This window comes from Pseudozobellia sp. WGM2 (genome assembly GCF_017810075.1).
Classification (GTDB): Bacteria; Bacteroidota; Bacteroidia; order Flavobacteriales; family Flavobacteriaceae; genus JADNYK01.
In genome coordinates, this window is record NZ_JADNYK010000011.1 from 57,672 (window position 1) to 113,166 (window position 55,495).

Annotated in this window: 46 protein-coding genes and 5 tRNA genes; 35 read left to right on the plus strand and 16 right to left on the minus strand. The window is 38.8% G+C overall.

Features of this window, described 5'->3' with window-relative positions:
• Positions 1-214 precede the first annotated feature (214 nt).
• Complete coding sequence (gene coaD / locus IV512_RS18790) at positions 215-670, minus strand: pantetheine-phosphate adenylyltransferase (protein ID WP_209406170.1); 456 nt, start codon at positions 668-670, stop codon at positions 215-217.
• An 88-nt stretch (positions 671-758) separates the two neighbouring features.
• Positions 759-1,742, minus strand: coding sequence for a D-alanine--D-alanine ligase (locus IV512_RS18795; protein WP_209406172.1), 984 nt, complete (start codon positions 1,740-1,742; stop codon positions 759-761).
• 210 nt (positions 1,743-1,952) lie between these two features.
• Between IV512_RS18795 and IV512_RS18800 the strand changes: the two genes are divergently transcribed.
• From IV512_RS18800 to yaaA, 3 genes are all read left to right on the plus strand, one after another.
• Positions 1,953-2,540 carry a PASTA domain-containing protein gene (locus IV512_RS18800; RefSeq protein ID WP_209406174.1) on the plus strand — a complete coding sequence of 196 codons (588 nt, stop codon included), beginning with the start codon at positions 1,953-1,955 and terminating at the stop codon, positions 2,538-2,540.
• 3 nt (positions 2,541-2,543) lie between these two features.
• Positions 2,544-3,569: an RluA family pseudouridine synthase gene (locus IV512_RS18805; protein ID WP_209406176.1), complete on the plus strand. Its 1,026-nt coding sequence runs from the start codon at positions 2,544-2,546 to the stop codon at positions 3,567-3,569.
• Positions 3,570-3,676: 107 nt separating this feature from the next.
• Complete coding sequence (gene yaaA / locus IV512_RS18810; protein WP_209406178.1) at positions 3,677-4,438, plus strand: peroxide stress protein YaaA; 762 nt, start codon at positions 3,677-3,679, stop codon at positions 4,436-4,438.
• Here the strand turns inward: yaaA and IV512_RS18815 are convergent, their stop codons facing one another.
• Positions 4,439-4,567, minus strand: a complete 129-nt coding sequence (locus IV512_RS18815) for a 30S ribosomal protein THX (RefSeq protein ID WP_100871296.1) — start codon at positions 4,565-4,567, stop codon at positions 4,439-4,441.
• Between the two features lie 196 nt (positions 4,568-4,763).
• Between IV512_RS18815 and IV512_RS18820 the strand changes: the two genes are divergently transcribed.
• Together IV512_RS18820 and IV512_RS18825 are read left to right on the plus strand one after the other, a co-directional pair.
• On the plus strand, positions 4,764-5,429 hold the full coding sequence (locus tag IV512_RS18820) for a uracil-DNA glycosylase family protein (protein WP_209406180.1): 666 nt from the start codon (positions 4,764-4,766) through the stop codon (positions 5,427-5,429).
• Positions 5,430-5,788: 359 nt separating this feature from the next.
• Positions 5,789-8,338, plus strand: coding sequence for a phosphoenolpyruvate carboxylase (locus tag IV512_RS18825; protein WP_209406182.1), 2,550 nt, complete (start codon positions 5,789-5,791; stop codon positions 8,336-8,338).
• Between the two features lie 338 nt (positions 8,339-8,676).
• Here the strand turns inward: IV512_RS18825 and IV512_RS18830 are convergent, their stop codons facing one another.
• The 12 genes from IV512_RS18830 to IV512_RS18885 all read right to left on the minus strand — a co-directional run bounded on the left by IV512_RS18830 (position 8,677) and on the right by IV512_RS18885 (position 18,536).
• The gene (locus IV512_RS18830; protein ID WP_209406184.1) at positions 8,677-9,204 is read right to left on the minus strand and encodes a DinB family protein; all 528 of its coding nucleotides are present in this window, start codon (positions 9,202-9,204) and stop codon (positions 8,677-8,679) included.
• A gap of 13 nt (positions 9,205-9,217) precedes the next feature.
• Positions 9,218-9,979: a tryptophan synthase subunit alpha gene (gene trpA, locus IV512_RS18835; RefSeq protein WP_209406186.1), complete on the minus strand. Its 762-nt coding sequence runs from the start codon at positions 9,977-9,979 to the stop codon at positions 9,218-9,220.
• Positions 9,980-10,069: 90 nt separating this feature from the next.
• Entirely contained in the window at positions 10,070-10,792 is a 723-nt protein-coding gene (locus IV512_RS18840; protein WP_209406188.1) for a DUF3784 domain-containing protein, read from the minus strand.
• Positions 10,793-10,823: 31 nt separating this feature from the next.
• On the minus strand, positions 10,824-12,005 hold the full coding sequence (trpB, locus tag IV512_RS18845) for a tryptophan synthase subunit beta (protein WP_209406190.1): 1,182 nt from the start codon (positions 12,003-12,005) through the stop codon (positions 10,824-10,826).
• 11 nt (positions 12,006-12,016) lie between these two features.
• On the minus strand, positions 12,017-12,700 hold the full coding sequence (locus tag IV512_RS18850; protein ID WP_209406192.1) for a phosphoribosylanthranilate isomerase: 684 nt from the start codon (positions 12,698-12,700) through the stop codon (positions 12,017-12,019).
• A gap of 16 nt (positions 12,701-12,716) precedes the next feature.
• Positions 12,717-13,502 carry an indole-3-glycerol phosphate synthase TrpC gene (gene trpC, locus IV512_RS18855; protein ID WP_209406194.1) on the minus strand — a complete coding sequence of 262 codons (786 nt, stop codon included), beginning with the start codon at positions 13,500-13,502 and terminating at the stop codon, positions 12,717-12,719.
• A 25-nt stretch (positions 13,503-13,527) separates the two neighbouring features.
• Positions 13,528-14,520 (minus strand): anthranilate phosphoribosyltransferase, encoded by a 993-nt coding sequence (trpD, locus tag IV512_RS18860; protein ID WP_209406196.1) that lies wholly within the window; start codon positions 14,518-14,520, stop codon positions 13,528-13,530.
• 41 nt (positions 14,521-14,561) lie between these two features.
• A complete protein-coding gene (locus IV512_RS18865; RefSeq protein WP_209406198.1) occupies positions 14,562-15,125 on the minus strand; it encodes an aminodeoxychorismate/anthranilate synthase component II in 564 nt (187 codons plus the stop codon).
• 2 nt (positions 15,126-15,127) lie between these two features.
• A complete protein-coding gene (locus tag IV512_RS18870; RefSeq protein WP_209406200.1) occupies positions 15,128-16,525 on the minus strand; it encodes an anthranilate synthase component I family protein in 1,398 nt (465 codons plus the stop codon).
• Between the two features lie 298 nt (positions 16,526-16,823).
• Entirely contained in the window at positions 16,824-17,399 is a 576-nt protein-coding gene (locus IV512_RS18875; RefSeq protein ID WP_209406202.1) for a YceI family protein, read from the minus strand.
• Positions 17,400-17,435: 36 nt separating this feature from the next.
• On the minus strand, positions 17,436-18,068 hold the full coding sequence (locus IV512_RS18880; RefSeq protein ID WP_209406204.1) for an NAD(P)H-dependent oxidoreductase: 633 nt from the start codon (positions 18,066-18,068) through the stop codon (positions 17,436-17,438).
• A gap of 21 nt (positions 18,069-18,089) precedes the next feature.
• Positions 18,090-18,536 (minus strand): MarR family winged helix-turn-helix transcriptional regulator, encoded by a 447-nt coding sequence (locus IV512_RS18885; RefSeq protein ID WP_209406206.1) that lies wholly within the window; start codon positions 18,534-18,536, stop codon positions 18,090-18,092.
• A gap of 176 nt (positions 18,537-18,712) precedes the next feature.
• On the opposite strand from IV512_RS18885, the gene IV512_RS18890 reads away from it, so the two are divergent.
• The 25 genes from IV512_RS18890 to IV512_RS19005 all read left to right on the plus strand — a co-directional run bounded on the left by IV512_RS18890 (position 18,713) and on the right by IV512_RS19005 (position 41,354).
• Entirely contained in the window at positions 18,713-19,021 is a 309-nt protein-coding gene (locus tag IV512_RS18890; RefSeq protein ID WP_209406208.1) for a rhodanese-like domain-containing protein, read from the plus strand.
• Between the two features lie 91 nt (positions 19,022-19,112).
• On the plus strand, positions 19,113-20,387 hold the full coding sequence (locus IV512_RS18895) for a DUF2851 family protein (protein ID WP_209406210.1): 1,275 nt from the start codon (positions 19,113-19,115) through the stop codon (positions 20,385-20,387).
• Between the two features lie 43 nt (positions 20,388-20,430).
• Entirely contained in the window at positions 20,431-20,658 is a 228-nt protein-coding gene (locus IV512_RS19935) for a PspC domain-containing protein (protein ID WP_100871310.1), read from the plus strand.
• Positions 20,659-20,660: 2 nt separating this feature from the next.
• Positions 20,661-21,668 (plus strand): TrkA family potassium uptake protein, encoded by a 1,008-nt coding sequence (locus IV512_RS18900; RefSeq protein WP_209406212.1) that lies wholly within the window; start codon positions 20,661-20,663, stop codon positions 21,666-21,668.
• A gap of 113 nt (positions 21,669-21,781) precedes the next feature.
• Positions 21,782-23,851, plus strand: coding sequence for an amino acid carrier protein (locus IV512_RS18905; protein ID WP_209406213.1), 2,070 nt, complete (start codon positions 21,782-21,784; stop codon positions 23,849-23,851).
• Positions 23,852-23,871: 20 nt separating this feature from the next.
• The gene (locus IV512_RS18910; protein WP_209406215.1) at positions 23,872-24,750 is read left to right on the plus strand and encodes a ComEA family DNA-binding protein; all 879 of its coding nucleotides are present in this window, start codon (positions 23,872-23,874) and stop codon (positions 24,748-24,750) included.
• Positions 24,751-24,761: 11 nt separating this feature from the next.
• Entirely contained in the window at positions 24,762-25,934 is a 1,173-nt protein-coding gene (locus tag IV512_RS18915; RefSeq protein ID WP_209406217.1) for an acyl-CoA dehydrogenase family protein, read from the plus strand.
• Positions 25,935-26,066: 132 nt separating this feature from the next.
• Positions 26,067-26,261, plus strand: a complete 195-nt coding sequence (gene rpsU, locus IV512_RS18920) for a 30S ribosomal protein S21 (RefSeq protein ID WP_038234876.1) — start codon at positions 26,067-26,069, stop codon at positions 26,259-26,261.
• Between the two features lie 158 nt (positions 26,262-26,419).
• Positions 26,420-27,310, plus strand: coding sequence for a tyrosine-type recombinase/integrase (locus IV512_RS18925; RefSeq protein WP_209406219.1), 891 nt, complete (start codon positions 26,420-26,422; stop codon positions 27,308-27,310).
• Between the two features lie 46 nt (positions 27,311-27,356).
• Positions 27,357-27,659 carry a ribosome hibernation-promoting factor, HPF/YfiA family gene (gene hpf / locus IV512_RS18930; RefSeq protein WP_100871316.1) on the plus strand — a complete coding sequence of 101 codons (303 nt, stop codon included), beginning with the start codon at positions 27,357-27,359 and terminating at the stop codon, positions 27,657-27,659.
• 101 nt (positions 27,660-27,760) lie between these two features.
• Positions 27,761-27,834 (plus strand) — tRNA-Thr (locus tag IV512_RS18935).
• Positions 27,835-27,910: 76 nt separating this feature from the next.
• Positions 27,911-27,995, plus strand: a tRNA-Tyr gene (locus IV512_RS18940).
• Between the two features lie 82 nt (positions 27,996-28,077).
• A tRNA-Gly gene (locus IV512_RS18945) sits at positions 28,078-28,150 on the plus strand.
• Between the two features lie 85 nt (positions 28,151-28,235).
• A tRNA-Thr gene (locus IV512_RS18950) sits at positions 28,236-28,307 on the plus strand.
• Between the two features lie 54 nt (positions 28,308-28,361).
• Complete coding sequence (tuf, locus tag IV512_RS18955; protein WP_100871317.1) at positions 28,362-29,549, plus strand: elongation factor Tu; 1,188 nt, start codon at positions 28,362-28,364, stop codon at positions 29,547-29,549.
• Between the two features lie 74 nt (positions 29,550-29,623).
• Positions 29,624-29,699, plus strand: a tRNA-Trp gene (locus IV512_RS18960).
• An 11-nt stretch (positions 29,700-29,710) separates the two neighbouring features.
• On the plus strand, positions 29,711-29,899 hold the full coding sequence (gene secE, locus IV512_RS18965) for a preprotein translocase subunit SecE (protein WP_209406221.1): 189 nt from the start codon (positions 29,711-29,713) through the stop codon (positions 29,897-29,899).
• Positions 29,900-29,909: 10 nt separating this feature from the next.
• Entirely contained in the window at positions 29,910-30,461 is a 552-nt protein-coding gene (gene nusG / locus IV512_RS18970) for a transcription termination/antitermination protein NusG (protein ID WP_209406223.1), read from the plus strand.
• A 67-nt stretch (positions 30,462-30,528) separates the two neighbouring features.
• Positions 30,529-30,966: a 50S ribosomal protein L11 gene (rplK, locus tag IV512_RS18975; RefSeq protein ID WP_209406225.1), complete on the plus strand. Its 438-nt coding sequence runs from the start codon at positions 30,529-30,531 to the stop codon at positions 30,964-30,966.
• 20 nt (positions 30,967-30,986) lie between these two features.
• The gene (gene rplA, locus IV512_RS18980) at positions 30,987-31,676 is read left to right on the plus strand and encodes a 50S ribosomal protein L1 (protein ID WP_100871321.1); all 690 of its coding nucleotides are present in this window, start codon (positions 30,987-30,989) and stop codon (positions 31,674-31,676) included.
• A 28-nt stretch (positions 31,677-31,704) separates the two neighbouring features.
• Positions 31,705-32,220: a 50S ribosomal protein L10 gene (gene rplJ / locus IV512_RS18985; protein WP_209406227.1), complete on the plus strand. Its 516-nt coding sequence runs from the start codon at positions 31,705-31,707 to the stop codon at positions 32,218-32,220.
• 28 nt (positions 32,221-32,248) lie between these two features.
• Positions 32,249-32,650, plus strand: a complete 402-nt coding sequence (gene rplL / locus IV512_RS18990) for a 50S ribosomal protein L7/L12 (protein WP_371743326.1) — start codon at positions 32,249-32,251, stop codon at positions 32,648-32,650.
• A 156-nt stretch (positions 32,651-32,806) separates the two neighbouring features.
• Positions 32,807-36,616 carry a DNA-directed RNA polymerase subunit beta gene (gene rpoB, locus IV512_RS18995; protein ID WP_209406229.1) on the plus strand — a complete coding sequence of 1,270 codons (3,810 nt, stop codon included), beginning with the start codon at positions 32,807-32,809 and terminating at the stop codon, positions 36,614-36,616.
• Between the two features lie 38 nt (positions 36,617-36,654).
• A complete protein-coding gene (gene rpoC / locus IV512_RS19000; RefSeq protein WP_209406231.1) occupies positions 36,655-40,953 on the plus strand; it encodes a DNA-directed RNA polymerase subunit beta' in 4,299 nt (1,432 codons plus the stop codon).
• Positions 40,954-41,045: 92 nt separating this feature from the next.
• Positions 41,046-41,354 carry a DUF3467 domain-containing protein gene (locus IV512_RS19005; protein ID WP_209406233.1) on the plus strand — a complete coding sequence of 103 codons (309 nt, stop codon included), beginning with the start codon at positions 41,046-41,048 and terminating at the stop codon, positions 41,352-41,354.
• Between the two features lie 62 nt (positions 41,355-41,416).
• Here IV512_RS19005 and IV512_RS19010 read toward each other — a convergent pair whose 3' ends face one another.
• Complete coding sequence (locus tag IV512_RS19010) at positions 41,417-43,006, minus strand: peptide chain release factor 3 (RefSeq protein WP_209406235.1); 1,590 nt, start codon at positions 43,004-43,006, stop codon at positions 41,417-41,419.
• 392 nt (positions 43,007-43,398) lie between these two features.
• On the opposite strand from IV512_RS19010, the gene IV512_RS19015 reads away from it, so the two are divergent.
• The 5 genes from IV512_RS19015 to IV512_RS19035 form a co-directional block, all read left to right on the plus strand.
• Positions 43,399-46,470: a gliding motility-associated C-terminal domain-containing protein gene (locus IV512_RS19015; protein WP_209406237.1), complete on the plus strand. Its 3,072-nt coding sequence runs from the start codon at positions 43,399-43,401 to the stop codon at positions 46,468-46,470.
• Between the two features lie 15 nt (positions 46,471-46,485).
• On the plus strand, positions 46,486-47,445 hold the full coding sequence (locus IV512_RS19020; RefSeq protein WP_209406239.1) for a type IX secretion system membrane protein PorP/SprF: 960 nt from the start codon (positions 46,486-46,488) through the stop codon (positions 47,443-47,445).
• An 11-nt stretch (positions 47,446-47,456) separates the two neighbouring features.
• Positions 47,457-49,406, plus strand: a complete 1,950-nt coding sequence (locus IV512_RS19025; protein ID WP_209406241.1) for an OmpA family protein — start codon at positions 47,457-47,459, stop codon at positions 49,404-49,406.
• 296 nt (positions 49,407-49,702) lie between these two features.
• Complete coding sequence (locus IV512_RS19030; RefSeq protein WP_245224963.1) at positions 49,703-54,133, plus strand: Calx-beta domain-containing protein; 4,431 nt, start codon at positions 49,703-49,705, stop codon at positions 54,131-54,133.
• Between the two features lie 543 nt (positions 54,134-54,676).
• Positions 54,677-55,495: hypothetical protein (locus IV512_RS19035; RefSeq protein ID WP_209406244.1), on the plus strand; the 819-nt coding region annotated here is incomplete at its 3' end.

A 55,495-nucleotide genomic window follows, 5' to 3' on the forward strand; every position in this document is an offset into this window, starting at 1 on the left:
GCGATTCATCGATCTATCTAAAGGTTTGTTGTGAATACAAAGAAAGGTGTTGTTGGATTCTCAATTCAAGTGGTGAACGTACTTTTAGTATAATTTGAGAGTTATTTCTTACTAAAGTAGGGTAAATAATTAAATATTCCATATCAATTTTGAAATAAAATCTTTTTTCAAAAAAAGATTAATCGAAAATTTGGTGAGACAGCGATAATTTCAGTCAGGATATGCGTACCGTATCGGGAACAAGACCTGTATAATCACCATTATTTCTAATTACATCTCTAACAATTGATGAGCTAATGTAAGATTTTCCTGATGAAGTGAGTAGAAACACAGTTTCTATTTCAGAAAGTTTTCGATTGGTATGTGCAATCGCTTTTTCAAATTCAAAATCACCTGGATTTCTAAGTCCTCTTAATATAAAGTTTGCTTCTATCTTCTTACAAAAATCAACTGTAAGACCTTCGTAGGTACGCACCTGTATCTTAGGTTCTTGAGCAAAGGCTTTGCTTATAAACTCCATTCGTTGCTCTAGAGTGAACATGTAATTTTTCTCTGAATTAACCCCGATTGAAATAACGATCTCATCAAAAAGTGTAATGCCCCGCATGATTATATCATAATGCCCGAGGGTCAAAGGATCAAAGGAACCTGGAAAAATGGCGCGTTTCATATTAGTTTAGTTCTGGTTCTGAATAAGGGCATTAATTTCTAAAATACTAGTTTAAAACTAACCCTCTGCATATACATAACTTTTAAAGTTACTTATTTTTCACCAGAGCCTCTTCAATGGCACTTTCAAAAAGTTCTGACATTGAGATACCGGCAATTTTTGCTTGCTGTGGTAATATACTCTCATTAGTCAAACCTGGTGTGGTATTCATTTCTAGCATGTAGGGTTCATCACCGATAAATATAAACTCACTTCGTGAATACCCTTTCATCTTTATAACTTCATAAGCATATTTAGCCGTTTCAACGACATTTTTTTCTTGTTCGGGAGAGAGTCTTGCAGGGGTTATTTCTTGAGACTTACCTTGATACTTCGCTTCGTAATCAAAAAAATCATTTTCGCTTACAATCTCGGTTATAGGTAAAACTTTTGTTTTCCCCTTGTAGGTGATTACACCTACCGAAACTTCGATACCATCTAAAAAAGATTCAATAATTACTTCATCATCTTCCTTATAGGCCCTTTCGATAGCAGGCTTTAAATCGTTCTTTTCATAGACCTTCGAGATTCCGAAACTACTACCGGCCTTATTGGCTTTCACGAAACAGGGTAAACCTACTTTAGCGGTAATTTCTTCAGTATTAATTTGATCACCTTGATTTATATAATACGAAGTAGCCGATTTGATGCCATAGGGTTTTAAGGTACTCAGAAAATCACGTTTGTTAAAGGTAAGGGCCGATTGGTAATAATCACATGAAGTTTGGGGTATGCCCAACAGTTCAAAATACGCCTGCATGAGTCCATCTTCGCCAGGTGTGCCATGAATTGCATTGAACACACAGTCAAACACTACACTCTCATTATTTACTTCAATCGAAAAATCACCTCTATTTACGGGGTGTTCTTGGTTATCTCCATCTACATAAACCCACTTTTCCTTTAGAATATGTATGCGGTAGGTATTAAACCTTTCTTTGCTCAAAGAATTGTGCACTACATTGCCACTTTTCAATGATATTTCTACTTCGCTTGAATAGCCACCCATGATAATGGCAATATTTTTCTTCATGATTTGAATTCGATTTTGGTAGTCTGATTCAAAGAAAAGAAAAAGTACTAGACTTTTTTGCCTAGGAACATAAAAAACTGAATTTAAGAATCTTTTCTTATTGAACTGAACTCGGTTGAAATATTAAGTCTGACCAAAATTTTAAGTTTGGCATAAAACAAAACAATAAACCACATCATTACTTATCTTTGTTTCGTTTAAACTTGCGATATGAGTAATTTTTTCAATTTTTTAAGAAGTAAGGTTTTTCTAATCCAGTTAGGCTTGGCCATTCTAGTTTCAATTATACTTATATTTTTGACTCTTCGATGGTTAGATGGTACGACCAATCATGGCGAATTTGTTGAGGTGCCCGATTTTGGTAAAATGTCGGTTCCAGAGATGAGACAGTCCGTTGAAGATGCCGGCCTGAGGTATGAGGTTTTAGATTCTGCCAACTATAACCCTGATTATCCTAGATTTTCAATAATCGAACAGAATCCGCCGGCAGGCAACAAAGTAAAAGAAAACCGGAAGATTTATTTTACCGTTAATCCATCCGGTTATAAAAAAGTTACGGTTCCGAAAATCATTCAAGTTACCCAGCGAAATGCCGCTTCTATGCTTCGTGCAGTTGGCCTTGACGTGCAAAGGGTCACCTATATCGATGAATTGGGTAAGGATATGGTTTATCATATTAAGTACAAGGGTAAATATGTGAAACCTGGTGACAAATTACCTAAAACTTCGAAAATTGAATTGGTTTGTGGTAATGGCAAAATAACCGACCGCGCAAGGGTTCAAGCAGATTCCGAATAGTTTATGCAATCACAAGAGAATGCCGAATTGGGCGATGACGAGCTTTTTGAGCACCATAGTTTTGTGGCTTCGAAAGGGCAAGAACCATTGCGTGTAGATAAGTTTTTGATGAATTTTATCGAGTACGCTACACGTAACAAAATTCAGCAAGCGGCTAAAAATGGCCATATTTGGGTGAATGGTGACATCGTTAAGCAGAACTACAAGGTTAAGCCCGGTGACGAGGTAAAGGTTATGTTCGAACATCCGCCACATGAGTTTCTCTTGGTTCCGGAAGACATACCTTTAGATATCGTTTACGAAGATGAAGTTTTATTAGTGGTGAACAAACCTGCGGGCATGGTAGTGCATCCCGGTCACGGTAATTATTCAGGTACCCTCATCAATGCGCTTCTTCACCATATAAAAGACCTACCTGTAAATAGTAATGAACGACCAGGCTTGGTTCATAGAATAGATAAAGACACTTCAGGCCTTTTAGTTGTTGCGAAGACTGAAGCGGCAATGACCCATTTGGCCAAACAATTTTTCGATAAGACATCTGAGCGAGAGTATATTGCTCTTGTTTGGGGTAATGTGCAAGATGAGTCAGGAACGGTGGAAGGTAATATTGCCAGAAACCCTAAGAATAGGTTGCAGATGCAGGTTTTTCCCGAAGGGGATGAAGGCAAAGACGCCATAACCCATTACAAGGTTTTAGAGCGTTTGGGCTATGTAACCATGTTATCATGTAAATTAGAAACTGGGCGTACCCACCAGATTCGTGTGCACATGAAATATATTGGTCATACGCTGTTCAATGATGAACGATACGGAGGAAACAAAATTTTGAAAGGAACTACTTTTACCAAGTACAAACAATTCGTTGATAATGCATTCAAAATATTGCCACGTCAAGCGTTACACGCAAAAACATTAGGTTTTGTTCACCCCGTAACCGGGGAAATGATGCGCTTCGATACTGACATTCCCCAAGATATGGCCGATTGTATCGATAAGTGGAGGCACTACTCCAAACACAGTCAATAGGTTAATAAATTACGCTGATAGGTATATCGATAAGACTTTGACAATCGCGTAGGTTATCTATATAATCATGTGTAATTTTACCGTGATTCTGATAAAAACCCGATTTGATGAAAATAGTTGTTTCTCCAGCGAAATCCCTTGATTTTGAAAGTGAATACCCAAAAGTTGAAGTTACCCAGCCCGTCTTTTTAGACGAAGCTGAAAAACTGAATAAGGTTTTAGCTAAGAAAAAGCCGAAAGCTTTAAAAGACTTGATGGGCATTTCAGATAATCTGGCGCAGTTGAATTGGGAACGAAATCAAAACTTTGAAGTGCCATTTACAAAAGAAAATTCACGCCCAGCGGTATTTACATTTAGTGGCGATGTTTACCAAGGTCTTGATGCATTTACCATTGAGTCAGGCAAAATAGAAAAGCTTCAAAATACATTGAGAATATTATCAGGTCTATATGGTATTCTAAAACCATTGGACCTTATGCAAGCGTATCGCCTTGAAATGGGTACGAAATTAAAGGTGGGTAAAAAGAATAATTTGTATGATTTTTGGAAGAAAACAGTTACCAATTCGCTAAACGCTGAATTGAAAGAAGATGAACTTTTTATAAACTTGGCGAGTAACGAGTACTTTAATGCGGTGGATAAAAAAGCGCTTAAATCACCAATCATTGCGCCGATTTTTAAAGATTGGAAAAATGACAAACTAAAAATTATTAGTTTCTTCGCTAAAAAAGCAAGAGGTTCGATGGTGCGTTACATCATTGAAACCGATGCGAGCTCTTTAGATGATATTAAAGGCTTTGATTACGATGGATATCGATTTAGTGAGGAGTATACCCTAAATGAGAATGAACCCGTGTTCGTTCGCTAATCATTTCTTTTTACCGACATTTATTTTTTCTTCGATCGTTGGGCGCTTTTTAATTTTTCGGGGTCTTCTAGCTCCGTAAGAACGATTGGCAATTTTTCCACGTCTTGATTTCTTGTCTCCCTTACCCATATTGCAGTTTTTAGATTTTTGGAAAAGTATAGTACGGAGCTTAAAAAGTCAAGCGTTCAAGAATTAAACCTTAATCCATTCGATAGCGGTAAATGTGAATTTAATTTGTGTGTGGGGTACATTTAAAGATAATTAGGTTAGGTTACAGGTATATGTCAATTAGTATCTTTGACCGAATTAAAAGTTTTCGACACTATTGTTTTTGCATACGCATCCATACGAACCTTTCCTATTTCCTGAAGCTACCAAGTTAATTGTAGGTACGTTGCCACCACCTAGGTTCACGGTCGGTGAACTTAAACCGGATGATGTCGATTTTTGTTACGGTAGTCGCAACGGAATGTTATGGCCAATTTTAGACCGAATTTTCGATTTGGATTTAAAATATGAAACTACTGATTTTGCTACCTGGCAACGCAAAGAATTTTTAATAAAAAGAAAAATAGGGGTCTGCGATATAGTAGAAAGTGCCGAGCGCTTAAAAATCGATGCTTCCGATTTGGGGATGCAAAATGTCGAATTAAGAAACCTTATTGCATATTTAGAAGCGTTCGAAAATTTAAAGACCATCCTCTTTATGGGAGGCAATAGTAAAAACGGTCCTGAATATTTTTTTCGTCGCTTAATAAAACCCTATGCTATAAAACTTCGACCAGTTTCTAAAACGGTACCTCGTATTTATACCTTTACGCTGCCAAGATCGAAAAGAAAAATTACAACGGTTTCACTTACCGCACCTTCAGGGGCGGCAAATAGAGCAGTGGGTAGCCTTGATTCGTATAAGGGTAAGAAGGCGGAAAACCCCAACTATAATACCCTTGATTTTAGGGTCGAGCAATACCAGCCATTTTTTCTGGATTAGAATTTTACTTTTCCTCGTTAATTTCTTATGTTATCGAACCTGAAATTTGACTTTCAGAAGTGAAGTTCTTGTAAACTAAAAAGAGCCCTGTCTTTCGACAAAGCTCTTTTACGAGAACACTATATGAAAATGAAAAAATTTACTTCTGAATTATTACATGATAAAAGTATCTAGCTCTCATAGAATATTGAAATTATTGTTGTGAACACTGTTGTTTTTGTAGTGTAGGTAGGTATTTTTGTTATAAGATGAATTCTCAGGTTGGCAATCATGTCAGAATGCCGATATTTATAGGGCGCAATTGGGTTTGTTGCTATAAATAAAGGTTCTAACCAATAATATATTTATTACAAAAGCTTATGCAACAGCAAGATGAAAAACTGAACGAGTTTAAAAAATCGGTCAATAATAAATTCAACGTATATAACAGCTTATTCTTGAACCTTCCTTATAGGAATATCGAGAATGTAGGTATACTTATACCGTTATTACTAGATCAATGTCAAAGAGGGTTGGCTTCCGGTCAAAATCCACAGGAAATTTTAGAAGATTTTTTTCAGAATTATGTGAAAATTGAATCGGAAAAAGAGCGTATCGATTTTATGTTCCGTATTATTCAATACGTAGAAAGGCAAGTTGTACTTTATGATAGTGTCGAAGATGCCGCTTTTCCGAAGTTACAAGAATACAGAAGGTCGTTGAGCATAAAAGATTATTTCGAACTGGTCGATAAGAACAAAAGCTGGGACAAGGTTTCAAAAAAACTTTCAACTTTTAGTGCGCGTATCGTTTTAACTGCACACCCCACTCAGTTTTATACTCCAGCAGTATTAGACATTATTGAAGATCTTCGTACTTTAATTTTAGAAGACCGTATCGACGATATCGATGTGACTTTACAGCAGTTGGGCCTTACTTCACTGTTGAACGCTAAAAAGCCCACGCCTTTAGATGAAGCGAAAAATATCATTTATATCTTGCGTCATACCTATTATGATGCGGTAGGTGAGCTTTATGCTTACATCAAAGACAACATTAAAAAAGCCGATTTCGATAACCATAATATTATGAAACTTGGTTTTTGGCCTGGTGGAGATAGAGATGGTAACCCGTACGTTACAGCACCCATTACCAAAGATGTTGCCGATGAACTGCGCATAACATTAATGAAATGTTATTATAATGACCTTAAGCGTATTCAGAAGAAGTTGACCTTTAAAGGGGTTCAAGAGCCCATTAGAAAATTAAGGAGCAATCTTTATACGGCCATGTTCGATAGTTCTAAAACCGTAGGTTATGAAGATATATTACAACCACTATTAGACATTAGAGAACTTCTCGTCAGTAAATACCATAGTATATATTTAAAAGAACTCGATTTCTTTTTAGATAAGGTCAAAATATTTAAAACGCACTTTGCAACTTTAGATATTCGTCAAGATCATAGCAAGCACATATTGGTGGTAGAGTCTGCTTTGAAGCAGAATAAGCTGATCAAAGAATCTATCGACGAACTCTCTCAAGACGAGCTCGTAGACTTACTGATCAATAAAGATCTTAAATTAGACCCATCGGATTATTCGGAGGATATCGTTATAGATACCATCAACAATATCTCTCAACTTAAGGCAATTCAGGCTACCAACGGCGAAGAAGGCTGCAACCGCTATATTATAAGTAACTCAGAAGATATTTTCTCAGTTCTTTTTGTTTACGGACTGTTCAGATGGTGCGGTTGGAAGGATAAAGACATCACTTTTGATATCATTCCACTTTTCGAAACCATGAAAGGTATGGATGGTGCCGAAGAAACTATGGAAACCCTTTTTGATTTACCTGCCTATAGAGAGCATTTAGAAAAGAGAAACAATAATCAGACTATAATGTTGGGCTTCTCGGATGGTACAAAAGATGGGGGTTATTTAAAGGCCAACTGGGCTATTCTCAAAACCAAGGAAACCTTGTCGAAAGTTTGTGATAAAAATGGTATTAAAGCGATATTCTTCGATGGCCGTGGCGGACCACCGGCACGTGGTGGCGGAAAAACACATAGGTTCTATGCAGCGCAGACAAAGGGTGTGGCCAACAACGAGATTCAATTGACCATTCAGGGGCAGACTATAACCAGTACTTATGGTACCAAAGAGCATTTTATACACAACAGTGAGCAGTTATTGACTGCTGGTCTTAGCAACAACCTTTTTGGCAAAGAGAATGTAATCTCTGCGAAACAGCGAAAATTGATAGAAGAGCTTTCAGAATTGAGTTTTGAAAAATATGATGCACTCAAGAACCACGAAATGTTCATACCATATCTAGAGAATAGAAGTACCTTAAAATATTACCAAAAAGCGAATATCGGTAGTAGACCGGGTAAACGTGGTAATAAGAAACAATTAGAACTAAGCGATTTAAGAGCAATTTCTTTTGTAGGTTCATGGAGTCAGTTGAAACAGAATGTTCCGGGTTATTTCGGGCTCGGTACCGCTATTCAGACGTTGAAAGATGACGGTAGATTGTCTGAAATCAAAAAGCTGTATAAAGAGGTGCCTTTCTTTAAAGCTTTGATGTTGAACAGTATGATGTCTCTTTCAAAATGTTATTTTGAATTGACCAGTTATATGAAGGAGGATAAAAAGTATGGTGATTTTTGGAATATTCTTCATGAGGAATTTTTACTGTCTAAAAAGATGTTGTTGACGATTTCTGGAAGCAAGGTTCTTATGGAAAACGAAGCGGTATCCAGAGAGTCGATTCGCATACGTGAGAACATTGTGTTGCCGCTATTGGTAATCCAGCAGTTTGCCTTACAGAAAATAGGTCAAGATTCTTCCTATCTAGACGAATATGAGAAAATTGTAACTCGTTCCCTTTACGGAAATATTAATGCCAGCAGAAACTCGGCATAATTAATACCATCCGAAGAAAATCAAAAACCCCGAAAATCAATTTGATTTCGGGGTTTTTTAGATTTGGTTACTTTAGATTTATATCAAACTACTTTTTATTCTGTTGATTTTTAATAGTTCTTTCGTCAATATCGAATTTATTATGATCAACATTGGTATTAGCTGTAGGATTCGTAGGATTACTTTGCTCCGTCTTCCTTCTCAATTTTTTATCTTTTATAATTCCCATATCCTTTTGTTTTAATGTGAATACTTAATATAAAGAATAGCGCTTAAAAATTGCGTTAAAGGGGTGGTAAGTCTTTGTTAGAGAGTGTTAAAAAAGGTAGGGGCAGAGCTTATTCTTTTTCTGATTCTAAGATACTGGCTGTTACCAGCAATTGGCCAACATGTCTCTGCGCATGTTCGGCGGCATGAAACAATAAGCCGATAACGGTACTGGGTAATTCTTTACGCCCTACGGTTCGCTTCTCTTTTAATTCCGCATCAGAGAGTGTTTTAAAATATTCCAGTGCTCTATAGACTTTCTTATCTAACGCATTTATAAGTAAAGCGATGCTAAGTTTATGATTGGCCACTCCCTCTTTTTTTAAATAATCGAATTGTAAATCGGATAAGGGCAAAGCCTTAGAATATGTCATCATACGGTCTAATACACCTGTCATATGCTGAATATGAAAACCAATGGATGCCCTGCCCACAGGTTTTTTCCAGAGTAGGTTTTCGGGCAAATCTGTGGTGTATTTATGAACATCTTCAGAAGCTTGCAAAAGTGCATGTGCCGCTGGCTGCAAGAGAGCAGGTATTCCCTCAATAGGTCCTCGCAGCCAAACTTCATGTGTTTTCTTTTCTTTAGAATGTTGCATAAATAAGTATCGCTTAGCGTATTTTAGTAATAAAATCGCTTATATTTTCTGTTCCGTGATTCGTTAGATGCTTTATAAAGGCTGAACCGATGATGGCCCCCTTGGCTGATTTTGTAGCCTGATTAAAAGTCTCTGAATTACTGATGCCGAAGCCGACGATTTGCGGATTCGTCAGATTCATTTCGGCAATACGCTCGAAGTAGCTTTGCTGCTCTTTCCCAAATCCTGTTTTTGCTCCAGTGACACTTGCCGAACTCACCATATAAATAAAACCTGCTGAGACGGAGTCTATAAACCGTATGCGTTCATCTGAAGTTTGGGGTGTAATTAAAAAGACATTGATTAATCCGTACTTTTCAAAAATAGAGCGGTATTCATCGTTGTAAACATCTACAGGCAAATCAGGAATAATGAGTCCGTCAATACCAATGTCTTGACATTTTTTACAGAAATTCTCGACGCCATATTGTAAAATGGGGTTAAAATATCCCATAATTATCAGAGGAATAGATACCGTTTTGCGGATATCTTTCAGTTGCTCAAAAAGTATTTCGGTGGTCATTCCATTTTTTAGGGCTGCTGTGGAGCTTTCTTGAATGGTAGGTCCATCGGCTAACGGATCGCTGAACGGAAGTCCGATTTCTATAAGGTCGACACCACTAGACTCCAAACCTTGTATTATCTCTATTGTATCATCTAACGCTGGATAACCTGCCGTGAAATATATCGACAGAATTTTTTTGTTTTCTTGTAATTTTTGATGGATTCTATTCATTATATGTTTTGTTCCCTATTCTTCCCAATTAGTATTGCATCACTAAAGGAATCATTAATAATATTTTACTTGTATTGATATACCTTCAAGCTATTTAGAGCTTATGCTTCTTAGTTTATTATAAATTTCTTGAGGAGAAATGCTCCTAGGTGAGTAATATATTCTGCTACCACTATTTTTTGTTAATAATAAATACTGTTCAGACTCACCGTTAATAACCAGTTTAATTCGTTTGCCATCTTCGGTTTCATAATGTCCCTTATGAAAGTTACCTGCAGAAAAGCCGTTGGTGCGTTTTTTTATTTTTGGAAGATTATCTGTCAGCTCAATAGATTTAATTTGATCAAGTGCTATTTCTTCCCCATAAAATCCTTCGATTATGATTTTGTCATTTTTTAAATAAATCTCGTCTTCTTTATAACCCTGGTAGAAAACCAAACCAACAAAAACAAGAGACAGTGCCAAGACGATTACCGCAATCTTGGTTTTATTTTTGCTTCTTTCCACATCTTTGAAGTATTGTTTGCTGTTCCATGTAAAATACAAGTAGGCTAAAATTGGATAAATTCCCAAAAATAAACCTAGGGCGTTGGTATTAATATAATTTAATAGGATTCCTATGCCAATGTAGGAAAGACCTAAAAAGAGATGGAATTTTTTAAAGTACCTTAAATAGGGTCTGATCAGAACTTTTCTTTGCTGTTCCCTAGGCATGGTATTGTAGCCTGAAAGAAGGTATTGGGCGTTTTTTTCGTTGATGAGATAGCCAATACCTATAAAAAGAAGTCCGATACCTATTAAGGGATATAGCATAAATTTGAGATTTACAGAAAACCTATTTAACTCATAAATTGAAATGATCAATGTAAGTATTTAAATCTTTATCTCCACGACCTGAAAGGTTAATCACGACTATATCGTCTGCATTAAATTTTCTTTCTTCTAAAATAGCGAAGGCGTGTGATGACTCTATTGCTGGAATTATCCCTTCTAATTTAGAAATCATCAAACCGGCTTCCATAGCGGCATTATCGGTAATTGAAATAAATTCTCCTCGACCCGATTTGAATAGGTGGGCATGCATTGGTCCCACACCTGGATAGTCCAATCCAGCGGAAATGGAATATGGTTCGGTGATTTGTCCGTCTGCGGTCTGCATGAGCAATGTTTTGCTGCCATGAATAATGCCTACTTTGCCCAAGGCTGAAGTCGCAGCACTCTCCCCCGAATCAATACCTTTACCGGCAGCTTCTACAGCAATTATACCCACATTTTCGTTGTCTAGAAAATGATAGTAGGCGCCAGCGGCATTGCTGCCTCCACCCACACAAGCAACCACATAATCGGGGTTTTCACGACCTTCCTTTTCTTTCAATTGCCACTTGATTTCTTCGGAAATTATAGCTTGAAATCTTGCGACCATATCAGGGTAGGGGTGTGGACCGACTACAGATCCAATGATATAGTGGGTGTCTACCGGGTTGTTGATCCAATCGCGAATGGCTTCGTTCGTAGCATCTTTTAAGGTTCTACTCCCAGATTTGGCGGGCCGTACTTCGGCACCCAACATTTTCATACGGGCAACATTCGGGGCCTGACGTTCAATATCTATCTCACCCATATAAACGACACACTTGATACCCATTAAAGCACATACGGTGGCTGTGGCGACCCCATGTTGACCTGCACCTGTTTCTGCGATTATACGGTTCTTGCCCAATCTTTTTGCCATTAAAATTTGACCGATGGTATTATTGACTTTATGAGCACCGGTATGGCAAAGGTCTTCTCGCTTAAGGTAGATTTTAGTATTGTATTTTTTCGATAGGCGCTCTGCAAAATAGAGTGGGGTAGGGCGACCCACGTAATCTTTCAACAATTGCTCAAACTCCTCTTTAAAAGAAGCCTCTTGCATGATAATAATATAATTTTGGCGAAGTTCTTCACAGTTGGGGTAGAGCATTTCAGGAATATACGCCCCGCCGAATTCACCATAGTAGCCTTTACTGTTTGCGTTGTACGACATGTTCTTTCTCGTTAATCGTTTGTATTGAGCAGTTTTTTAAATTCTTTGATTTTTGCTGCTTCCTTTAGACCGGGTTTAATTTCAAATTTACTGTTCACATCAATGGCATGGCAGAATCTTGCTTCCGGTCTTTTTATAAATTCATGGATAGAATCAAGTTCATCTAAGCCTATACCTCCACTTAAAAAATAAGGTTTGGTCGAGGGGTAATCTTCGAGCACTTTCCAGTCGAAGGCAAAGCCATTACCGCCCGGTAATTTTCCTTTGGTGTCAAAGAGATAAAAATCACAATTGTCTTCGAAATCCAATAGGGTATCAAAATTGAAATTATCCTTTATGGAAAAGACCTTAATAATGGCAACATGCTTTGCTTTTTCTTTGAGCTGGGCACAGTATTCCGCAGTTTCATTACCGTGAAGTTGTATCAGTAGCAAATTAAAGTCTTGTATGCTCCGTAAAACCTTTTCAATGGTTTCGTCTACAAATACCCCAACCTTTTTAATGGTATGAGGTATGGGTGGCATATTTCCGTCGAAAGAACGTTTGCTGTTCTTCCAAAAAATAAACCCTAGATAATCAGGCTGTAGCGAGGCTATTTCAGCCGTATTATGGTTCATGCCACAAACCTTTAACTTTAACCTATCGTTCGCAACGGTCGAAGGTTTTTCTTTTGAGTTTGTGTAATGGTAATTCATATTTAACGACACTTTCTTAGTTTTTAAGTGTTTCTATGAAAGATTTTGCATGCTCGCCAGGATTATCCGTTTTCATGAAATTCTCACCGATTAAGAAGCCTTGGTAGCCGTATGGTTTTAATTCTTTTATGGCTTCCGATGAACTAATGCCACTTTCGGAAACCTTAACAAATTCATCAGGTATCATTTCGGCCAAAGATTTGCTGGTATTCAAGCTGACCTCGAAAGTCTTAAGGTTTCGATTATTTACCCCTAACATATCTAAACTCGGCATAATTGATTTGTGAAGTTCTTCTTCGTTGTGAACTTCTAAAAGTACGTCTAAATCGAGACTCTTGGCCAATTCTGAAAAAGACTTGATTTCTTTCTTCGATAAAATAGCCGCTATTAAAAGAATGACATCTGCGCCATAAGCCTTAGCTTCTAAAATCTGATATTCGTCAATGATGAACTCTTTTCTCAAAAGAGGCATTTCAACGGTGGCACGGGCCAATAATAAATCATCTAACGAACCGCCAAAATATTTGCCGTCTGTAAGAACCGACATACCGCAAACCCCTGCATCTTCATAGCCTTTGGCCACGTCTTGAACATTCAGCCCTTGGTTTATTTCCGATTTTGAAGGCGATCGCCTCTTATGTTCGGCAATAATACCGGTGGTGGTGTTACGAAGGGCATTCGTCAAAGAGACGTTCGGCCGCCCGAATAAAACAGAATTCTCAAGTTGGCTTACGGGAATCAATGATTTTTTTAAATCTACTTCTTTCCGTTTATCGATTACAATCTTGTCAAGTATATTCATTGCTTGCTACTGTACTAAATTTTGACTAGGCACTTAGATCTTGTAATTTCTTTAAAGCTTTGAGTCCGTTCCCATTTAAAAGAGATTCTTTTGCTTGGTCGAAACCTTCTTTGGGACTTAAATTTTTGACTGTGGCAATCGCAACCCCTGCATTGGCACAAACCACATTGTTTTGGGCCTCGGTGCCACGGCCCTGCAATACGTTCAAGAAAATTTGGGCTGATTCTTCTATGGAGTCACCACCAACAATTTCTGATTGTTTGACCATTTTAACTCCGAAATCTTCAGGGTCTAACATGTTCTCGGTGTGATTGGAAATCGTTTTTGTGCTTCCGGTAAGGGAGATTTCATCATAACCGTCCAAAGCATGAAGTACCGTAAATTTCTTATCGGTATTCTGATAGAGATAGCCATACATTCTAGCGAGTTCGAGATTGAAAACCCCGACCATTTGGTTTTTAGGAAATGCCGGGTTGACCATGGGCCCCAACATATTGAAAAAGGTCTTTACGCCCAGTTCTCTTCGTATAGGGGCCACATTTTTCATTGCCGGATGAAATAGGGGGGCATGTAGCACACAAATACCTGCCTCATCGATTGATTTTCTCAAAAAATCTGCTTCATTGCTAAATTTGATTCCCAAAAATTCCATCACATTACTGCTTCCGCATTTTGAAGAAACCCCGTAATTACCGTGTTTGGTCACTTTAACGTCAGCACCAGCGGTAACGAACGATGCCAATGTAGAAATGTTGAACGTGTCTTTACCATCGCCTCCAGTTCCGCAAAGATCTATGGGGTTGTATTCCGATAGGTCAACAGCCAAGCATAGTTCTAAAAGGGCATCGCGAAAACCTTCCAATTCTTCAATGGTAATGCTACGCATCATGTAAACGGTGAGAAAGGCTGCAATTTGACTGGTATTATATTCACCTTTGGCTATGTTGACCAATACCTGCTTGGCATCTTCCTTCGAAAGAAAATCATGATTGATCAGTTTGTTGAGTATATCTTTCATTGGTATTTAAACTAGGTTTTTAAAAATAGAATCAAATCGATTTACGAGGCCAACCAGTTCTTAAGCATTGTTTTACCCTCTGGTGTCAAAACCGATTCGGGATGAAATTGTACGGCACATACGTCATAAGTTTTATGTCTTAAAGACATAATTTGTCCGTTTTCATCAACCGAGGTGGCTTCAAGAACATCAGGTAAATTAGGGTTTACCACCCATGAATGATATCGGCCTACTTCAATCTCTTTGGGAATTCCGTTAAAAATCACATCCTCTTTAATTAACTTGATTTTTGTAGAAATGCCATGGTAGACCTGGTCTAGGTTAATAAGCGATGCGCCAAAAACTTCACCTATGGCCTGTTGGCCCAAACATACGCCGAATATACTTTTTGAAGCGGCATATCTTTCGATTATAGCCTTCAATAGCCCAGCCTCATCGGGTATACCCGGCCCAGGGGATAGTACAATCTTATCAAAAGCATCAACTTCTTCTAAAGTAAGTTGGTCGTTACGTTTTACGGTTACCTCACCATCTAAATCCTCTAAATAATGAACCAAGTTATAGGTAAAACTGTCGTAGTTGTCTATTACTAAAATCTTCTTCATCTTCATATCGTTTTAGCAATTTCCAATGCTTTGGTAAGAGCTCCCAATTTATTGTAGGTTTCTTGAAGTTCATCATCAGGGTCAGAAGCGGCTACTAGACCCGCCCCGGCTTGGTAATGTAATTGATGGTTCTTGCTTAAAAATGTTCGGATCATTATGGCATGGTTGAAATTCCCGTTAAAATCCATAAAACCAATGGCGCCACCATAATAACCCCTACTTGTTTTCTCGTATTTCTCAATGAGTTGCATGGCCATATGCTTTGGCGCACCGCTCAACGTACCTGCTGGGAATGTATCGGCCACGACTTTCATGGTAGTGATATTATCCTTTTTTTGCCCAGTGACTTTCGAGACCAAATGAATAACATGAGAAAAGAACTGTACTTCTCTATAATTGGTTACTTCAACCATATTACCGTTACGGCTAAGATCATTTCTGGCAAGATCAACCAGCATTACATGCTCGCTATTTTCTTTATCGTCTTCGGTCAGTTCTTTGGCCAAAATAGCATCTTTTTCGTCGTTTCCGGTACGCTTGAAAGTGCCGGCAATCGGGTGTATTTCAGCCAAGCCATCTTTGACGATAAGTTGTGCCTCGGGCGAGCTACCAAAAATTTTGAAATCTCCGTAATCAAAATAAAAGAGATAGGGCGAAGGGTTTATCGAACGTAACGCTCTATAGACATTAAACTCATCTCCTTTAAAATCTTGAGAAAATCTTCTAGACAATACCAACTGAAAAACATCGCCCCTGTGGCAGTGTTTTTTTGCCAAGCGAACATGTTCTCGATACTCTTCATCTTCAAGGTTAGAGACGGGCTCACCTTCCATAGAAAAATTATAGGAAGCAAAATTACGCACGTTAAGAATCTGTTCTATCTTAGAAATATTCTCATCGCTTTCATAACAATGGGCAAAAAGATAGGCCTCGTTCTTAAAATGATTGATGGCAATTATATTTTGATACACCGCATAGTAAATATCGGGTATGGCGATCGAGTCTTCTTTTTTACTTAAAGCTACATCTTCGAAGTAACGAACGGCATCATAGGCCATATAGCCAAAAAGACCATTATTAATGAATTTGAAGTCATTGTCTTCGGTATCGAATTGTTGACCAAAATCGTGAATGGCCTGTACAACATCGGTCTTTTGCGTTACCGGTTCTTCGAAAGAAGTGCCATCAGGGTATTGCCTGACAATAATTTCGTTTTCAAGTTTTATTGAAGCTATGGGATTGCAACAGATGTACGAGAAGCTATTATCATTCGTATGATAGTCGCTACTCTCCAATAAAATACTGTTCGGAAAACGATCACGAATCTTTAGATAGACACTCACCGGGGTAATGGTATCGGCAAGTATTTTTTTGTAATGTGTCTTTAATTTATACTTCATTTTAAATAGTGTTCAAAAGGAAAAGGCTTGTCGTGATTGACAAGCCTTTATATAGTTTTACTACAATAGTGGACCGCTCACGAAGTTTGTCGAGAGTTATTCCACCACCAAGTATTTATGCTGTTATTGTACATTGGTTCAAATATAGAAATCATTTTCAAAAACCACAAATCAAAATTGCGCAAAAAAAATCGGCTTACCATAATGCCCGCTACGAAATAAAAACCCCCGCTTACTCTTAGCCAATAAGCGGGGGCAAAACTTGTGAGGTCAAGTTTATTATGAATTTTATTTTCTCTTAGAATTCTAAATCGACAACTAGGTCAAATTCATCATAGATGGTCTTATCACCTAGGTTCTCAAAGAAACTGCCTGATCCGTATTTAATGTCATACTTAGTTCTATCGACTTTTACAGTTGCCGTCGCCTTACTTCCATAAACGGAAACATCAAAAACAACTGGCTTGGTAATACCTTTAATGGTCAAATCACCAGTTACTTCATAAGAGTTTTTCCCGGTTGATTTTACTTCTTTAAAGATCAATTTAGAAGTTTCGTGTTTTTCCACACCAAAGAAGTCATCCGCTTTAAGGTGACCTTCTAATTTACCTTTTCCATCACCTTCCATATCAGTAGAGATTAGGCTAGTCATATCTGCAACAAACTCTCCTCCTGTTAACTTATCTCCATCGAAAGTTAGAGATCCCGACTGTAAATCTACTGTTCCGGTATGTGATCCTGTAACTTTATATGCCTTCCAGGTAATGGTACTGGCATCTGTTTTCACTTCTTTTTTCTCTTCGGCAACAGGTTCTGTTGCGGTAGCTGATCCAAAAACCAAGGCTAATGCCAAACTAAAAATTCCTTTTTTCATAATTTCAATAAATTTAGTAATAATGTTTGTAAATGATTATAAATGAGCGATTAAATTCTCTTTTGATTTTCTTACTTTTTTGAAATATTGGGTCTGATCGTCTTCAGATCGGTAACCGACAGTTACAATAACCGCTGTATTTAAGTTCTGCTTATCTAAGTCTAAAATAGTGTTGAATTGTGATGAATCAAAGCCTTCCATAGGGCAGGCATCAATTTTAAGATCAGCCGCTGCCGAAAGCAGGTTGCCTAATGCAATGTAAGCTTGGCGAGCTGACCAACTAGCTTTTGCCTCATCGCTCAAAGGAACCAAGTTTGATTTCATCATTTCTGAATATCCTTTAAGCCCTTCTAAAGGAATCTCTCTTGTCTCACTAACATTTTTCAGGTAATCGTCAACCAATTCTTCACCAAAGGTGGTTTGATTGGCCAAGATGATAAGATGGGAAGCCTCGGTTATTTGAGACTGCCCCCAAGCGGCGGGTTGTAACTTGGCCCTTATTTCTTTGTCATCTATTACCAGAATTTTGTACGGCTGTAAACCATATGAAGATGCGCTCAGTGCCGTGGCTTCTAACAAAGTTTCCAAATCTTCATTGGATATAGGTTTGTCTTTATCGAATTTTTTTGTGGCATACCGCCAATTTAGATTTTTAATGTAATTGCTCATATTTATAGGGGATGTTAATAATTAAAATTTATCAAGTAGTTCATTAAAATTTTTCAGGTCACTTTCGGTCAAATTCTCTAATATTTCCTTTTCCGCATTACTCATGGCCGCATCCATCTGCAAAAGAACTTTCTCACCTTTTTCGGTGATTCTAATTTCAACCTTTCTTCTATTGCTGGGGCAAACGGTTCGGTCAACATATTCTTTCAGAATCAGTTTATCTACCAATCGGGTGGTGTTACTCATTTTCGTGACCATTCTCTCGTTTAGGGTAGACAAATTTGCCGGCTTACCCTTTTGTCCTCTTAAAATTCTTAATACGTTGAATTGCTGTGTAGAGACTTCAAAGGGCCTTAAGGTCGAATTGATGATATCGCCGACCTTGTTATGTACTAGACTCAGGTGAATGAGTGTTCTACTTTCCAAAGGCATTTTCTTATCCGTTTTTAAAATCTTCTCAACATTCATGTCTCTACAATTATTGTATATACAAATGTAAGAATATTTTATATTTTGACAATCTATTAGCTCATAAACTTTTGTTAACTAATTTTGACCTTTGATGTAAGTGAAAAGCCGTATTTTTGGCGCAAATATTTTAAAAACTATCCCAATTTTTGGGAAACACTAAATATTAGATTCGCATGGATTTATCACAACAAGTGTGGGAAGAACAGTTAGAGAATGATAATAATGCCTTTATTCTTGATGTTAGAACACCAGAAGAAGTAGAAGATGGTTATATACCCAACGCTAAAAACATAGATATACATTTAGGTCAGGGCTTCTTGGACGAAATCGAAAAATTAGATAAGTCTAAGTCATATTATGTCTATTGTCGCTCAGGAGCGCGAAGTGCCCAAGCATGTTCGATTATGAACAGTGTAGGTTTTGAAAAGGCATACAATCTTGAGGGTGGTTTTATGAATTGGGAAGGTGAAGTGACGGAGTAGTCGTTTTAATTCATCGATTAAATTTTATATTTTGGTTCAAGTACGACATCATGTGCTTGAACCTTTTGTTTTTAAAACCAATTGTAATTAAATGCGAGAAGACCTGCTCCACTTTATTTGGAAGTATAAGAAACTTGCAGTAGAAAATTTATTTACTGCAGAGGGGGAGCGGGTTGAACTATTGAATGTTGGCACTCACAACCATTTAGCAGGGCCTGATTTTTTCAATGCTAGAATAAAAATCGATGGTCAATTATGGGCAGGTAACGTTGAAATTCATCTAAAGTCATCTGACTGGTTCGCCCACGGGCATGAGAAAGACCCAAATTATAATAATGTTATTCTTCATGTGGTATGGGAGCATGATATCGATATTTTTTGTAGTAATAATGTAAGATTACCTTGTTTAGAACTTAATAAGTACATCCCAAAAAATATTCTGTCCGGGTATGAGAGCTTATTTGATAAGCGAAATGTTTCATTTATAAATTGCGAGAAAACTATAGCCCAGACTAATGTCTTTTCACTCAAAAATTGGCTTGAGCGATTGTACTTTGAACGATTGGAGAAAAAATCGGAATACGTGCATGATTTATTACAAGAATCTAATAATGACTGGGAGCAAGTGTTGTTCAAACTTTTGTTGCGAAATTTTGGTTCAAAAATCAATGGGCAAGCATTTATGACTTTGGGCAATGCACTGCCATTCAAAACTGTGAGAAAAATGAGTTCGAAAGCGTTTCGATTAGAAAGTGTTTTTCTTGGCATGTCACATCTACTTACCTCCAATGATATTGTAGATGATTACTACATTCAATTGAAAAATGAGTACATACATCAGCGATTAAAATATAGCCTTGATAGCCAAGGTGTGCTAAAGCCCGATTTTTTTAAGTTAAGACCGGCTAATTTCCCTACCGTTCGTCTTTCCCAGCTCGCGAATTTATATGCTATGCACGATTCTCTCTTTGAAAAAATTATTGCAGCTTCTACTATTGATAAACTATATGATATTTTTGAAGTTAATGCCAGTACCTATTGGAGTAATCACTTTACTTTTGGTAAAGTTTCAAAAAATAGTATGAAAAGGTTGACGAAAAAATTCGTTGATCTCTTAATAATAAACACAATACTTCCACTTAAATTTTGCCACGCTAGAGCCATCGGAAAAGATGTTAATGATTCAATAATTGAAATCATCAAAAAGCTATCACCTGAGCTTAATTCGATAATATCAAACTTCAAGAGGCAAGGTGTATCTGTCAGTAATAGTATGGATAGTCAGTCTTTACTACAATTATATAATCTCTACTGCTCTAAAAATAGGTGCTTGCAATGTAGAATTGGGGCTAGCTTATTAGAATGAAATGTTTAAATTTGATTCTATAGTTGTCCTAACTGCTGAATAAATGGACTTTTTTTATCAATTACTTTATTATTTTCAGAAACGGGGTTTCGAGGTGTGTCGCCGAATTGCCGAGCGACTAGGTATTCGAGCACGTGTCGTTAGAACATCATTCATTTACTTGACTTTTGTTACCCTTGGCTTCGGGTTTGCTTTATACCTCTTCTTGGCATTCTGGTTAAGAATCAAAGATTTGGTCTACACAAAACGAACCTCTGTTTTTGACCTTTAAATATGCTAAAGCTGTTTCGTTCAAAAATATACTTGGCCATAATACTTATGGTCATGGTACTTCTTTTTGGTGCTTTGGGGTATAGGTTCATTGCCGATTATTCATGGGTAGAAGCTTTCTATATGACCATTATCACGGTCACGACCGTTGGTTTTGGTGAGATAAGGCCCTTAAGTACCGAGGGTAAGATTTTTACAGTGTTTCTTATTATTCTCAGCGTTTTTATCTTTGCTTATGCCCTTACCGTAATTACCGAGTACATTCTTAGTAGAAATTCCCTTCAACTTTTAAAAAAGAAGAAAGTGAGAAATCAAATTGAAAATCTGAAGGATCATGTGGTTGTCTGCGGCTTTGGTCGTAACGGCATGCAGGCCGCCGAACGTTTAGAAGCTTATAAAAAACCCTTCGTGGTAATCGAAAGAGATAAAGAGATTATCGAAAAATATGAAGATGAGGTACTCTTTGTAGAGGGTGATGCAAATGAAGATGAAGTGCTTTTGCTTGCTGGCGTAGAGCGTGCTCAGTACTTAATAGCCGCTTTACCCGATGACGCTGTAAATCTTTTTGTGGTACTTTCTGCAAGGCAGCTAAATTCGAAACTTTTTATCATAAGTAGGGCTTCATTGATTACTTCTCAGAAAAAGCTGCAATTGGCAGGAGCCAACAAAGTAATTATGCCCGATAAAATTGGTGGAGACCATATGGCCTCGTTGGTGGTAATGCCCGATTTGATCACCTTTATGGATAAATTGGGTACTGAAGGCAAGAACACGACAAACCTCGAAGAAGTGGCTATCGAAAATTTCAGTAACCAGATGGATTACAATTCATTAAGGGATTTGGATTTAAGACGAAAAACGGGTTGTACGATTATCGGCTATATTGAACCAAATGGTAATTATATCATCAATCCAGAGGCAGATTTGAAGTTAGAGCCCAAAAGTAAAGTTATCGTTTTAGGGCGCCCTGAGCAAATACGAAAATTAAATGAAATGTTCCATATTAGCTAGTGGACTCTTGCGTTAATTCAACGTTATTATTTGATTGTGTAGCTAATTTTTAGGATATTGCCGCACTTGGAAAAGAAAGTTTATATAAAGTACCAAACACCAGACATTACATTATGAAGAAATTAACTCTATTATTTTTAATGCTGCTAGGTTTAGTGGCGAATTCCCAAGAGCTTACCGTTAAGGCGGCGGTCATGAATCCCTCGAAGAAAATCAATGATGGGGTTGTCGATCTTCAGGTACTCGGAGGAACTCCACCCTACAGTTATAAATGGAGTAATCAAGAAACGCCCCTCAATTCGAAAAAAACTATGGGATTGGTGGAAGGTGTACCCTACTCAGTTGTGGTATCCGATTCAAAAGGAAATTCGGTAACCAAAGTATATAAGGTAGAGACCAATGCTATCACAGAAGTATTCAACGGAACAATGACCCCAGCTGTAAAGGCCTTGGGGTCAGTTTTATTTTGGGACCCTTTTGCGGCGATCGGCATATACGATCCAGTCGCTTACGCCGATAAGAAATTGGTGAGTACACCCGGTTGGTCGGCAGAAGTAGAAGACAGGTTCGTGCTAAAAAAATGGTTGAAAGCGGAAGGTGCAAAAGTTACAAAAGGCGACCAGATCGCTATCATTTCTAGTGATAAACATGGTGAGAGAAATGTAATTGCAGAAGCAACAGGGTCCTTGAACTACTTGGTCGAGGAAGGCAAGGTAATTTATAACTCTGAAAATGCCGAGCACGTAATCGAGCAAGGGGCCCATTTTTTGGCTGAAATTATTTACGACGAACCAATTGTTATGACACACCCTAATGGTGATCCCTTGACAAAAGATATTCCCTTTATCGTAATATGGTTGGTTTTAGGGGCGTTGTTCTTTACGATTAGAATGGGCTTTATCAATGTTCGTGGGTTCAAGCATTCCATTGATTTGGCGAAGGGTAAATATGACGATCCAGATGCGCCAGGTCAAGTAACTCACTTTCAAGCTTTGGCAACGGCCGTTTCGGGTACTGTAGGTCTTGGTAATATTGCCGGGGTTGCAGTGGCGGTCTCCTTAGGAGGTGCCGGAGCTACTTTTTGGATGATTGTTTGCGGACTGTTAGGTATGTCGTCAAAGTTCGTAGAATGTACCTTAGGGGTTAAATACCGAGATATTCTTCCTGATGGCAGGGTTTTCGGTGGACCTATGAATTACTTAAGATACGGTCTAGAGAAAAGAAACATGAAAGGTTTCGGTAAAGTATTGGCCGGTCTATTTGCGGTTTTGGCCATTGGCGCCTCTTTTGGGGGCGGAAATATGTTTCAGGCCAATCAATCATTTGAGCAATTATCGGGTCAGTTTCCTGTTTTGGTGGGTAACGGGTTTTGGTTCGGTATTTTGACTGCCATTCTTGTTGGTGTAGTTATTATCGGTGGTATAAACAGTATTGCCAAGGTTACCGGTAGGGTCGTTCCTATTATGGCATCAGTATATATTATCGCTGCTCTGGCCGTCATCATAATGAACATTCAGAATATTGGTCCTGCCTTTTCAGCTATTGTTGATGGTGCCTTTAGTCCGTCTGCTTTAAAAGGGGGGATTATTGGGGTTCTAGTGGTTGGTTTTCAACGGGCAGCATTTTCAAATGAAGCTGGGGTAGGTTCTGCTGCCATTGCTCACAGTACCGCCAAGACGAACAATCCGCCTTCTGAGGGGTTTGTGGCATTGCTCGAGCCGTTTATAGACACCGTGGTAGTTTGTACGCTGACCGCCTTGGTCTTGATTTTTACGGGTATGCACGAAGTTGAAGGTTTGGCCGGAGCGCAATTGACATCAGATGCTTTCGGTAGTCAGATATCATGGTTCCCATATGTATTGGCACTGGCAGTCTTTCTTTTTGCCTTTTCGACTATGATTTCTTGGTCATACTACGGAATGCGCGCTTGGACCTATCTTTTTGGAAAGAGTAAGAAATCTGAAATGGTTTACAAGATATTGTTTTTGATATTTGTAGTGGTTGGCGCCTCGGTAAGCTTAGGTGCGGTACTCGATTTTTCAGATATGATGATCTTGGCTATGTCCTTCCCTAATATAATTGGGCTTTATATTATGTCCGGTGAGGTAAAAACAGATTTACGTGAGTATTGGACAAAATTAAAATCGAATCAACTTTTTAAAAAGCAACAGGTAGCGAAGTAGGTTTTTATCAAAGTCATAGGATGAAGAATATAAAATCCCACTTCAAGTTCAACAAGCAAGAACGAAGTGGGATTTTCTTTTTACTATTAATTATTGTGATTTTACAATTAGCTTTTGTTTTGGTTCGTGTTTTTCCGTTTCGAGAAGAGAGTGAATCCTTTAAAATAAATGAACAGTTACAAGAAAGTATTGATAGCCTCAAACGAGAGGCTGTCAATATCGAAAAATCTCAAATATTTCCTTTCAATCCTAACTATATAACTGATTATAAGGGCTATACTTTAGGCATGTCAACTGACGAAATTGACCGTCTACACGCCTATAGAGGTACGGGGAAATTCATTAATAGTGTCGATGAATTTCAGGAGATAACAGAAGTTTCCGATTCGCTGTTAAATGCTATTTCGCCGTACTTCAAATTTCCTGAATGGGTAACTTCTCCAAGAAAGAAATATATAAAACAACCGTCGACAAGGCCATCCGCAGAAATAGTTTCAAAATTAGTAAAGGATATAAATACGGCTACTATAGAAGATTTCAAACAAATTAATGGTATAGGTGACAAACTATCTGGCCGAATCGTTAAGTTCAGAGATAGGTTAGGTGGTTTTCTAATAGATGAGCAATTGTACGATGTATATGCTTTGGAACCTGAGGTGGCCAAAATGGCTCTGACCCGGTTTAGAGTATTAAACCCACCTAAGATTGTAAAAATTAATGTCAATAGTGCGACAGCAAATGAGATTGCTCAATTGGTATATATAAGATGGCAAGTAGCCGAACGAATTGTTGCCTATAGGGAAAACAAAGGTAGAATCAGTTCATTGGATGAGTTGCAAAATATTGAAGATTTTCCATCAGATAAGAAAGATAGAATAGCCTTATATTTGTCCCTATAAAAAAACGAGCTATGCATGGTATGTACTTCACTGAAGAACACCAACTATTTAGAGAAAGCCTTAAAGATTTTTTGCAAAAAGAAGTAGTTCCACATATTGAAAAGTGGGAGCAAACCGGTGAAATAGAGCGGTTTATTTGGGGTAAATTTGGCGAAATGGGTTACTTCGGCCTGGCTACACCTGAAGAATATGGCGGTCTCGGTCTTGATCTTTTTTACACCGTTATCTTCATCGAAGAACTTCAGAAAATTAATTCCGGCGGTTTTGCCGCTGCGATGTGGGCTCATGCCTATTTGGCCATGACGCATTTGAACAAAAATGCCGACCACGCGCAAAAGACAAAATATTTGACGCCGAGTGTGGGCGGAGAAAAGATCGGCTGTCTAGGCATATCTGAGCCTTTTGGAGGTAGTGATGTTGCTGGAATGCGTACCACTGCAAAAAGGGATGGTGATTTTTATATAATCAACGGATCAAAAACGTTCATCACTAACGGCGTATACGGTGATTTTATCGTATTGGCGGCAAAAACCGATTCAGATGCAGGTAATAAAGGGATAAGTATATTTATTGTTGATTTGCAGAGTGAAGGGGTCTCATCGAATAAGCTCAACAAATTAGGTTGGCGAGCTTCCGACACTGCTGAACTGGCTTTTGATAATGTGAAAGTTTCCGCTGCCAATAGAATAGGTGAAGAGGGTAGTGGTTTTGGCTTTATTATGGAAGCTTTTGCCCTTGAACGCTTAATAATGGGCATAAATGCACATGCCAGGGCTGAATATGCATTAGAGTATGCCCTGCAATATATGTCGGAAAGGGAGGCCTTCGGAAAATCGATCAATCAATTTCAGGCCCTACGACATAAGTTTGTAGAGCTACAGGCCGACATGGAAATGTGTAAGTACTATAATTATGGTGTTTGCTATAAAATGGATAAGGGCGAATATGTCGTGAAAGAAGCGACCATGTCTAAATTGAAATCGACCAAAATGGCCGACGAGGTTATTTATAGTTGTCTTCAATTTTTAGGAGGTTATGGATATATAGAAGATTACCCCATGGCACGTCTATTGCGAGACAGTAGGTTGGGGCCAATCGGTGGCGGAACCTCTGAAATATTAAAAGAAATTCTTGCGAAGATAATAATAGACAAAAAGGAGTATAGGGCTCCTAAAAGTACCTGATCTTTTCATTTGTAGAATTGATTTTTACTATACCTTCAATTTTTCAACATTAAAGCTAGATTACTAGTGTGGGTTTGTAAAATTGTTTATATATTTGCAGTCTTAAATTTTAAAGAAAGGAGGTTGTAGCCAATGTTAATTATACCAGTAAAAGAAGGAGAAAACATCGATAGGGCTTTAAAGCGTTTCAAGCGTAAGTTTGATAAGACGGGTACTATGCGAAGATTGAGAAAGCGTCAGCAATTCACAAAACCCTCCGTTGAGCGAAGAGCTCAGATTCAAAAAGCAGAATATATTCAAGGTCTAAGAGATAAAGAAGAAATCTAAACTCTTTTACCTACGTATTAAATATTACAATCCTATCATAATAGCATTATGATAGGATTTTTTTATGCCAAGTTTCAAAATTTGGGGTTCTTTGTCAGAACCTTTTCAATTAAGGTTTGGTGCTTTATCATGATGGCTGTTTTTACTAACTTCGTGATATGGAGCTTCAATCTTTTGTGTCATACCTTTCGCTTGAAAAAAATTATTCTATTCATACCGTTACTGCGTATATCAATGACATAGAGAGTTTTGCCAAGTTTTGTCATGATGAATACTCTCTTGAAGATATTGATGAAGTATCTTATCCGTTGATACGGGGTTGGGTTGTGTACTTGGTAGATTCGACTGTCTCTAATAGGTCAGTGAACAGAAAAACGGCATCGTTAAAGGCGTATTACAAGTTTCTGCAGGGTATAGGTAAGATATCGGCAAATCCGTTAGCTAAGCATAGAGCTTTGAAAACTGCGAAAAAAGTACAGGTGCCATTTTCTGAAAGTGAAATGGAAAAAGTTTTATCGGAAATAGAATTTCCTGAAAATTATGAAGGAGTCAGGGATAGGTTGATTATTGAGCTATTGTATGCTACGGGTATGCGTAGGGCCGAACTGATTAATTTAAAGTTGGCCGATATTAATATTACCGCCGGTCATCTCAAGGTCCTGGGCAAAAGAAACAAAGAGCGTATAGTGCCTATGTTGACTTCTGCACAAGAGCTATTTGTCGATTATTTAGACCTTCGAAACGGGCTTCCCGTTATCAAAGATGAAGGTTATGTTTTCCTGTTAAAATCGGGTTATAAATTATATGAAACCCTTGTTTATCGTTTAATAAATAAGTATTTTAGTGAAGTGTCGCTTAAAGTTAAGAGAAGCCCCCATATCTTAAGACACACCTTTGCTACGCATTTGCTTAACAAAGGTGCTGATTTAAATTCAGTAAAGGAGTTGCTTGGTCACTCAAGCTTGGCATCTACTCAAGTATACACGCATAACAGTATTGCCGAGCTGAAAAAAGTGCATTTCAAGGCCCATCCTAGAGGTAAGGAGTAAGGGCTTGTTTACATTTTACATTGTTTAATTTTTAAAACTTCAACCTATGAAAGTAAACGTGCAATCGGTTAATTTCAATGCCGACAGAAAACTTATTGATTTTTTGCAAACTAAAATGGATAAGTTAGAAACCTTTTATGATAAGGTAATTAGTTCCGATGTTTATTTGAAAGTAGAAAATACCAGTTCCAAAGAAAACAAGATAGTTGAGATAAAGCTCAATGTGCCAGGGGATAAGTTCATGGTGAAAAAGCAATGTAAGTCATTTGAAGAGGCGATAGATTCTTCGTGTAGTTCTTTAGAGAGAAAGCTAATTAAGCGCAAAGAAAAACTTCGCGTACAGGCCTGATGAAAATTTTTGATATTTTGTTTTGAATAAATAAAAATATCTCTACATTTGCAGTCCGTTAGAAATAGCGGACTTTTTTATGCTTAAAAAAGGCTAGAAAGGCCGATGTAGCTCAGCTGGCTAGAGCAGCTGATTTGTAATCAGCAGGTCGTGGGTTCGAGTCCCTCCATCGGCTCAAAATATCAAGAAAAACTACGGTTTTTAAGATGTTGGCCTTAAGTGTTGAAAAGGTGAAATATTGAACAAGGCTAGGGGAGATACTCAAGCGGCCAACGAGGGCAGACTGTAAATCTGCTGACTATGTCTTCGCAGGTTCGAATCCTGCTCTCCCCACCAGTTCGAGAATTTAGTTCTCGAGTACGGGTTTTCGTTCCAAAAATTTGGAATGTTGATTTGAAATGTTGAAGTTTAAGAAAATGCGGGAGTAGCTCAGTTGGTAGAGCGTCAGCCTTCCAAGCTGAATGTCGCCGGTTCGAACCCGGTCTCCCGCTCAAAATTGGCAGTCGCGCCATATCTGCGAAGGCAGGCATCTCTTCCTTTTTACTTTTGTAGGGATGAAGATATTAAACACTTTACGCCGACGTAGCTCAGGGGTAGAGCGTTTCCTTGGTAAGGAAGAGGTCACGGGTTCAATTCCCGTCGTTGGCTCAAGAAGGCATTATTTGTACACTAATATATAACTAAGATTAAAATTCATTAAAAATGGCAAAGGAAACTTTTGATCGTTCCAAACCGCACTTAAATATAGGTACTATTGGACACGTGGATCACGGTAAAACAACATTGACAGCTGCTATTACTACTGTATTGGCGAACGCTGGTCTTTCTGAACTTAGAAGTTTTGACTCAATTGATAACGCTCCTGAAGAGAAAGAAAGGGGTATTACAATCAACACTTCCCACGTAGAGTATCAAACAGCTAACCGTCACTACGCGCACGTTGACTGTCCTGGTCACGCCGATTACGTGAAGAACATGGTAACTGGTGCTGCTCAGATGGATGGTGCTATCTTGGTTGTTGCTGCGACTGATGGTCCTATGCCACAGACTCGTGAGCACATCTTGCTTGGTCGTCAGGTTGGTATTCCAAGAATCGTTGTTTTCTTGAACAAAGTTGACATGGTTGATGATGAAGAGCTTTTAGAATTAGTTGAAATGGAGGTAAGAGAATTACTTTCTTTCTACGAATATGACGGTGATAACGGACCTGTAATCTCTGGTTCTGCTTTAGGTGCACTTAACGGTGAGCAAAAATGGGTAGATACCGTAATGGAGCTTATGGAGGCTGTTGATAACTGGATCGAACTTCCTAAGAGGGATGTTGATAAAGATTTCTTGATGCCTGTTGAAGATGTATTTACGATTACTGGTCGTGGTACTGTTGCAACTGGTCGTATCGAAACTGGTATCGCTAACACTGGTGATGCTGTTGATATCATTGGTATGGGTGCTGAGAAATTAGCTTCTACGATTACTGGTGTTGAGATGTTCCGTAAGATTTTGGATAGAGGTGAAGCTGGTGATAACGTAGGTATTCTTTTGAGAGGTATCGAAAAATCTCAGATTAGCCGTGGTATGGTTATTTGTAAGCCTGGTTCTGTTAAGCCGCATGCTAAATTTGAGGCAGAAGTTTATATCTTGAAAAAAGAAGAAGGTGGGCGTCACACTCCATTCCATAACAATTATCGTCCACAGTTCTATGTAAGAACTACCGATGTTACTGGAAACATTGCTCTTCCTTCTGGAGTAGAAATGGTTATGCCTGGTGATAACTTGACGATTACAGTTGAGTTGATTCAGCCAATCGCCTTGAGTATGGGTCTACGTTTTGCGATTCGTGAAGGTGGTAGAACTGTAGGTGCTGGTCAGGTTACCAAAATCCTAGATTAAAATTTAGTATTAGATAGTATAAATTGTATTAAGGGTGTCCTTCTTAGGTTGGACACCTTTAAATGCAATTATAAACGGGTGTAGCTCAGTTGGTAGAGCACTGGTCTCCAAAACCAGGTGTCGGGAGTTCGAGCCTCTCCTCCCGTGCCAAATATAATAGTATGTTGACGTATATTAAAGAATCAATGGAAGAGCTTCGTAACAATGTTACGCTGCCTTCAAGGGCTGAGTCTTCTAACCTGATGGTTATCGTTGCGGTATTTTCCATCTTATTCGCTTTGGCGACTTGGGGTATCGATACGGTATTCAGCAAATTGGTGCAGTTATATTTCAACAACATCTTAAACTAAAGCAATCGCTATGTCGGAAGTATTGGAAAAGAAATGGTATGTCGTGCGTGCTGTCAGTGGTCAAGAGAATAAAATCAAGGGCTATATTGAGAGTGAGGTCGAAAGACATGGCTTTTCTGATTATTTAGAAGATGTTTTGGTGCCGACTGAAAAGGTGATTCAAATACGAAACGGGAAAAAAATCAATAAAGAACGTGTTTATTTTCCCGGTTATATAATGATCAAAGCGAACCTTGGTGGTGAAATGATTCACATTATTAGGTCGATTACCAATGTAATCGGTTTTCTAGGTGAAACCAAAGGTGGTGATCCCGTACCTCTTCGCAAGTCTGAAGTGAACAGAATGCTTGGTAAGGCCGATGAATTGGCTGTAAATACCGATAGTGTTGCGATACCTTTTACCCATGGCGAGACAGTTAAGGTTATTGATGGGCCTTTTAACGGGTTTAATGGTACGGTTGAAAAAATCAATGAAGAAAAGCGTAAGCTTGAGGTAATGGTTAAGATTTTCGGTAGAAAAACACCATTAGAGCTCAGTTATATGCAGGTTGAGAAAATATAATTTTTGAGTGTTACATATTTAAGTTGTGTTGCTTCCAATTGATACAACTTTAATTTAATTCTAAACAATGGCAAAAGAAGTAGGTAAAGTAGTTAAACTACAAGTTAGGGGAGGTGCAGCGAATCCATCGCCACCGGTTGGACCCGCCTTAGGTGCTGCCGGCGTTAACATTATGGAGTTCTGTAAGCAGTTTAATGCTCGTACGCAGGACAAACAGGGCAAAGTATTGCCTGTTGTTATCACCGTATACAAAGACAAATCATTTGACTTTGTTGTTAAAACACCACCGGCGGCCGTTCAATTGATGGAAGCAGCTAAGATTAAAAAAGGATCTGGCGAACCTAACCGTGTAAAATCTGGTAATGTTACTTGGGATCAAGTAAGGGCAATAGCCGAAGATAAAATGGCTGATCTTAATGCATTTACCATAGAGTCAGCAATGAGTATGGTTGCTGGTACAGCAAGGTCTATGGGCATGAAAGTAGCTGGTAAAAGACCTTTTTAAAATCTTATAAAGCAATTTAAATGGCAAAGTTAACAAAGAAACAAAAAGAGGCCAGTGCCAAGATAGATAGAGACAAAATGTACTCTATTGAAGAAGGTGCCGCTTTGGTAAAGGATATTACTAATGTAAAATTCGATGCATCTGTAGATTTGGCGATTCGTTTGGGTGTAGATCCCAGAAAAGCCAATCAAATGGTTCGTGGCGTAGTTACGCTACCTCATGGTACTGGTAAAGATGTGAAGGTTTTGGCTTTAGTTACTCCAGATAAAGAAGCAGAGGCTACAGAAGCCGGTGCTGATTTTGTAGGATTAGACGAGTATTTGGATAAAATCAAAGGTGGTTGGACCGATGTTGACGTAATCATCACCATGCCAAGTGTAATGGGTAAATTAGGCCCATTAGGGCGTGTATTGGGCCCAAGAGGTTTGATGCCTAATCCAAAGACAGGAACGGTTACTATGGATGTTGCAAAAGCAGTATCTGATGTTAAAGCCGGTAAAATCGATTTCAAAGTTGATAAGACAGGTATAGTTCACGCAGCTATCGGGAAAGTATCTTTCTCGGCAGACAAGATTGCTGATAATGCCAAAGAACTTATCGATACTTTGATCAAGATGAAGCCTGCAGCTGCTAAGGGTGTTTACATGAAGAGTGTCTTTATGTCTAGTACAATGAGCCCTAGCCTTCAGCTAGATCCAAAAACAGTTTAATCGAACTGGGTAGTTCAAAATTTACAGTATGACAAGAGAAGAAAAAGCAATCGTAATACAGGATTTGACTTCGCAGTTAGCCGATAGCCCTACCATTTATTTGGCGGATATATCGGGATTGAACGCTTCACAAACTTCTGATTTAAGAAGAGCGGCCTTTAAGGCCAATGTGAAATTGGCGGTAGTCAAAAACACTTTGCTTGCAAAAGCAATGGAAGCTTCCGATAAAGAATTCGGTGACCTTCCGGGAGTGCTCAAGGGTAATACATCTTTGATGTTTTCCGAAGTAGGTAACGCGCCGGCAAAGTTGATCAAGACTTTCAGAAAAAAAGCTGAAAAGCCTTTGTTGAAAGGAGCTTTCGTTGAAGAAGCAATCTATATTGGTGATGAGAATTTAGATGCATTGGTGAGTATCAAGTCCAGAGAAGAAATGATTGGAGAAATCATTGGATTGTTACAATCACCTGCTAAGAACGTTATTTCCGGTCTTAAGTCCGGTGGTGGCAAAATAGCTGGCATCTTAAAGACATTATCAGAAAAATAAGTACGCACTAAACTAAGTATATTTCAAAATTTTATTAAACGATAGAAAAATGGCAGATTTAAAAGAATTCGCAGAACAGTTGGTAAACTTGACCGTAAAAGAGGTAAACGAGTTGGCCGATATATTGAAAGATGAGTATGGTATCGAGCCTGCAGCAGCAGCAGTGGCCGTAGCTGGCGGTGCCGGTGGTGCTGAAGCTGGTGAAGCAGCTGAAGAGCAAACAGAATTTGACGTAATCTTAACAGCGGCCGGTGGTTCTAAACTAGCTGTAGTTAAATTGGTTAAAGAATTGACAGGTCTTGGCCTGAAAGATGCAAAAGACATCGTTGATAGTGCGCCTAAAGCAGTTAAAGAAGGTGTGGCTAAAGACGAGGCTGAAGGTATCAAAAAATCTTTGGAAGAAGCAGGAGCAGAAGTTGAGCTTAAATAATAGCAGCAACCATAGCACTATGTTTAGGTCTTTTTTCGTCCCCGGACGGAATTGGACCTAAACTTGTTTTTATATTCAATACGTATGTGAGGCGACATACGACCCATTATAGCCTACGCAATTTTAGAGTATTCACGTTCAAAACACTGTCCATAGATGTTCACACAACAGACTGAGAGAATAAATTTTGCATCCGCTAAGAACACGCCGGAATATCCGGATTTCTTGGACATTCAGATCAAGTCTTTTCAAGATTTTTTTCAACTTGAGACCAAATCTGACGAAAGGGGTGACGAAGGTTTGTACAATACCTTCCAAGAAAACTTCCCGATTACGGACACTCGTAACCAGTTCGTACTTGAATTTTTAGATTATTTCATAGATCCACCTAGATATTCCATCCAAGAATGTATAGAACGTGGGTTGACCTATAGTGTTCCTTTAAAGGCACGATTAAAATTATACTGTACCGATCCTGAGCATGAAGATTTCGAGACTATCGTGCAAGATGTTTATTTAGGTACGATTCCTTACATGACTCCCAGTGGAACATTTGTTATAAATGGTGCTGAAAGAGTTGTTGTATCACAATTACACCGTTCTCCAGGGGTTTTCTTCGGACAATCTTTTCACGCTAACGGAACAAAATTATACTCTGCAAGGGTTATACCGTTCAAAGGTTCTTGGATAGAATTTGCGACGGATATCAATGGCGTAATGTACGCTTATATTGACAGAAAGAAAAAATTACCGGTAACGACATTATTTAGAGCTATTGGTTTTGAAAGAGATAAGGATATTCTTGAGATATTCGATCTTTCAGAAGAAGTAAAAGTTTCTAAAGCCGGATTGAAAAAAGTGTTGGGTCGAAAATTGGCCGCCAGGGTATTGAATACTTGGCATGAAGATTTCGTTGATGAGGATACCGGCGAGGTAGTATCAATCGAAAGAAACGAAATTATTTTGGATCGCGATACAGTTCTTGAAAAAGAGCATATCGATGAGATTCTTGATGCCGACGTGAAAACCATTCTTTTGCACAAAGAAAATAATGCGCAATCGGATTATGCGATTATTCACAACACATTGCAAAAAGATCCTACTAACTCTGAAAAAGAGGCTGTAGAACATATTTACCGTCAATTGAGAAATGCCGAGCCGCCCGATGAAGAAACGGCTAGAGGTATAATTGATAAATTATTCTTTTCAGACCAACGTTACAATCTTGGTGAAGTAGGTCGATATAGAATGAACAAGAAGTTACAGTTGGATATTGGAATGGACAAGCAGGTCTTGACCAAAGAAGATATCATAACTATAATCAAATATTTGATCGAACTTATTAACTCTAAAGCGGAGATTGATGATATCGATCACTTGTCTAACCGTCGTGTTAGAACGGTAGGTGAGCAGTTGTCATCTCAGTTCGGCGTTGGTTTGGCACGTATGGCACGTACTATTCGTGAGCGTATGAATGTTCGCGATAATGAAGTGTTTACACCGATTGATTTGATTAATGCGAAAACACTTTCGTCGGTTATCAATTCATTTTTTGGTACGAACCAGTTGTCTCAGTTTATGGATCAAACGAATCCGTTGGCAGAGATTACGCATAAGAGAAGATTATCGGCATTAGGGCCAGGTGGTCTTTCAAGAGAAAGAGCAGGTTTTGAGGTTCGTGATGTTCACTATACGCACTACGGTAGACTTTGTCCGATTGAAACTCCTGAAGGTCCGAACATTGGTTTGATTTCTTCACTTGCAGTGTTTTCCAAAGTAAATCCGATGGGCTTTTTAGAGACTCCATACCGTAAGGTCGAAAACAGTATAGTAGATACTTCGGAATACAGATACTTAAGCGCCGAAGAGGAAGAGGGAATGAAAATTGCTCAGGCAAACATTCCTCTTAAAGAAAATGGTCAAATAGACAGTGAAAAGGTGATTGCTCGTGAAGAAGGTGATTTTCCTGTAGTAGACCCATCCGAAGTAAACTATACAGATGTTGCGCCTAATCAAATTGCATCGATTTCTGCGTCATTGATTCCTTTCTTGGAGCATGATGATGCGAACCGTGCATTGATGGGGTCGAACATGATGCGTCAAGCGGTTCCATTATTGAGACCACAGTCTCCGATAGTGGGTACAGGTCTTGAACGTCAGGTTGCTTCTGACTCTAGGGTATTGATCAATGCAGAAGGTGATGGAACTATTGTTTATGTTGATGCCAAAAAAATCACCGTAAAATATGACAGAACCGATGCCGAGCGCTTGATCAGTTTTGAAGATGATTCTAAGAGTTACAACTTGGTGAAGTTTAGAAAAACGAACCAAGGTACCAGTATCAATCTAAAACCTATTGTTCGTAAGGGCGATAAGGTTAAAAAAGGTGAAGTTCTTTGTGAAGGTTATGCTACTGAAAAAGGTGAACTGGCATTAGGCCGTAACCTTACGGTGGCGTTCATGCCTTGGAAAGGGTATAACTTTGAGGATGCAATCGTGATTTCTGAAAAAGTGGTTAGAGAAGATATCTTTACTTCGATTCACGTTGATGAATATTCTTTAGAAGTTCGTGATACGAAATTGGGTGCTGAAGAATTAACTCATGATATACCTAACGTTTCAGAAGAGGCTACAAAAGATTTAGATGAAAACGGTATGATCCGTATCGGGGCCGAGGTTAAACCTGGTGACATCTTGATCGGTAAGATTACTCCAAAAGGAGAATCAGATCCAACACCGGAAGAAAAATTGCTTAGAGCAATTTTCGGAGATAAGGCGGGTGATGTTAAAGATGCTTCCTTGAAGGCCTCCCCATCATTACGAGGTGTTGTTATCGACAAGAAATTGTTCTCTAGATCGGTAAAAGATAAGCGTAAGCGATCTGAAGATAAAGAAGAGTTGAACAAGCTTGAGCTTGAATACGAGGTGAAATTCCAAGAATTGAAAGATGTTCTTATCGAAAAGCTTTTCACTTTGGTGAACGGTAAAACTTCACAGGGCGTCTTGAATGATTTGGGAGAAGAAGTTTTACCTAAAGGAAAGAAATACACCTTGAAAATGTTGAACTCTGTTGACGATTTCGCTCACTTGGTAGGCGGTAGTTGGACAACGGATAAAGACACCAATTCTTCTGTAGCAGATTTGTTGCATAACTACAAGATTAAGTTGAACGACCTTCAAGGTAACTTGAGAAGAGATAAGTTCACTATATCTGTAGGTGATGAGTTACCTGCTGGTATTATGAAGTTGGCCAAGGTTTATATTGCCAAGAAACGTAAGTTGAAAGTTGGTGATAAAATGGCAGGTCGTCACGGTAACAAAGGTATCGTTTCGCGTATCGTTCGTCAAGAAGATATGCCGTTCTTAGATGACGGTACTCCTGTTGATATCGTATTGAACCCATTAGGTGTACCCTCTCGTATGAATATTGGGCAGATATATGAAACTGTTCTTGGTTGGGCCGGATTGAAGTTGGGCAGAAAATTTGCTACTCCGATTTTTGATGGTGCCTCACTAGATGAAATTAATGGGTATACTGATGAAGCCGGTATTCCAAGATTTGGACATACTTATTTATACGATGGTGGAACTGGCCAGCGTTTCGATCAACCTGCCACTGTGGGTGTAATCTACATGCTGAAATTGGGCCACATGGTTGATGATAAGATGCATGCGCGTTCTATCGGACCTTACTCATTGATTACACAGCAGCCATTAGGCGGTAAAGCACAGTTCGGTGGTCAGCGTTTTGGTGAAATGGAGGTTTGGGCCCTAGAGGCTTACGGTGCATCGGCTACTCTACGTGAGATATTGACCGTTAAGTCGGATGATGTAATCGGAAGAGCCAAGACCTACGAATCCATCGTTAAAGGTGAAACCATGCCAGAACCCGGTTTACCGGAATCTTTCAATGTATTGATGCACGAACTTAAAGGTTTGGGCTTGGATATACGTTTGGAAGAATAGTTAAGAACATACATTATAATATAGTAGCATAATACATTATGGCTAGAATAAAAGATAATAATCCAGTAAAAAGGTTTGACAAGATTTCCATTGGATTGGCTTCGCCAGAATCAATTTTGGCAGAGTCTCGCGGTGAGGTCTTAAAGCCTGAAACCATTAACTACCGAACTCATAAGCCGGAACGGGATGGGCTTTTTTGTGAGCGTATTTTCGGGCCTGTTAAGGATTATGAGTGTGCTTGTGGTAAGTACAAGCGTATTCGCTACCGCGGTATCGTATGTGACCGTTGTGGTGTTGAGGTAACTGAGAAAAAAGTACGTCGAGATAGAGTAGGGCATATCAACTTGGTGGTGCCTGTAGCTCATATCTGGTATTTTCGTTCGTTGCCGAACAAAATCGGATACCTTTTAGGACTTCCCTCCAAGAAATTGGATATGATCATCTATTATGAGAGATATGTGGTCATTCAGCCCGGTATTGCCAAAGGTCCTGAAGGGGAAGAAATCAATAAAATGGATTTCTTGACCGAAGAGGAGTATTTAACGATATTGGAATCTATTCCGATCGAGAATCAGTATTTAGAAGATTCAGACCCTAACAAGTTCATAGCTAAAATGGGTGCTGAATGTCTAATCGATCTTTTGGCTCGAATCGACTTGAAAGAGTTATCATACCAGTTACGTCACAAGGCGAACACCGAGACTTCGAAGCAAAGAAAGACTGAGGCTTTAAAGAGACTTCAAGTTGTCGAAGCCTTAAGAGAGTCGCAAGATAATAGGGAGAACAATCCGGAATGGATGATTATGAAAGTAATTCCGGTGATTCCACCAGAATTACGCCCGCTAGTTCCTTTAGATGGTGGTCGTTTCGCGACTTCAGATTTAAATGATCTTTACAGAAGGGTAATCATTCGTAACAACCGTTTAAAGCGATTGGTAGAGATTAAAGCTCCTGAGGTGATTCTTAGAAATGAGAAGCGAATGCTTCAAGAAGCTGTTGATTCTCTTTTCGACAACACTAGAAAGGCTTCTGCCGTTAAAACAGAATCGAATAGACCATTAAAATCTCTTTCAGATTCATTGAAAGGTAAGCAAGGTCGTTTCCGTCAAAACCTACTAGGTAAGCGTGTTGATTATTCTGCACGTTCGGTAATCGTCGTTGGGCCTGAATTGAATTTATACGAGTGTGGTCTTCCAAAAGATATGGCTGCTGAACTTTACAAGCCTTTCGTTATCAGAAAACTGATAGAGAGGGGTATCGTAAAGACAGTAAAGTCAGCCAAGAAAATTATAGATAAGAAAGAGCCCGTGGTTTGGGATATTCTTGAAAACGTGTTAAAAGGACATCCGGTTCTGTTGAACCGTGCCCCTACCTTGCACCGTTTGGGTATTCAAGCATTCCAGCCAAAACTTATCGAAGGTAAAGCGATTCGTTTGCACCCATTGGCGTGTACGGCGTTTAACGCGGATTTCGATGGTGACCAGATGGCGGTTCACTTGCCATTAGGACCTGAGGCTATTTTAGAAGCACAGTTATTAATGCTTGCTTCACAAAACATATTGAACCCTGCAAATGGTTCGCCAATTACGGTACCATCGCAGGATATGGTTCTAGGTCTGTATTATATGACCAAAGAGCGTAAATCGACGCCTGAGGTTCCAGTTCAAGGTGAAGGGTTAACTTTCTATTCTTCTGAAGAAGTTGAAATAGCTTTCAATGAAGGAAAAGTTGATTTGAACGCAGGTATTAAAGTACGTGCTAAAGACTTTAACGAAGAGGGCGATTTGGTAAGCCAAATCATTCCAACTACTGTTGGTCGAGTATTGTTCAATAAAAATGTTCCGGAACAAGCGGGTTACATTAACCAAGTATTGAACAAAAAGGCGTTAAGAAATATTATTGGTGATATTTTAGCGGTTACCGATGTTCCGACATCTGCTAACTTCTTAGATAGAATTAAGACTATGGGATATGAATTTGCTTTTAAAGGTGGATTGTCTTTTAGTTTAGGGGATATTATCATTCCTCAAGAGAAGCATGATATGATAGCCGATGCCAATGGCCAGGTCGATGGTATTATGGCGAACTATAACATGGGTCTTATTACCAACAACGAGCGTTATAACCAAGTTATTGATGTGTGGACGTCTACAAACGCCATGCTAACCGAATTGGCTATGAAGCGTATTCGAGAAGATCAGCAAGGTTTTAACTCGGTATATATGATGCTTGATTCTGGTGCGAGGGGTTCTAAAGAGCAAATTCGTCAGTTGACAGGTATGCGTGGTCTGATGGCCAAGCCGAAGAAATCTACTGCCGGAGGTGGAGAAATTATTGAAAACCCGATTCTTTCTAACTTTAAGGAGGGTCTTTCGATTCTTGAATACTTTATCTCTACGCACGGTGCCCGTAAAGGTCTTGCAGATACCGCTTTGAAAACTGCCGATGCCGGTTATTTGACCCGTCGATTGGTAGACGTCTCTCAAGATGTTATTATTAACATTGAAGATTGTGGTACGTTAAGAGGTATTGAGGTTGAAGCATTAAAGAAAAATGAAGAGGTTGTAGAATCTTTAGGAGAGCGTATCTTAGGTAGAGTTTCTTTACATGATGTTTATGATCCACTTACTGAAGAGTTGCTCTTAACTGCAGGCCAGCAGATTATGGAGGCTGATATGAAGAAAATCAAGAACTCTCCTATCGAAAAAATCGAAGTGCGTTCTGCCTTGACTTGTGAGGCTCCTAAGGGTATTTGCTCTAAATGTTACGGTAGAAACCTTTCTACGAACAAAATGGTTCAACGTGGTGAGGCTGTTGGTGTTGTAGCGGCGCAGTCTATTGGAGAACCGGGTACACAGTTGACCTTGCGTACTTTCCACGTGGGTGGTATTGCAGGTAACATTTCTGAAGATAATAAGCTAATCGCCAAATTTAGTGGTAAAGCTGAAATCGAAGACTTGCGTACGGTTAAAGGTCAAGATGCTGAAGGTAAAGCAGCGAATATCGTTATTTCGAGAACATCTGAAATTAAGATAATCGATACGAAAACCGGTATTACGCTAAGTACGAATAACATTCCTTACGGTTCTCAACTAATGATAGAGAATGGTGCAAAGGTTTCTAAAGATGATGTTGTATGTACTTGGGATCCTTATAATGGAGTTATTGTATCTGAATTCCCTGGTAAAATTGCTTATGAAAACATTGAGCAAGGTGTAACTTATCAGGTAGAAATTGATGAGCAGACCGGTTTCCAAGAAAAAGTAATTTCAGAATCTAGAAACAAAAAGTTGATTCCAACTCTTTTGATTCAAAATGATAAAGGTGAGACCTTACGTTCTTATAACCTACCGGTTGGTTCACATATCATGGTTGACAACGGTGATAAGATAAAAGAAGGTAAGATTTTGGTTAAGATTCCTCGTAAATCTGCAAAAGCAGGTGATATTACGGGTGGTCTACCAAGGGTAACCGAGCTTTTCGAAGCACGTAACCCATCTAACCCAGCTGTAGTTTCTGAGATTGACGGTGTTGTTTCTTTCGGAAAAATCAAAAGGGGTAACCGTGAAATCATCATTGAGTCTAAATTGGGCGAAATCAAAAAGTACTTGGTCAAACTATCGAACCAGATATTGGTTCAAGAGAATGACTATGTACGTGCGGGAATGCCATTATCAGACGGTTCTATAACTCCGGAAGATATTTTGGCTATCAAAGGTCCATCAGCGGTACAGCAGTATTTGGTGAACGAAGTTCAAGAAGTTTACCGTTTACAAGGTGTGAAGATTAATGACAAGCACTTTGAAGTTGTGGTAAGACAGATGATGCGTAAAGTACGAATTCAGGATCCAGGTGATACTATTTTCTTAGAGAACCAACTGGTTCATAAAGATGATTTTATTAGAGAGAATGATGAAATCTATGGTAAGAAAGTAGTTGTTGATAAAGGAGAGTCAGAAAATCTTAAAGAAGGACAAATCATTACAGCTCGTGAGCTACGTGACGAAAATTCTATTTTGAGAAGATCTGATAAGACTTTGGTCGAAGCTAAAGATGCTGTCGCGGCTACTGCGACACCGATACTTCAAGGTATTACACGTGCGTCGTTACAGACCAAGTCGTTTATCTCAGCTGCATCTTTCCAAGAGACAACTAAAGTATTGAACGAAGCTGCTGTAAGTGGTAAGATAGATACCTTAGAAGGATTGAAAGAAAATGTAATTGTAGGACATAAGATTCCTGCCGGTACCGGTATGCGTGACTATGAAAATATCATCGTAGGTTCTAAAGAAGAATACGATGAAATCATGGCCCGTAAGGAAGCTCTGAAATTCTAGTAATTAATCAACAAGAACCGAGAAGCTGGTTGAATTGGGGCATTTTGTCTTGTTCATCAGCTACTTGGTTCTTTTTTTGTCATATATCTCTTATGAGCGATAAAGAAAAACAAAAACAAATCAATATAGAATTAGATGAGAAGACAGCCGAAGGAATCTATTCCAATCTGGCCATCATCAATCATTCTGTATCCGAGTTTGTGGTAGATTTTATCAGTATCATGCCAGGCGCTCCAAAAGCTAAAGTGAAGAGTCGCATTGTTCTTACGCCTCAGCATGCCAAGAAGTTTTTAAAAGCTTTGAACGATAATGTTCAACGATTTGAGAAAGCCCATGGTAAAATTAAAGATTATGAGCAAACACCTATTCCTATTAATTTCGGACCAACGGGAGAAGCTTAAACAAAAGCCCGCTATTATTTCAATAGCGGGCTTTTTTATTTTTTGAGTGTGCCCTGTTCAGATTAATCGAACTCCGAAACGAAATGAAATTTTATGGTAGGGTACTTTTGTTGGGTCATTTGTAATGAAAATTGGGAATCGGCTAAAAACACCAATTGACCTTTTTTATCCTTGGCAAGAAATTTTTGTTTCACTCTTTGAAATTCTTTGAACTCATCATTTTTAGGGTCTTCCGGTTCTACCCAACAAGCTTTGTGCACAGGAAAGTTTTCATAACTACATTTTGCTCCATATTCGTGTTCCAATCGGTATTGAATAACTTCAAACTGTAGGGCGCCTACCGTTCCGATAACTTTTCTTCCGTTCATTTCCAAGGTAAATAATTGAGCTACACCTTCGTCCATCAGCTGGTCAATACCTTTATAAAGCTGCTTAGACTTCATAGGATCGGCATTATTAATATATCTAAAATGTTCGGGTGAAAAACTTGGTATGCCCTTATAATGTAGCTCTTCCCCTTGGGTCAAGGTGTCTCCGATCTTAAAGTTACCGGTATCATGAAGACCAACGATATCCCCGGGATAGGATATATCTACGATTTCCTTCTTTTCAGCAAAAAAGGCATTGGGGCTTGAAAATTTCAGGTTTTTGTTTTGCCGAACGTGAAGGTAAGGTTTGTTGCGCTCAAAGGTACCCGAAACGATTTTTATAAATGCCAGCCTGTCACGGTGTTTTGGGTCCATATTAGCATGTATTTTAAAAACGAAGCCTGTCATTTCCTTCTCGTTAGCCTCAACTACACGCTCTTCCGCTTTCTTAGCGCGTGGTGATGGTGCAATCTCAATAAAACAGTCTAGTAGTTCGCGAACACCAAAATTGTTTAATGCCGAGCCGAAAAAAACGGGTTGCTGTATACCGTTTAGGTAACTCTCTTTATCGAAGTCTGGGTACACTCCGCGAACTAATTCAATATTATCACGTAACTCTTCCGCTGCACTGTTTCCGATAATTTTTTCTAGTTCGGGGCTATCAACGTCATCAAAAGCAATTGTTTCTTCAATATTCTTTTTACTATCGCCACTGAAAAGGTTAATATTCTTTTCATATATATTATAGATGCCCTTAAAGTCGTAACCCATGCCAATTGGAAAACTTAGTGGGGTAACCGAGAGTCCTAATTTTTGTTCTAAATCATCTAAAAGATCAAAGGCATCTTTACCCTCTCTATCTAGTTTATTGATAAAAACGATCATAGGTATATTGCGCATGCGACAGACTTCTACCAATTTTTCTGTCTGCTCTTCGACTCCTTTTGCAACATCAACAACAACTATTACACTATCGACCGCAGTAAGAGTTCTAAAAGTGTCTTCGGCAAAATCTTTATGGCCAGGTGTGTCTAGAATATTGATTTTCTTGTCTTTATAAATAAAAGCCAAAACAGATGTAGCCACCGAAATACCACGCTGTCTTTCGATTTCCATGAAATCGCTTGTTGCCGATTTCTTAATTTTATTGTTCTTTACAGCACCGGCTTCTTGAATGGCTCCACCGAACAAAAGCAATTTTTCGGTAAGGGTTGTTTTACCTGCATCAGGGTGGGAGATTATGCCGAAAGTTCTTCTTCTTTGAATTTGGTCTTTAAAACTCATGTGGAAAATTTGCGCAAAAATACGTCTAAAAATACAATTGAAGCGTAATTAACTTAATGCTTTAATGAGTCGATTAAGTATGGTTTTGAGCTTTATTTATATTTCATTTTTTATTTGCTTGTCACATTTAACAATACGTTCTAAAAAAAGCTGTTGAAGTTTTGTTTGTCGATAAAAATGCAAGTTCGTAGAGTGAGTGAATTACCTTACAATACCCTTTAACGAGTAATTGTGTGTTTAAAAGATTATCTACCTTATATCGTCTGAAAACAATTTGATGATCTAAATTTTAACTATATCTTGCATCAAGATTTATTAGAGGTTCCCACTTCTTATCCTACTCACAAATTCCTACATGCCATGGTGCTTAGTTGAATTGAAACTAATCATTTATGGAAAAAATTACTTCTTTCGCGCTTACAAGAAAAGTAAAGCAGACTTATATTCTTGTCTTTGCGTTTTTAATTTCTGGACTGACTCAATCGTTTGGAACGGATGATCATGGTTCGTCAAAACATATGAAGCCCGAGTTGGTTTCTACTAGTATGATCAACACCTATGACGGATGCCCGGTTCGGGAAATGCGCGAACTTCGAACATCTGATTTTGGTTTTGCAGATGGGGTAACAGATGGCAGTTTGAACGCTTCTGATGTTGATATTAGTTCAAAATGGGGTTTGCCTGCCGGAAGTGTTCTTGTTACCGTTGAAGGGGCGAGTTCTAAAAGTTCTCTTCAGTTGTTCGAGGTGAACAAAGATTTACCGGCTACTTTTCGTTTTTCAGGTTCAGTTCCAGTTTTGGTGGTGGCAGAACATTCCGCTAGGGTAGATGGCAATCATCGTGATGGTATTGAAGCTCTTGATGGTGTCGAATACGTACAAACGGCTAGTCTACCCGCGGGTATTATTGCTGGACAAAATGGAAATGACTATTACGTAGAAAATACCACACCAAGCCCTATCTATGGTCCGAATAGGTTTTCTTGGGAATCGCAGGCACCGGTGAGCGATATTATGTTCTATACCACCTCGAGTTTTCCGATAAATGGAATTAGAGTATGGTTAGTACCGATTGTATGTGTCGATACTGATGGCGATGGTGTTAACGACAATGTCGATTTGGATGATGATAATGATGGTATTTTAGATAGTGTTGAAGACCCCAATCTCGATGGTGACAATGATCCACTGACCGACCCATATGATTCAGATGGAGATGGATACCCGAATCATTTGGATATTGACTCTGATAATGATGGAATACCCGATAATGTAGAAGCTCAGACTACGAGCGGTTATATTGCACCTAACGACGATACTGCTAGTGAGTACGCAGCAAATAATGGTGTTAATTCCGCTTACCCCACAGGGTTGACTCCAGTTAATACTGACGGTTTAGATAATGAAGATTATTTGGATGATGATAGTGATAATGATGGTGTGCCCGATAATAACGAAGGCAACGATTTTAATTTTGACGGTGTTCCTAATCAAGTTGCTACTGGTCTTGATTCTGATCAAGATGGTCTGGATGATGGCTTTGAAGGAAATGATGTAAACGATGGTTTTGATGTTAATGACGAAATTAACGATCCAGCCAATGATCTACCGGACACTGACGGTACTGAAGATGTAAATTATAGAGATTTTGATGACGATGGTGATGGAATAGACACACCTGATGAAGACGCGGACAATGATAGTGATCCAACAAATGACGATGAAGATGAAGATGGTACACCTGATTATTTGGATCCCAAAGAAGATCCCGAAAAAGATACCGATGGTGATGGGGTGCCCGATGTTACCGATTTAGATGATGACAATGATGGGATTTTAGATACAGACGAAGACCCAAATCTTGATGGGGATAATGATCCACTAACGAATCCGCTTGATACTGATGGCGATGGATATCCGAATCACTTGGATATCGATTCTGATAATGATGGAATTCCGGATAATATTGAAGCTCAGACAACCGACGGTTATATTGCACCTAACGAAGATGATGAGGCGACCTACATTGAAAATGATGGTCTAAACTCGGCATATCCTGATGGAATAACTCCTGTCAACACAGACGGTGAAGATACCGAAGACTATATAGACCTAGATAGTGATAATGACTTAGTACCCGATAACAACGAGGGTAACGATTTTGATTATGACGGTCTTCCAGACCAAACTTATACGGGGCTAGACGCTGACGGCGATGGTCTTGATGATGGGTATGAAGGCGCTGATGTAAACGACGGTTTTGATGTGAATGATGAAATCAATGACCCTGCTAACGATTTGCCGGATACCGATGGCACAGAAGATGTGAATTACCGAGATTTTGATGATGATGGTGATGGTATAGATACCCCTGATGAAGATGGCGATCAAGATGGTGACCCTACTAATGACGATAGCGATGAAGATGGTACCCCCGATTATTTAGACCCAGATAGCAGCCCTACACCTGAAACCGATACCGATGGCGATGGTGTTCCAGACTCTGTTGATCTTGATGATGATAATGATGGTATTTTAGATACCGTAGAAGATCCAAATTGGGATGGTGATAATGATCCTAATACTAACCCATGGGATACAGATGGCGATGGGTACCCAAATCACTTGGATATCGATTCAGATAATGACGGAATACCTGATAATGTAGAAGCTCAGACAACTGACGGTTATATTGCACCAAATGAAGATGATGCTGAGACCTATGCTGCTAATGATGGTTTGAACTCAGCTTACCCTAATGGACTTACTCCTGTGAATACCGATGGAGCTGATGATGAAGACTATAGAGATTTAGATAGTGATAATGATTTAGTGCCTGATAACAACGAGGGTAATGATTTCGATTATGATGGTATACCAGACCAAATTTACACTGGTATAGACTCTGATGGTGACGGTCTCGACGATGGCTATGAAGGTGCTGATGTAAACGATGGTTTTGATGTCAATGACGAAATTGATGATCCTGCCAATGATTTGCCTGATACCGATGGTACAGAAGATGTAAACTACCGTGACTTTGACGACGATGGTGATGGTGTAGATACACCTAACGAAGATTTGAACAATGATGGTAATCCTACCAATGATGACGGTGACGCAGATGGTACACCATCTTATTTAGATCCTTCTGAAACAACCGAAATTGTAGTAATGCAGATGGTAACACCTAATGGTGATGGTAAGAATGAATTTTTATGGATCGAGAATGTAGATAAGGCTTTAGATAACTCTTTGCGAATTTTCAATAGATGGGGTGTTGAAGTTTATCATGGTGAAGATTACAATAACCAAAACAATGTATTCGACGGACGCTCGAAGGGTAGGACTACCGTAAGTGTCGGGGATTATTTACCGGCAGGAGTATATTTTTATATCTTTGACTATAATACGGTAGATAGCAGAAGCATTACAGATAGAGGGTACATCTACATTAGTAAATAATCATCAGAAAACCTTATGGCAATAAACAAGAGCCTTTTTGCATCGTTATTCTTATTTATAGTTTTTTGGAATGATGCTTGGGCACAACAAGACGCCCAGTATACTCAATACATGTACAATACCATGAGTGTAAACCCTGCTTATGCAGGTTCTCGGGGTCAGTTAAGTGTAGCTGCTTTATACCGCTCACAGTGGGTAGGTTTAGACGGAGCTCCTGAAACCTGGACGGTTAATTTGCATTCGCCCATTAGAAACAGTAAAGTGGGTTATGGCATTTCAATCGTTAACGACAAGATAGGTGAAGGTACTATTCAAGAAACTTATATTGATGCCTTGGTCTCTTACACAATTGATGTTTCCTTAAAGGGTAAAATGTCTTTTGGTCTGAAATTAGGTGGTAATTTACTTAATTTAGATTTTGAACAGTTAAGGCAGAGACCAGGTTTTGAAGAATCTACCAATACTGACAATATCGAAAATAAGTTTTCGCCAAATGTAGGTTTAGGGTTGTATTATCACACCGATAAGTTTTATGCTGGCCTATCGGCTCCTAATCTTTTAGAGACCGAACACTTTGATGGGTCTACGAGCGATGCCAATGATATCGATTTTCTTTCCCAGGATCGTATCAATTTTTATTTGATTACTGGTTATGTATTTGATCTGAACGACAACCTTAAATTCAAACCGGCATTACTCAGCAAGGTAGTTGGCGGTGCACCCTTACAAGTAGATATCTCGACCACCTTTCTATTCGCCGAGAAATTCTCTTTAGGCGCAGCCTATCGATGGGATGCCGCTATAAGTGGTCTGGCAGGTTTTCAAATAACCGACCAGATTATGTTAGGGTTGGCGTATGACTCTGAAACTACCTCTTTGGGAGACACCCAATTTAATAGTGGGTCTTTCGAGGTTTTCCTTCGATGGGAATTGGTTAAGTCTTTTGAAAAATTAGTTTCTCCCCGATTCTTCTAAACCGTTGTGCTATGATGAAAAAATTACACATACTGGTTACTTTATTCATTTTATCTGGCTTGAGTTGCTATGCCCAAGACAAACCGGATAGATTGGTAACCAAAGCCAATGAAAAATATGATGAATATTCTTTTAGACCGGCTATAGATATTTTTAAAAAAGTATTGGATAGAGGCTACACTTCGGCCGATTTACTGAAAAAATTAGGTAACTCGTATTACTTTAACGCTAACTATGAAGATGCAGCGAATACTTATAAGAGACTGGTTAATGAGTATTCAGAAGATGTAACGCCCCAGTATTATTTTAGGTACGCACAATCTCTAAAGACTCTTGAGGAGTATGAAGCTTCAAATGAGGTAATGGCAAAGTTTACCGAGAGTACCTCCGATGACGTTAGAGCCTCTACCTATAAAGAAGAAAGAAATTACCTAGAAGAAATTAAACGCAATTCCGGAAGGTACAATGTAACCCCATTTCAGTACAATTCTCCTTATTCCGATTTTGCTCCTACCTTTTATAAAGAGGGACTTCTTTTTTCTTCGGATAGGGATACGGGAAATTTTGCTCGTTATCGTCATACTTGGAATTCGAAAGACTTTCTAGACCTTTATAAGGTAAACTCCGACAGTGTGTCGACCAATCTCGTAGTCAAGCTCGGAGATCATGTGAATACAAGATTACATGAATCGACCACGGCGATTAATAAAGCAGGTACGGTTCTGTATTTTACAAGAAATAATTATAAGGAGGGGAAATATGTGAAAGACGGTGAGGGCATAATCCGATTGAAGATTTTTAGGGCTACCATTAATGAAGAGGGCATGTGGGCTAACATTGAAGAATTGCCTTTCAATGGTGATGACTATTCCGTTGCCCACCCAGCTTTAAGTGCAGATGAGAATATATTATATTTCGCATCTGATATGCCCGGTACATTGGGTGAATCAGATATATTTCGAGTTTCTATCGAAGAAGATGGCAGTTTCGGAACACCTGAAAATTTAGGTGATGTAATCAATACCGAAGCGAGGGAAACCTTTCCGTTTGTATCGAGTGAAGATGTATTGTATTTCTCTTCAGATGGGCATCCGGGTTTAGGTGGGCTTGATGTATTTGCTACTAAAATTGCTAACGACAAGTTTGATGGCACGGTCATGAATGTCGGCGAACCTATAAATGGTCGGTTAGACGACTTTACCTTTATTTTTGACGAAGAGACTAGAAAAGGTTACTTCGCATCGAACCGGTCAGAAGGTCAAGGGGCAGATGATATTTATTCTTTCATTGAATCAAAAGCTTTGGTACTCGATTGTCAACAAAAGGTGAGTGGTAACGTTAGAGACAAGTTATCGAATGAGGTATTGGTCGGGGCTACAGTAAAGGTAATCGATGAAAACAATGATGAGATTTTAACTGCCATCACAGATGCTCAGGGCAAGTATGAACTAGTACTTGACTGTAGTCAGGGTAATTTTGTAAGGGCAATGACTGAGGGGTATATTCCGGCAGAGGAATATTTGGGCAAATCAGACGGCACGCCTAAGACCATCGACTTTTTGTTGGAGCGTAACACGGTTAGTGCAGGGTTTGGAGATGATTTAGCAAAATTGTTACAATTAAGTACCATATACTTTGATTTTGATAAATATAATATTAGAAAAGATTCTGAAATTGAAGTTGAGAAGGTGATTGCCGCTATGGAAAAATTTCCAAGTTTGAAAATTAAGGTGAACTCTCATACCGATAGTAGAGGTAAAGATGCCTACAATCTCTGGCTATCACAAAAAAGAGCAGAATCAACAGTTCAATATATGATATCTAAGGGCATCTCAAAAGAGCGCTTACAAAGCGAAGGCTATGGTGAGACAAAATTGCTTAATAATTGCGATAATGGCACAAAATGTGCAGAGGAACAGCATCAATTAAATAGGCGCTCCGAATTTATTATTATGGAGTAATCGTAATTGTATTATTAAAAGAGGGCAACGAATTTAATTCGTTGCCCTCTTTTTGGTTTTACCAAAACTGTTCAGCCGTATAGCCTCGATGAAATGCACATATTTCTTTTCTCCTAGACTTTTTAAAAGTCGTAGACCTTGCCAAAGTGGCCACTTATATATACAATTGGTATGGTTGACAACAAATATTTCAGCTTACTAGCTCTTACAAATACCTTTGTTAGGTTAATAGGATAGATGTATCCCAATTGTTACATGCAAGTAAAATGGTAGGTTTTAAGATCAAATTCTTATTTATGTTTTCGGTGATGCTGACTTCTTTTCAGCTCTTCGCACAAGAAACCTATTTAGATACTTTTAGCAATACCTCTTACGCTAACAATAATGGATCACAGAACTTTAGTTCAAATTGGGTAGAACAAAATGATAATAATTCAGCCTTTAATGGTAGAATTAGAATTACGGGCGGAAGACTACGTTTTCGAAATTTAGATTCCGGGTGGATCTATCGTTTCGTACCCCTTGCCGGTGCCACATCTGCAACCATGACGTTAAATTATGATGCAAATTCTGCAGGGGGTGAAGCTCTTGATGTTTACATTTATAATGCCGACAATAACAATTGGAATTTTATTCAAAGAATAAACAATGGTACCGGGACTATTTCCTACGATTTGACTGCTGCCGAAATAGCCTCTAATCCAGCGGTAATATTCTACCGTGCAGACAATCAATGGGGTGATAATGATACGATTTATATAGATAATGTACAGTTTAGTGCTGTGTATCCCGCAGAGCTACAGGTGAATAATGTATCCGTTGACGAAGATGCGGGTACGGCCACTTTTACGGTAACTCATATTGGTGGTAATACGGCAGGGGCATTTAGCGTAAATTATACCACTACTGATATTTCAGCATTGGCGGGTCAAGATTACACCACCACGACGGGAACATTGAATTTTAATGGGAATGCCAATGATACCGAGACCATTACTGTTCCTATTACCGATGACTCTATTTTTGAAGGAGATGAAACTTTTAGAATATCGTTTACCTCTTCGACCAATGCAAATGTAGACATTTCCGATACAGCTACCGGAACTATTTTGGCAAATGATGCTTTGATTATTACCGATGGTCAATCGGTAACCTCATGTGATGATATTTTTTTAGATTCCGGAGGTATTAATAATTATTCGGATAACGAAGATATTGTTTACACCATTTGTCCTGATGCGGCAAATAACTATTTGCAAATAGATTTTACTCAATTTGATGTTATACCAGGTGATATTCTAAGAATTTACGACGGCAATAGTACCGGGGCTGCGTTAATAGGGCAGTACGATAATGATAATATACCCACTCAGGTGTTCGCCACTAATACCAACGGATGTTTGACTTTTAGGTTTACATCTAATAATAATACGACTGGTAATGGGTGGCAGGCCAATGTTAGTTGTTCACCACCCGGGCCAAAAATTGTAGTTGACGATGTGTATGTTGACGAAGATGCAGGTAGTGCTATATTTACGGTTACTCATGTAAGAGATCGTCATGGTAGAAATACTTTACTAGGCTTTTTTCATGAGCCCTTTACCGTTAACTATACCGTTTATGATGGTACGGCAACCAATGGTAGCGATTATATTACAGTGAACGGAACACTAACCTTTGACGGGCGTGTAGGTGATATTCAAACATTTTCTGTACCCATTATAAATGATGGGGTGCCAGAATTGGTAGAATTTTTTACGGTTGGTTTTGATGGGGCTGTAGCTGACAATGGAACTGTAGATTATAGTGATACCGCTAGTGGCTTTATCAATTCACAGATTTTGGCAAACGACCCACTGACTTTATTTCAAGAGTTTGATGGTTATTTCGATTACTCTACCACGGGTGGAACACTCAGAACAAACGATAACAATACTGACCCTTGTTCTATTACCACTTCTTCTTCAAATACTTTGATAGCTCCAATACCTAATACGGGTACAATAAAGCGTGCATATTTATATTGGGCACATTCGAGTAACGTGGTAGATGGTACCGTAACATTCGAGGGACAAACGGTAAATGCCAATTTTCAATATCAGACAACACTTACGAACAGAAATTTTTATGGCTATGTAAGTGATGTAACCGACATAGTCAATGGCGTAGCCGATCCGTCTACCAATGTTTTTGATTTTAGTGATTTGGATGTTGACAATACGGGTAATTATTGTTCCACAGCAACTGTTCTTGGTGGGTGGACACTATTTGTGTTTTATGAAGATCCTAGTTTACCTGCCGTAAATATTAATTTATATCAAGGTTTTGACGGTTTAAGTAATGAAGGCACGTCTTTTACTCTAGATAGCTTTTATGCTATTGCAGGGGCAGGGGCAAAAGCTTCGTTTTTGTCATGGGAAGGAGATTCTACGCTAGATGGTAATAGTTCAGGTACCACAAACCCTAATGGTGAACGTCTTTCAATTACCAATCAGGCAAATCAAGATTTTATTTTGGCAAATGATGGAGGACAAACAGGAAATAATGCCTACAATTCAACAATGTATGACAATACAGTATCACCAGATTATAACGATACATCAACATACGGTGTAGATTTAGATACGTATGATATATCTACTTATGTTTCTCCCGGTGATTCAGAAGTTACCGCGAATGTTGATGTGGGGCAAGATTTTGTTATTTCTGCCGCCGTGGTCCTAAAGGTGCCATCTAACCTGATTGCGGGTACCGTGTTTGAAGATATAAATTACGGAGGTGGTCAAGGTAGAAATATGTCAGCTGCAAATGGTGTTGGTATACCTAGTGCCATTGTAGAACTCTATGAAAATGATGGAACTTTTGTAAGAAGAACAAACTCTAATGTAAGTGGTGATTATAGCTTTGGTGGTATGGCAGATGGCGATTACTATATCAAAGTAGTAAACTCTACGGTTAGATCAACACGAGATAATGGAATCAATTGTACCACATGTGTACCTGTACAGACATTTCGAAGTTATGGAGATGCTACCAATAATATTGAAGTTTTAAATGAAATTGGAGGTGCTGACCCTACGGCATTTTCCGATGCTGCTCTTGGTGTGTTTAACGGATCTCTGAGTTTGTCAGAAGTTAGCATAGCGAGTAGTGGGGTCGCGAACATTGACTTTGGTTTTAATTTTAATACCATTGTCAATACCAACGAATTTGGGCAGGGAACATTGGAACAGTTCATTTTAAATAGTAATACTTTAGGTGAAACAGGTCTTGATATCGAAGCTAATAGCATTTTTGATCCTGCACCGGGCGAAGATGTATCTATTTTTATGATACCTCCATCAGGTGATAGTTTAGGCAGAACGGCTGACGCAAATTATAATGCTTCAGGCTATTTTGATATTGCGATAGATAATTCTAACACTCTAACTAACATTACCGGTACAAATACGATAATAGACGGTAGAACCCAAACAGCTTACTCTGGTAATACAAATACTGGAACAGTAGGTGCTGGTGGCTCTTCAGTCGGTATATCGAATACGACCTTACCGAATTATGAAAGACCTGAAATTCAAGTTCATCGTAACGAAGGTGATTTAATAGACCTTAATGGCAATAATGTAACTATTAGAAACTTATCAGTTTATGCAAACAACAATGCAGGCGTAAGGGTATTAGGAGGCACTGCAATAGTATCTAATTCTATTTTAGGAGCAAATGCACTAGGTGCATCCTCTGGAAATATCGATTATGGTGTTGAGGTTACTGGGGGAAATGCATCCATATCATCGAATTATATTTCGTCAAACACTGACGCCGGTATTTTAATCGATGGAGGAGATGCCAGTACTATTCAATTTAACCATTTGACAGCTAACGGAAATACCGCCTGTTCTGATAATATTCTTATTCTTGACGGAAGCAATATAAATATTGAAGAAAATCTAATTGAGAATGCGGGGGCCTCGGGCATTGAAATAGATAATGTGAACGGAGTACAAATTTCAAACAATAATATCTCAAGTTCAGGTCAAAATGGAGGTAATTGTACTGGTGATTATGAAGGCATGGGTATCATTGTAAATGGTAGTGATGCGAATATTAACCAAAACCTGATTTTTTCAAACGGAGGTGAAGGTATTGTGGTAACTAATGGAAATACTAACACTATCAGTCAAAATTCAATATTTGCGAATGGTACAAACGCACCAAGTTTAGGTATCGACCTAAATCGTGACGGTGTTACTCTAAATGACAATGGAGATGGTGATAGTGGCCCGAACGGCTTAAACAATTTCCCTATAATATCCGGAGCCTATATTAGCGGAACCAATTTTATTGTTGAAGGGTGGAGTAGACCTGGCGCTACGATTGAAGTATTTCTGACCGATATTAGTGAAGGTACTGCAACGGCAGGTGATAATCAATTTACATTTACTACGGACTACGGTGAAGGACAAGAATATCTTGGAAGCTTTATCGAGGGTAGTGCAAATGATTCTAACTCACAATCTTCAAGCTACGATGATGTAGATGGCAACACAGATAATACGAATAAGTTTAAATTTAGCATTCCCCTGCCAAGTGGTGCCGCATTTGGTAAATTTGTAACTGCTACTGCTACTATTGCGAACACCACTTCAGAGTTCTCTCCGCAAAGTGTTATTAAGGCGTATACGCTTATAACTAATAGGCGTATTACGTACAGGGTTAAAAAACAATAAATTTTTGTCGGTAGTCCTATAGACCGAACATGATAAAACACTTAATTTTAAGAAGCGTTTTACGATAACGTTATAGTGAATAATCATTGAATATTTCTTCCGTTAACACAATCCTTTAATCCGATTTTCGACACACTTAATCCTTTCCAATTAATTGATATACTTAGGCTTATCGATGAATGAATATGTGCCAAACTTCAATATTTAATACCTATACATTGCATTTGTTGGGTTATACAACAAATATTTTCAAGCGAGGTCTCTTAGTTTAATTTTGTAGAGTGCAATTGTGTCTTCTTCATAATGAGAGATCAGGTGTACCCCAAAGCTTAAATTACTTAACCGAACATTTACCTGGTTCTAACCAAACCAAAAATAGCAAGTGCTTTATCACTTCATTAGTTAAATAGACCTAAAGAGGTTTATTCTCCGGATAAGATTTCTGCTTTAATTTTTTTGAATAGATAATTTATTCAGTGCGCTATTTGAGCACATGATTATACAACCAGTATGAGCAATACTAAATTTATTAGCATAAAGGTTATGAAAAAGCTAGTCACTTTTGCCGCTTTGGTATTATACTCCGGAGTAATGATGGCGCAAACTACCGTTACCTTAGAAGACCAATGTAATTGCGAAGTATTAAGTGGAACCGATGTGACCGCTCCGGGAATGACTACTCCGGCAGGCGCCGATATTGGTGATGTGTATGTAAATACCGATACGGGTACAATTTATTTCTGGGATGGTGATTCATGGGAGTTGACTTCTTCTGATGATCAGCAACTTCAAGGCTTTAACTATGATAATACTTCAGGCGAGCTTTCTCTTACTTTAGAAAATGGAGGGACAACAACGGTCATTCTTCCTATAGAATCCATAACAACATTAACAGGAACCGCAGCGCTTGGAAACGCAATTGGATTGTACGAAAACGAAAACGGAGATGTAGTTACAATTAATGAGACGATCACTTCAATATCTGATTTAGGCGATGGAAACGTCACCTTGGTCAACGAAGAGGGCAACAGCGTTACAGTGGCCAAGTCCGATATTACCGATTTGGGTGGCGGCGTTTATGAGTTCACCAACGGAGACGGAAGCAATGTAACGATCGACACCAACGGAATGTCGATTTCGAACGTTGTGGCCGGTTCACGTATCGCCACGGTTACCGAGGCCGATGGTTCTACCACCGATATCAATGAAACCGTTACCGATATCACCGGAACCTCCAATAGCGGAAACGAAATCGGTCTGTATAGAAAGGAAGACGGCAGTACCGTTTCCATTCAAGAGAGTATTGTAAGAATAGAGGATACGGGCGATGGAAACGTTACCTTGGTCAATGAAGAGGGCAAC

Excerpts from the sequence above, each read along its gene's own strand:
- coaD (WP_209406170.1), bottom strand. The coding sequence starts at position 670 with ATGAAACGCGCCATTTTTCCAGGTTCCTTTGATCCTTTGACCCTCGGG.
- IV512_RS18795 (WP_209406172.1), bottom strand. The coding sequence starts at position 1,742 with ATGAAGAAAAATATTGCCATTATCATGGGTGGCTATTCAAGCGAAGTA.
- IV512_RS18800 (WP_209406174.1), top strand. The coding sequence starts at position 1,953 with ATGAGTAATTTTTTCAATTTTTTAAGAAGTAAGGTTTTTCTAATCCAG.
- IV512_RS18805 (WP_209406176.1), top strand. The coding sequence starts at position 2,544 with ATGCAATCACAAGAGAATGCCGAATTGGGCGATGACGAGCTTTTTGAG.
- yaaA (WP_209406178.1), top strand. The coding sequence starts at position 3,677 with ATGAAAATAGTTGTTTCTCCAGCGAAATCCCTTGATTTTGAAAGTGAA.
- IV512_RS18815 (WP_100871296.1), bottom strand. The coding sequence starts at position 4,567 with ATGGGTAAGGGAGACAAGAAATCAAGACGTGGAAAAATTGCCAATCGT.
- IV512_RS18825 (WP_209406182.1), top strand. The coding sequence starts at position 5,789 with ATGCAACAGCAAGATGAAAAACTGAACGAGTTTAAAAAATCGGTCAAT.
- IV512_RS18830 (WP_209406184.1), bottom strand. The coding sequence starts at position 9,204 with ATGCAACATTCTAAAGAAAAGAAAACACATGAAGTTTGGCTGCGAGGA.
- trpA (WP_209406186.1), bottom strand. The coding sequence starts at position 9,979 with ATGAATAGAATCCATCAAAAATTACAAGAAAACAAAAAAATTCTGTCG.
- IV512_RS18840 (WP_209406188.1), bottom strand. The coding sequence starts at position 10,792 with ATGCTATATCCCTTAATAGGTATCGGACTTCTTTTTATAGGTATTGGC.
- trpB (WP_209406190.1), bottom strand. The coding sequence starts at position 12,005 with ATGTCGTACAACGCAAACAGTAAAGGCTACTATGGTGAATTCGGCGGG.
- IV512_RS18850 (WP_209406192.1), bottom strand. The coding sequence starts at position 12,700 with ATGAATTACCATTACACAAACTCAAAAGAAAAACCTTCGACCGTTGCG.
- trpC (WP_209406194.1), bottom strand. The coding sequence starts at position 13,502 with ATGAATATACTTGACAAGATTGTAATCGATAAACGGAAAGAAGTAGAT.
- trpD (WP_209406196.1), bottom strand. The coding sequence starts at position 14,520 with ATGAAAGATATACTCAACAAACTGATCAATCATGATTTTCTTTCGAAG.
- IV512_RS18865 (WP_209406198.1), bottom strand. The coding sequence starts at position 15,125 with ATGAAGAAGATTTTAGTAATAGACAACTACGACAGTTTTACCTATAAC.
- IV512_RS18870 (WP_209406200.1), bottom strand. The coding sequence starts at position 16,525 with ATGAAGTATAAATTAAAGACACATTACAAAAAAATACTTGCCGATACC.
- IV512_RS18875 (WP_209406202.1), bottom strand. The coding sequence starts at position 17,399 with ATGAAAAAAGGAATTTTTAGTTTGGCATTAGCCTTGGTTTTTGGATCA.
- IV512_RS18880 (WP_209406204.1), bottom strand. The coding sequence starts at position 18,068 with ATGAGCAATTACATTAAAAATCTAAATTGGCGGTATGCCACAAAAAAA.
- IV512_RS18885 (WP_209406206.1), bottom strand. The coding sequence starts at position 18,536 with ATGAATGTTGAGAAGATTTTAAAAACGGATAAGAAAATGCCTTTGGAA.
- IV512_RS18890 (WP_209406208.1), top strand. The coding sequence starts at position 18,713 with ATGGATTTATCACAACAAGTGTGGGAAGAACAGTTAGAGAATGATAAT.
- IV512_RS18895 (WP_209406210.1), top strand. The coding sequence starts at position 19,113 with ATGCGAGAAGACCTGCTCCACTTTATTTGGAAGTATAAGAAACTTGCA.
- IV512_RS19935 (WP_100871310.1), top strand. The coding sequence starts at position 20,431 with ATGGACTTTTTTTATCAATTACTTTATTATTTTCAGAAACGGGGTTTC.
- IV512_RS18900 (WP_209406212.1), top strand. The coding sequence starts at position 20,661 with ATGCTAAAGCTGTTTCGTTCAAAAATATACTTGGCCATAATACTTATG.
- IV512_RS18905 (WP_209406213.1), top strand. The coding sequence starts at position 21,782 with ATGAAGAAATTAACTCTATTATTTTTAATGCTGCTAGGTTTAGTGGCG.
- IV512_RS18910 (WP_209406215.1), top strand. The coding sequence starts at position 23,872 with ATGAAGAATATAAAATCCCACTTCAAGTTCAACAAGCAAGAACGAAGT.
- IV512_RS18915 (WP_209406217.1), top strand. The coding sequence starts at position 24,762 with ATGCATGGTATGTACTTCACTGAAGAACACCAACTATTTAGAGAAAGC.
- rpsU (WP_038234876.1), top strand. The coding sequence starts at position 26,067 with ATGTTAATTATACCAGTAAAAGAAGGAGAAAACATCGATAGGGCTTTA.
- IV512_RS18925 (WP_209406219.1), top strand. The coding sequence starts at position 26,420 with ATGGAGCTTCAATCTTTTGTGTCATACCTTTCGCTTGAAAAAAATTAT.
- hpf (WP_100871316.1), top strand. The coding sequence starts at position 27,357 with ATGAAAGTAAACGTGCAATCGGTTAATTTCAATGCCGACAGAAAACTT.
- tuf (WP_100871317.1), top strand. The coding sequence starts at position 28,362 with ATGGCAAAGGAAACTTTTGATCGTTCCAAACCGCACTTAAATATAGGT.
- secE (WP_209406221.1), top strand. The coding sequence starts at position 29,711 with ATGTTGACGTATATTAAAGAATCAATGGAAGAGCTTCGTAACAATGTT.
- nusG (WP_209406223.1), top strand. The coding sequence starts at position 29,910 with ATGTCGGAAGTATTGGAAAAGAAATGGTATGTCGTGCGTGCTGTCAGT.
- rplK (WP_209406225.1), top strand. The coding sequence starts at position 30,529 with ATGGCAAAAGAAGTAGGTAAAGTAGTTAAACTACAAGTTAGGGGAGGT.
- rplA (WP_100871321.1), top strand. The coding sequence starts at position 30,987 with ATGGCAAAGTTAACAAAGAAACAAAAAGAGGCCAGTGCCAAGATAGAT.
- rplJ (WP_209406227.1), top strand. The coding sequence starts at position 31,705 with ATGACAAGAGAAGAAAAAGCAATCGTAATACAGGATTTGACTTCGCAG.
- rpoB (WP_209406229.1), top strand. The coding sequence starts at position 32,807 with ATGTTCACACAACAGACTGAGAGAATAAATTTTGCATCCGCTAAGAAC.
- rpoC (WP_209406231.1), top strand. The coding sequence starts at position 36,655 with ATGGCTAGAATAAAAGATAATAATCCAGTAAAAAGGTTTGACAAGATT.
- IV512_RS19005 (WP_209406233.1), top strand. The coding sequence starts at position 41,046 with ATGAGCGATAAAGAAAAACAAAAACAAATCAATATAGAATTAGATGAG.
- IV512_RS19010 (WP_209406235.1), bottom strand. The coding sequence starts at position 43,006 with ATGAGTTTTAAAGACCAAATTCAAAGAAGAAGAACTTTCGGCATAATC.
- IV512_RS19015 (WP_209406237.1), top strand. The coding sequence starts at position 43,399 with ATGGAAAAAATTACTTCTTTCGCGCTTACAAGAAAAGTAAAGCAGACT.
- IV512_RS19020 (WP_209406239.1), top strand. The coding sequence starts at position 46,486 with ATGGCAATAAACAAGAGCCTTTTTGCATCGTTATTCTTATTTATAGTT.
- IV512_RS19025 (WP_209406241.1), top strand. The coding sequence starts at position 47,457 with ATGATGAAAAAATTACACATACTGGTTACTTTATTCATTTTATCTGGC.
- IV512_RS19030 (WP_245224963.1), top strand. The coding sequence starts at position 49,703 with ATGTTTTCGGTGATGCTGACTTCTTTTCAGCTCTTCGCACAAGAAACC.